Origin of the sequence: Nonomuraea sp. NPDC050310, from assembly GCF_040655795.1 — a bacterium.
Lineage (GTDB): Bacteria > Actinomycetota > Actinomycetes > Streptosporangiales > Streptosporangiaceae > Nonomuraea.
Map to the genome: position 1 here is coordinate 1 of NZ_JBFAKP010000004.1, position 54,891 is coordinate 54,891.

At 70.3% G+C, this 54,891-nt stretch carries 53 protein-coding genes, 2 rRNA genes and 2 riboswitches (1 of these 57 only partly in view); of the genes, 22 read left to right on the plus strand and 33 right to left on the minus strand.

Features of this window, described 5'->3' with window-relative positions:
- The 3 genes from AB0I67_RS12925 to AB0I67_RS12935 all read left to right on the plus strand — a co-directional run.
- Positions 1-90: ribosomal RNA gene (locus AB0I67_RS12925) — 23S ribosomal RNA — on the plus strand; the annotation flags it as partial.
- Between the two features lie 81 nt (positions 91-171).
- Positions 172-288, plus strand: a 5S ribosomal RNA gene (gene rrf / locus AB0I67_RS12930).
- A gap of 1,278 nt (positions 289-1,566) precedes the next feature.
- The gene (locus AB0I67_RS12935; RefSeq protein ID WP_357922206.1) at positions 1,567-1,947 is read left to right on the plus strand and encodes a cell division protein SepF; all 381 of its coding nucleotides are present in this window, start codon (positions 1,567-1,569) and stop codon (positions 1,945-1,947) included.
- Here the strand turns inward: AB0I67_RS12935 and AB0I67_RS12940 are convergent.
- The 5 genes from AB0I67_RS12940 to AB0I67_RS12960 form a co-directional block, all read right to left on the minus strand.
- Positions 1,944-3,278, minus strand: coding sequence for a hypothetical protein (locus AB0I67_RS12940; RefSeq protein ID WP_357922209.1), 1,335 nt, complete (start codon positions 3,276-3,278; stop codon positions 1,944-1,946). The genes AB0I67_RS12935 and AB0I67_RS12940 overlap by 4 nt on opposite strands.
- Before the next feature lie 137 nt (positions 3,279-3,415).
- Complete coding sequence (argS, locus tag AB0I67_RS12945; protein WP_357922212.1) at positions 3,416-5,143, minus strand: arginine--tRNA ligase; 1,728 nt, start codon at positions 5,141-5,143, stop codon at positions 3,416-3,418.
- Entirely contained in the window at positions 5,140-7,422 is a 2,283-nt protein-coding gene (locus tag AB0I67_RS12950; RefSeq protein WP_357922215.1) for an HAD-IC family P-type ATPase, read from the minus strand. The genes argS and AB0I67_RS12950 overlap by 4 nt, the downstream gene beginning before the upstream one ends.
- Before the next feature lie 7 nt (positions 7,423-7,429).
- Complete coding sequence (plsX, locus tag AB0I67_RS12955; protein WP_357923311.1) at positions 7,430-8,422, minus strand: phosphate acyltransferase PlsX; 993 nt, start codon at positions 8,420-8,422, stop codon at positions 7,430-7,432.
- Between the two features lie 69 nt (positions 8,423-8,491).
- On the minus strand, positions 8,492-9,052 hold the full coding sequence (locus tag AB0I67_RS12960) for a DUF1707 domain-containing protein (protein ID WP_357922218.1): 561 nt from the start codon (positions 9,050-9,052) through the stop codon (positions 8,492-8,494).
- Positions 9,053-9,234: 182 nt separating this feature from the next.
- On the opposite strand from AB0I67_RS12960, the gene AB0I67_RS12965 reads away from it, so the two are divergent.
- A complete protein-coding gene (locus AB0I67_RS12965) occupies positions 9,235-10,542 on the plus strand; it encodes a lysine 2,3-aminomutase (protein ID WP_357922221.1) in 1,308 nt (435 codons plus the stop codon).
- Between the two features lie 124 nt (positions 10,543-10,666).
- On the opposite strand, the gene AB0I67_RS12970 is transcribed toward AB0I67_RS12965, so the two are convergent.
- The 4 genes from AB0I67_RS12970 to AB0I67_RS12985 all read right to left on the minus strand — a co-directional run bounded on the left by AB0I67_RS12970 (position 10,667) and on the right by AB0I67_RS12985 (position 13,183).
- Positions 10,667-10,855: a hypothetical protein gene (locus AB0I67_RS12970; protein ID WP_357922224.1), complete on the minus strand. Its 189-nt coding sequence runs from the start codon at positions 10,853-10,855 to the stop codon at positions 10,667-10,669.
- Between the two features lie 65 nt (positions 10,856-10,920).
- Entirely contained in the window at positions 10,921-11,442 is a 522-nt protein-coding gene (locus tag AB0I67_RS12975) for a YbhB/YbcL family Raf kinase inhibitor-like protein (RefSeq protein ID WP_357922227.1), read from the minus strand.
- A 36-nt stretch (positions 11,443-11,478) separates the two neighbouring features.
- The gene (locus tag AB0I67_RS12980) at positions 11,479-12,267 is read right to left on the minus strand and encodes an ABC transporter ATP-binding protein (RefSeq protein ID WP_357923313.1); all 789 of its coding nucleotides are present in this window, start codon (positions 12,265-12,267) and stop codon (positions 11,479-11,481) included.
- Between the two features lies 1 nt (position 12,268).
- Entirely contained in the window at positions 12,269-13,183 is a 915-nt protein-coding gene (locus AB0I67_RS12985; protein ID WP_357922230.1) for an ABC transporter permease, read from the minus strand.
- Between the two features lie 473 nt (positions 13,184-13,656).
- Here AB0I67_RS12985 and AB0I67_RS12990 point away from each other — a divergent pair, with 473 nt between their 5' ends.
- The 5 genes from AB0I67_RS12990 to AB0I67_RS13010 all read left to right on the plus strand — a co-directional run bounded on the left by AB0I67_RS12990 (position 13,657) and on the right by AB0I67_RS13010 (position 19,313).
- Complete coding sequence (locus tag AB0I67_RS12990; protein WP_357922233.1) at positions 13,657-15,294, plus strand: ABC transporter substrate-binding protein; 1,638 nt, start codon at positions 13,657-13,659, stop codon at positions 15,292-15,294.
- A gap of 123 nt (positions 15,295-15,417) precedes the next feature.
- A complete protein-coding gene (locus AB0I67_RS12995; RefSeq protein WP_357922236.1) occupies positions 15,418-16,344 on the plus strand; it encodes an ABC transporter permease in 927 nt (308 codons plus the stop codon).
- Positions 16,337-17,263, plus strand: coding sequence for an ABC transporter permease (locus AB0I67_RS13000; RefSeq protein ID WP_357922238.1), 927 nt, complete (start codon positions 16,337-16,339; stop codon positions 17,261-17,263). Before AB0I67_RS12995 ends, AB0I67_RS13000 begins: the two co-directional genes overlap by 8 nt.
- Before the next feature lie 12 nt (positions 17,264-17,275).
- Positions 17,276-18,304: an ABC transporter ATP-binding protein gene (locus AB0I67_RS13005; RefSeq protein WP_357922240.1), complete on the plus strand. Its 1,029-nt coding sequence runs from the start codon at positions 17,276-17,278 to the stop codon at positions 18,302-18,304.
- A complete protein-coding gene (locus tag AB0I67_RS13010; protein WP_357922243.1) occupies positions 18,294-19,313 on the plus strand; it encodes a dipeptide ABC transporter ATP-binding protein in 1,020 nt (339 codons plus the stop codon). The genes AB0I67_RS13005 and AB0I67_RS13010 overlap by 11 nt, the downstream gene beginning before the upstream one ends.
- 59 nt (positions 19,314-19,372) lie before the next feature.
- Here AB0I67_RS13010 and AB0I67_RS13015 read toward each other — a convergent pair whose 3' ends face one another.
- The 4 genes from AB0I67_RS13015 to AB0I67_RS13030 all read right to left on the minus strand — a co-directional run bounded on the left by AB0I67_RS13015 (position 19,373) and on the right by AB0I67_RS13030 (position 23,003).
- Positions 19,373-20,557: a lipid-transfer protein gene (locus AB0I67_RS13015; protein ID WP_357922246.1), complete on the minus strand. Its 1,185-nt coding sequence runs from the start codon at positions 20,555-20,557 to the stop codon at positions 19,373-19,375.
- Complete coding sequence (locus AB0I67_RS13020) at positions 20,554-20,919, minus strand: OB-fold domain-containing protein (RefSeq protein WP_357922249.1); 366 nt, start codon at positions 20,917-20,919, stop codon at positions 20,554-20,556. Before AB0I67_RS13020 ends, AB0I67_RS13015 begins: the two co-directional genes overlap by 4 nt.
- Positions 20,920-20,950: 31 nt before the next feature.
- A complete protein-coding gene (locus AB0I67_RS13025; protein WP_357922252.1) occupies positions 20,951-22,066 on the minus strand; it encodes a S8 family serine peptidase in 1,116 nt (371 codons plus the stop codon).
- Positions 22,067-22,199: 133 nt separating this feature from the next.
- Positions 22,200-23,003 (minus strand): SAM-dependent chlorinase/fluorinase, encoded by an 804-nt coding sequence (locus AB0I67_RS13030; RefSeq protein WP_357922255.1) that lies wholly within the window; start codon positions 23,001-23,003, stop codon positions 22,200-22,202.
- Positions 23,004-23,095: 92 nt separating this feature from the next.
- On the opposite strand from AB0I67_RS13030, the gene AB0I67_RS13035 reads away from it, so the two are divergent.
- From AB0I67_RS13035 to AB0I67_RS13045, 3 genes are read left to right on the plus strand one after another with little or no spacing between them, the layout of a single operon-like run.
- On the plus strand, positions 23,096-23,386 hold the full coding sequence (locus AB0I67_RS13035; RefSeq protein ID WP_357922258.1) for a DUF3263 domain-containing protein: 291 nt from the start codon (positions 23,096-23,098) through the stop codon (positions 23,384-23,386).
- 15 nt (positions 23,387-23,401) lie between these two features.
- On the plus strand, positions 23,402-24,205 hold the full coding sequence (otsB, locus tag AB0I67_RS13040) for a trehalose-phosphatase (protein WP_357922261.1): 804 nt from the start codon (positions 23,402-23,404) through the stop codon (positions 24,203-24,205).
- A gap of 10 nt (positions 24,206-24,215) precedes the next feature.
- Positions 24,216-24,758, plus strand: a complete 543-nt coding sequence (locus tag AB0I67_RS13045; protein WP_357922264.1) for a hypothetical protein — start codon at positions 24,216-24,218, stop codon at positions 24,756-24,758.
- On the opposite strand, the gene AB0I67_RS13050 is transcribed toward AB0I67_RS13045, so the two are convergent.
- The gene (locus tag AB0I67_RS13050; protein WP_357922267.1) at positions 24,736-25,875 is read right to left on the minus strand and encodes an MFS transporter; all 1,140 of its coding nucleotides are present in this window, start codon (positions 25,873-25,875) and stop codon (positions 24,736-24,738) included. The genes AB0I67_RS13045 and AB0I67_RS13050 overlap by 23 nt on opposite strands.
- A gap of 53 nt (positions 25,876-25,928) precedes the next feature.
- Positions 25,929-27,338 carry a trehalose-6-phosphate synthase gene (locus AB0I67_RS13055; protein ID WP_357922270.1) on the minus strand — a complete coding sequence of 470 codons (1,410 nt, stop codon included), beginning with the start codon at positions 27,336-27,338 and terminating at the stop codon, positions 25,929-25,931.
- Positions 27,339-27,368: 30 nt separating this feature from the next.
- Between AB0I67_RS13055 and AB0I67_RS13060 the strand changes: the two genes are divergently transcribed.
- From AB0I67_RS13060 to AB0I67_RS13095, 8 genes are all read left to right on the plus strand, one after another.
- Positions 27,369-27,923, plus strand: a complete 555-nt coding sequence (locus tag AB0I67_RS13060; RefSeq protein WP_357922273.1) for an RNA polymerase sigma factor — start codon at positions 27,369-27,371, stop codon at positions 27,921-27,923.
- Positions 27,924-28,007: 84 nt separating this feature from the next.
- Positions 28,008-28,147, plus strand: a riboswitch (SAM riboswitch).
- Between the two features lie 13 nt (positions 28,148-28,160).
- Positions 28,161-29,387 (plus strand): threonine synthase, encoded by a 1,227-nt coding sequence (gene thrC, locus AB0I67_RS13065; protein WP_357922276.1) that lies wholly within the window; start codon positions 28,161-28,163, stop codon positions 29,385-29,387.
- On the plus strand, positions 29,387-29,662 hold the full coding sequence (locus tag AB0I67_RS13070) for a MoaD/ThiS family protein (protein ID WP_357922279.1): 276 nt from the start codon (positions 29,387-29,389) through the stop codon (positions 29,660-29,662). Before thrC ends, AB0I67_RS13070 begins: the two co-directional genes overlap by 1 nt.
- Before the next feature lie 245 nt (positions 29,663-29,907).
- On the plus strand, positions 29,908-30,108 hold the full coding sequence (locus AB0I67_RS13075; RefSeq protein WP_068927743.1) for a cold-shock protein: 201 nt from the start codon (positions 29,908-29,910) through the stop codon (positions 30,106-30,108).
- Between the two features lie 330 nt (positions 30,109-30,438).
- The gene (gene groL, locus AB0I67_RS13080) at positions 30,439-32,067 is read left to right on the plus strand and encodes a chaperonin GroEL (RefSeq protein WP_357922282.1); all 1,629 of its coding nucleotides are present in this window, start codon (positions 30,439-30,441) and stop codon (positions 32,065-32,067) included.
- A 160-nt stretch (positions 32,068-32,227) separates the two neighbouring features.
- A riboswitch (cyclic di-AMP (ydaO/yuaA leader) is annotated at positions 32,228-32,393 on the plus strand.
- A gap of 7 nt (positions 32,394-32,400) precedes the next feature.
- On the plus strand, positions 32,401-33,066 hold the full coding sequence (locus AB0I67_RS13085) for a CHAP domain-containing protein (protein WP_357922284.1): 666 nt from the start codon (positions 32,401-32,403) through the stop codon (positions 33,064-33,066).
- Positions 33,048-33,284, plus strand: coding sequence for a hypothetical protein (locus AB0I67_RS13090; RefSeq protein WP_357922287.1), 237 nt, complete (start codon positions 33,048-33,050; stop codon positions 33,282-33,284). Before AB0I67_RS13085 ends, AB0I67_RS13090 begins: the two co-directional genes overlap by 19 nt.
- A gap of 107 nt (positions 33,285-33,391) precedes the next feature.
- Positions 33,392-34,630 (plus strand): MFS transporter, encoded by a 1,239-nt coding sequence (locus tag AB0I67_RS13095; protein WP_357922290.1) that lies wholly within the window; start codon positions 33,392-33,394, stop codon positions 34,628-34,630.
- Between the two features lie 4 nt (positions 34,631-34,634).
- Here the strand turns inward: AB0I67_RS13095 and AB0I67_RS13100 are convergent, their stop codons facing one another.
- The 4 genes from AB0I67_RS13100 to AB0I67_RS13115 all read right to left on the minus strand — a co-directional run bounded on the left by AB0I67_RS13100 (position 34,635) and on the right by AB0I67_RS13115 (position 38,896).
- Positions 34,635-35,063, minus strand: a complete 429-nt coding sequence (locus tag AB0I67_RS13100) for a GNAT family N-acetyltransferase (protein ID WP_357922293.1) — start codon at positions 35,061-35,063, stop codon at positions 34,635-34,637.
- A 72-nt stretch (positions 35,064-35,135) separates the two neighbouring features.
- Positions 35,136-35,777, minus strand: a complete 642-nt coding sequence (locus AB0I67_RS13105) for a dihydrofolate reductase family protein (protein WP_357922296.1) — start codon at positions 35,775-35,777, stop codon at positions 35,136-35,138.
- 81 nt (positions 35,778-35,858) lie between these two features.
- Positions 35,859-36,533, minus strand: a complete 675-nt coding sequence (locus AB0I67_RS13110) for a 2-phosphosulfolactate phosphatase (RefSeq protein ID WP_357922299.1) — start codon at positions 36,531-36,533, stop codon at positions 35,859-35,861.
- Positions 36,534-36,880: 347 nt separating this feature from the next.
- Complete coding sequence (locus AB0I67_RS13115) at positions 36,881-38,896, minus strand: AAA family ATPase (protein WP_357922302.1); 2,016 nt, start codon at positions 38,894-38,896, stop codon at positions 36,881-36,883.
- A 107-nt stretch (positions 38,897-39,003) separates the two neighbouring features.
- Here AB0I67_RS13115 and AB0I67_RS13120 point away from each other — a divergent pair, with 107 nt between their 5' ends.
- Entirely contained in the window at positions 39,004-39,321 is a 318-nt protein-coding gene (locus AB0I67_RS13120) for a hypothetical protein (RefSeq protein ID WP_357922305.1), read from the plus strand.
- A gap of 205 nt (positions 39,322-39,526) precedes the next feature.
- Here the strand turns inward: AB0I67_RS13120 and AB0I67_RS13125 are convergent, their stop codons facing one another.
- The 8 genes from AB0I67_RS13125 to AB0I67_RS13160 form a co-directional block, all read right to left on the minus strand.
- Positions 39,527-41,161 (minus strand): DNA repair helicase XPB, encoded by a 1,635-nt coding sequence (locus AB0I67_RS13125; protein WP_357922308.1) that lies wholly within the window; start codon positions 41,159-41,161, stop codon positions 39,527-39,529.
- Positions 41,162-41,246: 85 nt separating this feature from the next.
- The gene (locus tag AB0I67_RS13130) at positions 41,247-41,615 is read right to left on the minus strand and encodes a hypothetical protein (protein WP_357922311.1); all 369 of its coding nucleotides are present in this window, start codon (positions 41,613-41,615) and stop codon (positions 41,247-41,249) included.
- A 93-nt stretch (positions 41,616-41,708) separates the two neighbouring features.
- Positions 41,709-42,503 carry an ABC transporter permease gene (locus AB0I67_RS13135; RefSeq protein ID WP_357922313.1) on the minus strand — a complete coding sequence of 265 codons (795 nt, stop codon included), beginning with the start codon at positions 42,501-42,503 and terminating at the stop codon, positions 41,709-41,711.
- A complete protein-coding gene (locus AB0I67_RS13140) occupies positions 42,493-43,419 on the minus strand; it encodes an ABC transporter ATP-binding protein (protein WP_357922316.1) in 927 nt (308 codons plus the stop codon). Before AB0I67_RS13140 ends, AB0I67_RS13135 begins: the two co-directional genes overlap by 11 nt.
- Before the next feature lie 38 nt (positions 43,420-43,457).
- Positions 43,458-46,022 (minus strand): insulinase family protein, encoded by a 2,565-nt coding sequence (locus AB0I67_RS13145; RefSeq protein WP_357922318.1) that lies wholly within the window; start codon positions 46,020-46,022, stop codon positions 43,458-43,460.
- 83 nt (positions 46,023-46,105) lie between these two features.
- A complete protein-coding gene (locus AB0I67_RS13150; protein WP_357922321.1) occupies positions 46,106-46,648 on the minus strand; it encodes a helix-turn-helix transcriptional regulator in 543 nt (180 codons plus the stop codon).
- Positions 46,645-47,763, minus strand: coding sequence for a M20/M25/M40 family metallo-hydrolase (locus AB0I67_RS13155; protein ID WP_357922323.1), 1,119 nt, complete (start codon positions 47,761-47,763; stop codon positions 46,645-46,647). Before AB0I67_RS13155 ends, AB0I67_RS13150 begins: the two co-directional genes overlap by 4 nt.
- Before the next feature lie 67 nt (positions 47,764-47,830).
- Entirely contained in the window at positions 47,831-48,895 is a 1,065-nt protein-coding gene (locus tag AB0I67_RS13160; RefSeq protein ID WP_357922326.1) for an NAD(P)-dependent oxidoreductase, read from the minus strand.
- Positions 48,896-48,913: 18 nt separating this feature from the next.
- Between AB0I67_RS13160 and AB0I67_RS13165 the strand changes: the two genes are divergently transcribed.
- Positions 48,914-49,951, plus strand: coding sequence for a LuxR C-terminal-related transcriptional regulator (locus AB0I67_RS13165; RefSeq protein ID WP_357922329.1), 1,038 nt, complete (start codon positions 48,914-48,916; stop codon positions 49,949-49,951).
- A gap of 11 nt (positions 49,952-49,962) precedes the next feature.
- Here AB0I67_RS13165 and AB0I67_RS13170 read toward each other — a convergent pair whose 3' ends face one another.
- From AB0I67_RS13170 to AB0I67_RS13195, 6 genes are all read right to left on the minus strand, one after another.
- Complete coding sequence (locus tag AB0I67_RS13170) at positions 49,963-50,133, minus strand: hypothetical protein (RefSeq protein WP_357922332.1); 171 nt, start codon at positions 50,131-50,133, stop codon at positions 49,963-49,965.
- A 111-nt stretch (positions 50,134-50,244) separates the two neighbouring features.
- A complete protein-coding gene (locus tag AB0I67_RS13175; protein ID WP_357922334.1) occupies positions 50,245-52,227 on the minus strand; it encodes a prolyl oligopeptidase family serine peptidase in 1,983 nt (660 codons plus the stop codon).
- Entirely contained in the window at positions 52,224-53,072 is an 849-nt protein-coding gene (locus AB0I67_RS13180; protein ID WP_357922337.1) for a hypothetical protein, read from the minus strand. The genes AB0I67_RS13175 and AB0I67_RS13180 overlap by 4 nt, the downstream gene beginning before the upstream one ends.
- Positions 53,069-53,668 (minus strand): flavoprotein, encoded by a 600-nt coding sequence (locus AB0I67_RS13185; RefSeq protein WP_357922340.1) that lies wholly within the window; start codon positions 53,666-53,668, stop codon positions 53,069-53,071. The genes AB0I67_RS13180 and AB0I67_RS13185 overlap by 4 nt, the downstream gene beginning before the upstream one ends.
- Complete coding sequence (locus AB0I67_RS13190; protein ID WP_357922342.1) at positions 53,655-54,548, minus strand: LLM class flavin-dependent oxidoreductase; 894 nt, start codon at positions 54,546-54,548, stop codon at positions 53,655-53,657. Before AB0I67_RS13190 ends, AB0I67_RS13185 begins: the two co-directional genes overlap by 14 nt.
- Positions 54,549-54,552: 4 nt before the next feature.
- Positions 54,553-54,891: the final stretch of a T3SS effector HopA1 family protein gene (locus tag AB0I67_RS13195; RefSeq protein WP_357922345.1), read on the minus strand. 642 nt of this gene lie beyond the right edge of the window; only the last 339 of its 981 coding nucleotides appear in the window; its start codon lies beyond the right edge, outside the window — the gene reads right to left on this strand; the stop codon is at positions 54,553-54,555.

The following is a 54,891-nucleotide window of genomic DNA, read 5'->3' on the forward strand; positions in this document are numbered from 1 at the left end:
CCCCAGCAGACTACTGGGTTGATAGGCCGGAGGTGGAAGCACTGTAAGGTGTGGAGCTGACCGGTACTAATAGGCCGAGGACTTGACCACAAAGCTACACATCGTCTTGTTGTGTGTAATGCTCGCGTCCACTACGCAACTCTGAGACAGCAAGCGGCTGTTTCAAGGGGTTGCGGTGGTTATGGCGGGAAGGAAACACCCGGTTACATTCCGAACCCGGAAGTTAAGCTTCTCTGCGCCGATGGTACTGCACTCGCCAGGGTGTGGGAGAGTAGGTCGCCGCCGCACAAATATTGGTTGGTAGGGCCCGCCGTGGGTTTCCCGGCGGGCTCTACTGCGTTGCACGAGGGTTAGGCCCGTCCGGGTGTCCGGGCGGGCCTTTCTGCGTTTCAGGACACCTCGTGGCATCTCTGGGTGTCAGGAGGGCATCCTCTGCGGCCCAGGAGCCTCGGGGGCTCGGCGGTTGGTTGTTGGTTCACAGGTCCGTCCGCTGGCTCCGGAGCTGCTGGCTCCAGAGTTGGCGATTCCGGAGGTGCCGAAGCTCCCGGCCGGCCTCTGCGGGGATCTACAAGGATCTACGGGGATCTCGGACGGGCCTTCTCTGTCTCCTCGCTCCGCAGTCGGCCTCTTCACAGAGACGTGTCACCGGCTGTCCGGTGGACTCAGGCTTGGTGAGGGCGCTCGACCCCCCAGGCCCAAGGTGCGGCCGTCCTGTGAGCGGCTGGAGGGCTGGGGATGGGCCAGGGAGTCGCGTGGGCGAAAGTCCTGTCGCGTGGGCGAGAGACCTTGAGTGCGCGCCTCGTAGCCCGCTGGCCTTCAGCCCGGCAGAGAGCCCTCGTGACGCAGGGCGAGGGCAAGTAAGGCCGTGTCGTCTCCCAGGAGCGGCTGTGGCGCACGCTCGGGTCGGAGGCCGGCTGTGAGAGGAGAGGAAGCTAAAGAGTTGCCCCCCGGCTCTCCATACGGCTGTGATCTCCGTTACGAAATCCGGCCGGCCGTGAAGCCGGGCCCCCAGCCCCCACATCCACCCAACCCCTGCTCCACCCCCGGTAACCGGATCGAGAGCAACCTTCGAGGTTAGGGATGCGTCTGATGTGGAAGGAGGGCTGCAAGCAAACCTTAGGCGCCTTGCAAACCGCTTGGGGCAGAGTGTTATCAGACGACAGTCCCGACTCAGGCAAGAGGCGAGAATGAACCACCCCCGCAAGACCACGACACGCCGAAGAGGTGAGGCGATGTCGGCGGTCCGTGGCACGGGTGGCGGACGGGCGAGGTCCCGCGGTGAGCCCCGCTGAGCTGTGCGGAAGGGCGCTCCCGGGTGGGGCAAGACGGTGCGATTTCGCCGATAGACACGGGCTTCTCGAGATCTTGTGCGCCGGTCTGAGAGATGATCATGCGCCCGGGATTACCCTAGGAAAGCAACGAGATATCCAGTCGAAACCGGGACGCTAGGCGTACAAAATGGAATTAACGCTGGGCGTGTCGCATGGCGAATCACGAATCGTCGGTTACCGTCAAATGTGTAGGGGCGTGCCAGTTGTGGTGGGTTCCTGAGGAAAGGACAAGCCGATGGGGGCAGTGCGCAAGGTGGCGAGCTACCTTGGCCTGGGTATCGACCAAGAAGACCGCTATTACGACGACGAGGAAGCGTACGAGGACGAGTACATGCCTGCGTCGGAGCGGGCGGCCAAGCGGTGGCGTGCCACTGTGGAGTCGTCGCGGATCGTCATGGTCCAGCCGTTGAAGTACAACGACGCGCCGATGATCGGGCAGCACTTCCGTGAGGGCCAGACGGTCATCATGGACGTCACCGGCATGCCGATGCCGGAGGCCACGCGGATGGTGGACTTCGCCGCGGGTCTTGCGTACGGGTGCGAGGGAAGAATCGAGCGGATCGCCGACCGGGTGTTCCTGCTCGCCCCGGCGCACGTGGAGATCGAGACGACCTAAGCCGCCCGAGGGCCGCGGCGCAGCAGCCGCGTGACCTCGGCGGCGTCCTCCGCCGCCTGCTTGGCCCTGGAGTCGGCTTCGCGGGCATAGGCGTGGAGCGCCCACACGGCGCCGTCGGCCAGCTCCTTGAGCTCGCCGACCTGAGTGGCGACGTAGCGCGAGTCGGATTCGACGGCCTTGTGCCGCTGCCAGAGCAACCAGCCCCCCGCGGTGCCCAGGGCGAGAGCGGGGAGAGCGAGCCAGATGGTGGCGATGATGCCGAGCAGGCAGGCCAGTCCGGCGACGATCAGCAGATAAGCGGGCCACGGGGGCGTGGCGTGCCGTGCGGTGCCGTCTTGAGTGATCTCGTGCTCGGCGGCGTCGATCGAGTCAGGGTCGGGGCCTTCCGGCCGCAATCTGATCTGGTGCCCCAGCATCGGCACCACGACCGATTCCGGCGGCGTGAGCACGGTGTCGGCCGCGAGCTCTTCGGTGACCTGCTTGAGGATCGGGGCGGCGACGTGGAGCGCGATGGCGGCGAGCATCGGGTCGGAGCCGGGGCGCAGATCGTCGAGGAGATGCCCGATGAGCGACCCCATGGGCCCTGCCGGGCCGGACAGGCCGACGAGGGCGCGCAGAACGCTCAGCGGCTCGTCCTCGGCCCAGGTGGTGGCGGGGCTGGCCGTACCGTTGGTGAGAGGCACGGTGACGTCGTCGCGCACCGAGGTGATCTCGACGCAGCGGGCCAGGAGCCGGGCCAGTTTGGTGCCGGCCTGGGCGGGCCGGGCGAGCTCGGGGATCTCGGCGAGTTCGGGGAAGTCGGCCAGCGAGGTGGGGACGACCACCGTGGGCTCGCCGGGGGCGAGGGCCTGGATCCACTGGCCGGGGTCGGCGTGCTCGTGGATGGCCAGGACGTCGAGCTTGCGCAACACGAAGATCTTGCCTGCCGGGCCGTACGCACCGCGGGCGGCGGCGAGCCAGAGCGCCCGCTGGCCGTGGGTGACCGGGCGGTCGAGGGCGAGGTCGCCGAAGGCGGTGCCGAGCCAGGAGGCGTGCACGCGGGCGCCGTGACCGGCGACGGCGAGGGCGAGGCAGAGGAAGAGCGCGGTGTTCTGCTGGTCGCGGCCGGCGGCGCGGGAGAGCGGTTCGAGCGGGTCGTCGCCGCGGAGGATGGCCAGGAGGGCCTGGAGCGCGGGGGGCAGCCAGTCGCCCGGCTCGTCGGGGAAATCAGCCTCTGAGGGCGGGACGGAACCGTTGGCCGCCAGGTGGGCGAGCAAAGCCTCGGTGTAGCGGTGCACCTCGGAGGGGCGGGTGGTGACGTGCGTGCCCAAGGCGAAGACTCTCCCCCTCATGTCATGAGCACTGGCGAAACCCGAGGTCTCCACGCTCTGGACGACCGGCTCGGCCGCCTTTGGACACTCTAGAGCGTAACGAGAGGGCGCGCCATCTCGATGGAGGCACGCCCTCTGCGCCGTGAATGAACGGGAATCTACATACGTTCGGGGGTCGCCACGCCAAGAAGGGACAGGCCCGTCTCCAGAACGCGCAGGGTCAGCGCGCACAGCGCCAGCCGGGAGGCGCGGACGTCGGGGTCGACGCCCTCCTTCACGACCGGGCACTCCTCGAAGAAGGTGCTGAACAGGCTGGCGGTCTCGAACAGGTAGGCCGCCAGGCGGTGCGGCTCGTTGAGCATGGTGGCCTGCTCGACGACCGTGCCGAAGCCCAGCAGGTGCAGGGCCAGGCTGCGCTCGGCGGGCTCGCCGATCCGGATCGGCCCGCGGACCGCGCGCGGGTCGTAGCCGCCCTTGCGGAAGATGGAGCGGATCCGGGCCTGCGCGTACTGCATGTACGGGCCGGTGTTGCCGGTGAAGCCGAGCATGCGGTCGAAGTCGAAGACGTACTCGCTGTCGTGGCTGATGGACAGGTCGGCGTACTTGACCGCGCCCATGCCGACGGCGTGGGCGATCTCGTGCTTGGTGTCCTCGTCGTAGCCGCGGTCGTCGATGGCAGCCGAGGCCCGCTCGATGGCCTCGTCGAGCAGGTCGGTGAGCTTGACCGACTCGCCGGAGCGGGTCTTGAACCGCTTGCCGTCCTTGCCGAGCATCATGCCGATCTGGACGTGCTCGGCCGAGGAGGTCTCGGGCAGCCAGCCGGCCAGCCGCGCGGCGGCGAAGACCATCCGGAAGTGGAGGGCCTGGTCGGCGCCGACGACGTAGAGGATGCGGTCGGCCTTGAGGTCGTCGGTCCGGTAGCGGATGGCGGCCATGTCGGTGCTGGCGTAGCCGTACCCGCCGTCGCTCTTGCGGATGATGAGCGGCAGCGGCTTGTCGTCGGAACCGGTGAAGCCAGGTGGGAAGACGCAGAGCGCGCCGTCGCTGTGCACGGCGACGCCCATGGCCTCGAGGTCGTCGCAGGTCTTGTCGAGCATGGGGTTGTACATGCTCTCGCCGGCGATGTCGTCGTCGGTGAGGGTGACGCCGAGCATGGCGTAGACCTTGTTGAAGTAGCTGATGGTGGCGTCCATGAAGACGTGCCACAGCCGCATGGTCTCGGGGTCGCCGCCCTGCAGGGTGGTGACCCGCTGCCGTGAGCGGATCTTGAAGCTCTCGTCGCCGTCGAACTTGACCCGGGCGGCCTGGTAGAACTCGGTGCCCATGCCGGCTTCGAGTTGCGCGACCGCGCTGTCCTCGCCGATGTCGAGCAGGTGCTCGATGAGCATGCCGAAGGGCGTGCCCCAGTCGCCGAGGTGGTTCTGCCGGATGACGGTGTTGCCGAGGTGCTCGTTGAGCCGGGCCAGCGCGTCGCCCACGATGGTGGTGCGCAGGTGGCCGACGTGCATCTCCTTGGCCGCGTTGGGCGCGGAGTAGTCGATCACGACGGTCTGCGGCGGCGTGACGGTGGGCACGCCGATCCGCTCGTCCTCGAAGGTCTGGGAGGCCTGGGCGGCGATCCAGTCGCTGTCGAGGGTGATGTTGAGGAAGCCGGGTCCGGAGACCTCCACCGTGCCGGGGAAGTCGGCGAGCCGGCTGGCGATCTCCTCGGCGACCTCCCGCGGCGGCCGTCGCAGTCGCTTGCCCAGGCTCATCGCGACGTTCGCCTGGAAGTCGGCGAACTGGGAGGGCCGGATCAGCGGGTCTGCGTTGGCGTACTCAGGACCGAACGCGCCGGCCAGCGCCTGCTGGACGCGCTCGGTGAGTACAGTCTGCGGGTCGGTCATGTTCTAAGGGTACCGGCGAGCTTGACGGCGATCGTGATGCCGGCCGCCGCCACGCCCGCCACGGCGAGCGAGATGAGGTCGTTGCCGACGTCCCCGGGCTGCAGGGCGAAGAACTCGCGTACGGCCGGCAGCGCGAGCGCCAGCAGGAAGGCGGCTCCCATGATCACGACGAGGCCGATCCGCCACATCGTCAGCGGCCGGGCGACCAGCACGAGCACCCACCACGAGGCGAAGAAGAGGGTGAGCACCGCCGCGCTCTTGCTCTCGGCGAGCGAGGAGCCGGGGGCCGACAGCAGGAAGGCGGCGACGACGGCGATGCCGGTGATCAACCCGGCCGGTACGGCGAAGCGGAGCACCCGCGGCACGAACCCGGGCCTGGAGCGCTCGAAGGTGGGCGCGAGCGCCAGGAAGAAGGCCGGGATGCCGATGGTCAGCGCGTTGACCAGCGTGGAGTGCCGGGGCGCGAACGGGTAGTCGGTGGCGAGCACGACGACCAGGAACGAGATCATGATCGCGTAGAAGGTCTTGGTGAGGAACAACCGCGAGACCCGCTCGATGTTGGCCAGCACCCGGCGGCCCTCGCCGACGACGTGCGGCAGCGTGGCGAAGCGGTTGTCGAGCAGGACGACCTGGGCGACCGCCTTGGTGGCGGGGCTGCCGGCGCCCATGGCGATGCCGAGGTCGGCGTCCTTGAGCGCGAGCACGTCGTTGACGCCGTCGCCGGTCATCGCCACGGTGTGCCCGCGTGACTGCAGGGCGGCGACGAAGGCGCGCTTCTGCTGCGGGGTGACCCGGCCGAAGACGGTGTTGTCCTCCAGGGCCCTGGCGAGACCGGCCTGGTCGTCGGCGGGCAGCGCGCGGGCGTCGACCGCGTCGGCGCCGCCGGGGATGCCGAGCTTGACGGCGATGGCGGAGACCGCGTCGGGGCTGTCGCCGGAGATGACCTTGACGGCGACGCCCTGCTTGGCGAAGTACTCCATCGTCTCGTGCGCGTCCGGGCGCAGCCGCTGCTTGAAGGTCACCAGCGCGACCGCCTCGGGCGTCTCCTTGCCGTCCAGCTCATCGGTACGGCAGAGCGCCAGCACCCTGGTTCCGGTCATGGCGATGGACCGGGCCTGGTCGTAGGCGTGCGTGCCGACGTCGAGCAGCATGTCGGGCGCGCCGATGAGCCAGGCGCCCTGGTCGGCGAAGACGGCGCCGCTCCACTTGCGGGCCGAGGAGAAGGGCACGACGTCGGTGGAGCGCCAGCCGTCCGGCATGGACGCGTAGCGGGCCTGGAGGGCCTGGGCGGTGGCGTTGGGCCGGGGGTCGACGTTGGCGAGGGCGGCGAGCGCCTCCTCGACCGGCTCGTCGGCGCGCAGGGGGATGACCTCGTCGAGGTCCATGCCGCCCTGGGTGAGGGTGCCGGTCTTGTCCACGCACAGGACGTCCACGCGGGCGAGGCCCTCGATGGCGGGGAGCTCCTGGACCAGGCAGTTGCGGCGGCCCAGCCGTACGACGCCTACGGCGAAGGCGATGGAGGTCATCAGGACCAGACCCTCGGGGATCATCGTCACCACGCCGGCGACGGCGCCGGTGATCGCGGTGGCGAAGTCGGCGGAGTTGCGCAGCAGGTTCCAGATGAGCAGCGCGCCGAGGGGGACGACCAGCCAGGTGATGTACTTGATGAACTTGGTGACGCCGTCGCGCAGCTCGGAGTGGGCCAGGGAGAACTTGCTGGCCTCCTGGGCGAGCTTGACCGCGTAGGCGTCGGTGCCGACCTTGGTGGCGACGTAGGCGCCGGAGCCGGCCGAGACGAAGCTGCCGGACAGCACCTCGTCGCCGGGCTTCTTGTGCACCGGGTCGGACTCGCCGGTGAGCAGCGACTCGTCCACCTCCAGGCCCTCGGCGGCGGTCACGTCGCCGTCGACCAGCAGCTTGTCGCCGGGACCGAGCAGGATGAGGTCGCCCTGCACCACCTGGGAGGGGTGGATCTCCTGGTCGTGGCCGTCGCGGCGGACCTGGACCGGCGTCTCGTTGACCACGGCGAGCTGGTCGAGCGTGCGCTTGGCGCGCCACTCCTGGACGATGCCGATCGCCGCGTTGGCGACGATGACGAGGCCGAACAGGCTGTCGCGCCAGTCGCCGAAGATGAGGATGAGAGCCCACAGGACGCCGATCACCAGGTTGAAGAAGGTGAAGACGTTCGCCCGGATGATGGCGCTCAACGACCGGCTGGTCTGTTTGGGCACGTCATTGGGCTTGGCCGTCGCCACCTGGGCGGAGGTGAGTCCTGTCACGAACACATCACCATAGCCGGTGCGGCCGGTGGGCGATCCGTTCTCCGATCCTCTCGACGATGCCGCCTTTGCACAGGTCAGCCGCCAGGCGGCAGGCGGCGGCGACGCCCTTGGCGGTGGTGGAGCCGTGGGCGATGACGATGGTGCCGTTGAGGCCCAGCAGGACGGCTCCGCCGTACGCCTCGGGGTCGAGGCGCTGGGCGAGCTCGCGCAGCCGGCCGCGTTGCATGAAGGCGCCGAACTTGGCCACGCGGCTGCCCTCGATGGTCTCGCGCAGTTCGTCGAAGGCGTAGCGGACGGCGCCCTCCATGCTCTTGAGCGCGACGTTGCCGGTGAAGCCGTCGGTCACGATGACGTCGGCGATGCCGGTGAGCATGTCGTGGCCCTCGACGTTGCCGGTGAAGCCGGGCAGCTCGGCCAGGAGCTCGTGGGCGCGCCGGGAGAGCTTGTTGCCCTTCTCGGCCTCGCTGCCGATGGTCAGCAGGCCGACGCGGGGTTCGTCGATGCCGAAGGCGATCTGCGCGTAGGTGGCGCCCAGGTGTGCGAACTGGACCAGCATCTCCGGCTTGACCTCGGCGTTGGCGCCGGCGTCGAGCAGGATGGTGGGCCGGGGGCGGGTGGGGAGGGCGACGGCGATGGCCGGGCGCAGGACGCCCGGCAGGGCCTTGAGGCGCAGCTTGCCGGTGGCGACGACGCCGGCCGTGGAGCCCGCCGAGACGATCGCGCCGGCGTGGCCCTGCCGTACCAGGTGGCAGGCGATGGCGATGCTGGACTTCGGGCGGCGCAGGCTGGCCAGCGCGCCCTCGTGCATGGCGAGCGCCTCCTCGGCGCGCACGATGGGGATCTCCTTGGTGGCGCCGTGGGCGGCGAGCGCGTCGTAGAGCACGCGCGGCGGGCCGACCAGGACGATCTGGAGCCCGTGCTCGCGGACCGCCTGGACGGCTCCCGCCACGATCTCGTGCGGGGCGTGGTCGCCACCCATGGCATCCACCGCGATCATTTCGGACACAGTCCGAATGGTAGGTCCCCGGAGGCCGCTACCTGCTGGTCTGGTCCCCGTTCACCGGCCTCAGCCACCCTGGGCGAGGTTCCAGTCGGTGATCCCGCGGTCGATGACGACCTTCGACAGGATGGCGCGGCCGGTGACGCGGATGACCGGGCCGCCGGAGCCCGAGCCGCCGGAGACGTTGCGCTTGCCGAGGATCGTGGTGCCCTCGTCGATGATCACGCACTCGTCGGGGACGCGCACGATGAGCTTGGTGAAGCGCACGTCGAGATGGAGGGTGATTTCGCGGCCGGGCAGCACCGCCTCGCTCAGGTCGATGACGAGCGCGCCGAAGCGGCCGTGCAGGCGCAGCTCGCGGGCGGCGGTCCAGCGGCCCTTGCGGATGGTCTTGCCGAGGACGGCGTCGACGCGGCCGCTGCCCAGGGCGAGGGGCGCCTGCTTGGCGTCGACGTCGGGCAGGTCGCGGGTGATGGGGACCAGTTCGCCGACCGTTTTCGCAGCGTAGGCGGCTTCCAGGCGGTCGAGGTGTTCGGGGCTGGTGAGCCGGCCGGTGGCCAGAGCTTCGCCGAGGACCGCGGCGACGCGGTCGCGGTCCTCATCGGACGCGCGGAGGTCATCGCTCATGAAACCACCATACGCGATATGTCGTGTCTTTGCTGGCACCTCACTGGCAACTTGCGTCCCAGTGGAACCAGAAGTGGGCGTGAGCGCGTCCGGGTATAAGGGCCCTAGACGCGCGGCAGGGCCCATTGGTTTACGCCCACACGAACAAAAAAGATGGGAAAGGCCTAGTGATCTTGAACGAGATGGGAACCCGGCGTTTCACGGCCTACTCCGCCAAGCACCTCGACGAGCTGCTCCGTCGCGCGCGGCTCGACGAGGAGGAGAGGCTCAAGGTCCGCGCGGTGGCCACCGTGCTGCCCTTCAGGACCAACGCGTACGTCGTGGATGAGCTCATCGACTGGACGGCGGCGCCGGACGACCCGATCTACCGGCTCGTCTTCCCCCAGGCGGACATGCTCCCGGCGGACGACGTGGCCCGGCTCGCCGGGCTGCTTCGCTCCGGCGCGCCGGCCCCCGAGCTCCAGGCCGAGGCCAACCGGGTCCGGCAGGGGCTGAATCCGCATCCGGCCGGGCAGATGGATCTGAACGTGCCGAGGATCGGGCTCGACCCGGTTCCCGGCATGCAGCACAAATATCCGGAAACGGTGCTCTTCTTTCCTAAACAGGGACAAACGTGTCATGCGTACTGCACGTACTGTTTCCGGTGGGCGCAGTTCGTCGGCGACGCGGACCTCAAGTTCGCCTCCGACGACGTCAAGCAGCTCGTGGAATACCTGAAGGCGCATCCGGACGTCACCAGCGTGCTGCTCACCGGCGGCGACCCCATGATCATGGGCGAGCCGGTGCTCAAGCGGTACATCGAACCGCTGCTGGAGATCGAGCAGCTCGAATCGATCAGGATCGGCACCAAGTCGCTGGCCTACTGGCCGCAACGCTTCGTGAGCGACCCTGACGCCGACGCCACCCTGCGCCTGTTCGAGAAGGTGGTCGCGGCGGGCAAGAACCTCGCCTTCATGGCCCACTTCACGCACCCGCGCGAGCTGGAGCCGGACCTGGTCGCGACCGCGGCCGAGCGCATCACCGGCACCGGGGCGACCATCCGCACCCAGGCGCCGGTCATCCGATCGATCAACGACTACCCCGCCGCCTGGGAGGTCATGTGGCGGCGCCAGCTCACGCTGGGCATGATTCCGTACTACATGTTCGTCGAGCGCGACACCGGTCCCCAGGACTACTTCGCCGTCCCGCTCGTCCGCGCCTACGAAGTCTTCCGCGACGCCTACGCCGCCGTCTCGGGGCTCTGCCGCACGGTGCGCGGGCCCTCCATGTCCGCGACGCCGGGCAAGGTCTGCGTGGACGGCGTCGCCGAGATCTCCGGGCAGAAAGTCTTCGTCCTCCACTTCATCCAGGCGCGTGACCCGGCACTTGTCGGAAAGCCGTTCTTCGCCCGCTATGACCCGAATGCGGTGTGGCTCACGGATCTGCGGCCGGCTTTCGCGGACCGATTCCCTTTCGAGCAGATTCCGCAGAATACGCGGCTTTCTGCCTGATCAATTCCCCGGAAAGGACTCGTGAATTCGCGCCGAACTCCGGCGCGCGATAAACGACGCCCGCCGCACCCCTTTTCGGGGTACGGCGGGCGTCGCGAGCGATGGGGAAGTGGTGGGCCCAGTGTCAGGGAAGTCGGACGCCGGTGCGTCGGGCGATCTGGGCCTGGAGTCTGGCCATCTGCCAATGCAGCTCAAGCAGTTGCTCGGCCAGTTGGATCCTGGGAATCTCGGACACGTCCTCGATGGCCAGGTGGTCAATCGCGGACGACAGCTCTCGCATCGCGCGCCCCCACTCCATCAGGTGTTCTAGCATCGAACGAACGTTCTAATGATAGCGGAACACGGGTCACGCTGTCAGGCGGACGACGCTCAGGTCCCTCAGGTTTCGTACACCGGCACGATGTAGCCCCGGGCGAGGGTGTTGGCGACGATGTTGAAGCCCACCACGTTCGCCGGCGTGTCCGGCGACAGGCCCAGCGACTCCACGCCGAGCGCGTGGACGGCGACGATGTAGCGGTGCGGGTAGCCGGGCGGCGGGGCGGACCCGCCGTAGGCGGCGGTGCCGAAGTCGTTGCGGCCCTGCACGCCGGGCTTGGCGTCGGCGGTGCCGTACCCGGTGGGGAGCTCGGTGGTGTCGGCGGGCAGGTCCCACAGCAGCCAGTGCCAGAAGCCGCCCTGGGTGGGGGCGTCGGGGTCGTAGACGGTGACGGCGAAGCTGCGGGTACCCTCAGGGGCGCCGGACCAGCGCAGGTGCGGGGAGAGATTCCCCCCGCTCATGCCCCAGTCGTTGAACACGTGCGCCTCGGGGACGCGCTCGCCGTCGCGCACGTCGTCACTGGAGACGGTGAGCGGGGCGACAGGGGGAAGGAAGTCGAACGGGATCGGCGGCCGGGCGGACACGATGCACCTCCAAGAAGAACGGTGCTAACGGTCCTATCAGCCTTTGTTGTAGGCCGCCATCACCTCGGTGGGATCGCCGTCCATCTTGATCTTGCCCTTGTGCAGCCAGATGACCCGGTTGCAGGTCTCCTCGATGACCTTGTGGTCGTGGGAGACCAGGAAGACCGTGCCGGCCGACTCCCGGATCTGCCGGATGCGCTCCTGGCTCTTCTTCCGGAACTCGCGGTCACCGGTGGCCAGCGCCTCGTCGATCAGGAGCACGTCGTGCGTCTTGGCCGAGGAGATGGCGAACCGCAGGCGGGCGCCCATGCCGGAGGAGTAGGTGGACATCGGGAGCTGGACGAAGTCCTCGATGCCGGAGAAGTCGACGATCTCCTGGTACTTCTGCTTGACCTCGGACGGCGTCATGCCCATGGCGTAGCAGCCGAGGATGATGTTGCGCTCACCGGTCAGCTCGCGCATCAGCGCGGCGTTGACGCCCAGCAGGGACGGCTGGCCGTCGGTGTAGACCGCGCCCTCGTGCGGCGGCAGCAGGCCGGCGATGGCGCGCATGAGCGTCGACTTGCCCGACCCGTTGCGGCCCACGATGCCGATCGCGTCGCCGTGGTAGGCCACGAAGGACACACCCTTGACGGCGTGGACCTCGGTCATCTGCGGGCGGCCCTGGCGCTTGAGGATGCGCGTGAGGGCGTTGACCGCGTTGCCCTTCTCGTGGTCGGTCGTCTTGGCGTAGACGCGGTAGACGATGTGGAGGTTGTCCACGATGACGGTGGGGGTGCCCGTCGGCGCGTCGAGCGGCGTCACTTGCGGCAGCTCCTCGGTCATCTCAGCCACGGCCGTACCTTTCCTCGGCACGCCAGAAGTACCAGAAGCCGAAGAGCAGCGCGAACACTGCCCACACTATGCAGCTCGTCATGACCCACACCGGCGGGGTGTGGCTCTCGATCAGGATGTCGCGCATCCACTCGATGTAGGAGGCCGCCGGGTTGAGGTACATCAGGTCGGCGACCCACTGCGGAAGCTTGGCGCTCTGGACCACCTTCTCCTGGATGGAGAAGAAGACGCCCGAGGCGTAGAGCCAGGTGCGCATGATGAAGGGCAGCAACTGGTTCATGTCGCGCATCGAGGCGCCGACCCGGGCCATCACCAGGCTGGCCCCGATGTTGAACATCGTCTGCAGGATCAGCACGACCGGGATCATCAGCCACAGCCAGGTCGGCATCTCGCCGGTGATCATCACGATGCCGAGCAGGACGCCCATCGAGATCAGGAGCTGCTGGAGCTCCTGGATCGTGTAGGCCAGCGGCAGGGCGGCTCTGGGGAAGTGCAGGGCCCGGATCAGCGAGAGGTTGCCCGAGATCGACTTGGCGCCCGCGGTGACCGATCGCTGGGTGTAGGTGAAGATGAACATCCCGGTGATCAGGAACGCCGGGTAGTTCACGATGTCGCCCTTGCCACCCAGGATGATGCCGAACATCACGAAGTAGATCGCGGCGTTGAGCAGCGGGGTGATCACTTGCCAGAGCTGGCCCAGTGCGGAGTTGGAGTACTTCGACACGTTGCGAGAGGTCGCGTACGTGAGGATGAAGTGCCGCCGCTCCCAGAGCTGGCGCAGGTAGACGTGGAATCTCGGCCGTGCGATGGCACGGCGAAGCCCATATCTCTCGGCGAGCTTGGCCAGCGACTCCCCGCTTCGGCCGCCCGCCTGGGCGTCCGCGTACGCGGATTCCGGCTGGCTCATGGAAAGGACTCTATTGGATGCGGGTGGATGGGATGCCTGGCGTGACGCTTCCTTCCATGAAGTCTTGGACGGAAGTCCCCCATGCCGGGTTCCAACGCTTGGTCAACCGTAGCCCAGGAACCGGCAGGGTGCCCTGTGTTGGCGCGACCACTCTCCGGAAGGGGGTATTTTTCATCAACCTCGCCCGAGGCCTTCATGTCTCTTTGTCGCATTCCAACGCCATCTTTGATGTTCCGGGGGCAACCGTGACAGAGCCGTGTGACGCGGGCAAGGCGCACGTGTGACCGAACTGCAACGCCACAGAGACGTGGTGGTGGCAAGTAGTGAGGGATAGTCGCGATCGACTGGCAGGGCGTCGGCTGGTATGACCATGTCAGCCAAAATCGGGGCAAGACAAGCTGGTCCCGTCAGGCTGCTTCGGCTAACTCGCAGCTCAGCGCTAACGCCCACCTCAGAGGGAGGAAACTTTCATAATGCGTGTTACCAAGGGCGCACAGATCGTCGCCGGTGCCGCGCTGCTGGCCCTCGCGGTTGCCGCGTGTGGCGGCGGTGCTTCCACCGGAAGCAACGCCGGAAGCGGCGAGACGCCGGTCCGTATGGAGGTCGGAGAGCCGCAGCACGCACTGGTGCCGTCGCTCACCGCTGAGTCCGAGGGCGCTGAGGTGCTCGCGGCGATCTACGAGCCGCTCGTCAACTACGACGAGAACAAGCAGCCGGTGGAGAACGTCGCCGAGTCGATCGAGTCGAGCGACAACGTCACCTGGACGATCAAGCTCAAGCCCGGTTACACCTGGCACGACGGCACCCCGCTCAAGGCCAAGGACTACGTCGACGCCTGGAACTGGGCGGCCTACAAGCCGAACGCCGCCGACGCGGCCGGCTTCTTCGCCAAGATCGACGGCTTCGCCGACGTGAACCCCTCCGAAGAGGGCGCCACCCCCACGGTCAAGGAGATGAAGGGCCTGAAGGTCGTCGACGACTCGACCTTCACCGTCACCCTCTCCGCGCCGTTCTCGCAGTTCAAGCTCATGCTCGGGTACACCGCCTTCTACCCGATGCACCCGAAGGCCTACGGCCCCGACGGGAAGCTGACCGCGCAGCAGAACGAGCAGCCCATCGGTAACGGCCTGTTCAAGCTGGACAAGCCCTACAAGAAGGGCACCGACCAGTCGATCGACCTGACCGTGTACGACAAGTTCGCGGGCAAGAAGCCGACCGGCTGGACGAAGCTGCAGTTCAAGCTCTACACGAGCTCCGAGACCGCCTACAACGACCTGGCGGGCGAGCAGCTCGACATCCACGACTCGATCCCGTCCTCGCAGCTCACCACCGCGAAGACGCAGCTCGGCGAGCGTTACCACGACGACCCCGACTCCGCGATCGGCTACATCGGCGTCCCGCTGAAGTACAACAAGGACTTCGAGAACGCCGACATCCGCAAGGCCATCTCGATGGCGATCGACCGCAAGACGATCACCGAGACCGTCTTCGCGGGCAGCCGCTCCCCGGCCGACGCCTTCATCAGCCCGGTCGTCGACGGCTACCGTCAGGGCGCCTGTGGCGAGGCCTGCACCTACAACCCGGCCGCGGCCAAGGAGCTCTACGAGAAGGCCGGTGGCCCGAAGACCGTCGAGCTCGGCTACAACGCCGACGGTGGCCACAAGGAGTGGATCGAGGCCACGGCCAACAACCTGAAGGCCAACCTCGGCATCCAGGTCACGGTCAAGCCGTTCGAGAAGTTCGCCGCCATCCTCGAGGACCTGCAGAACAAGAAGTACTCCGGCCTGTTCCGCATGGCCTGGTCCTACGACTACCCGTCGCCCGAGAACTACCTGACCCCGATCTTCAGCGAGATCGCGATCGCCACCGGTTCGAACTACGGCGGTTACATCAACAAGGACTTCGAGGCTCTGGTCGCCCAGGGTGACAAGGCCACCTCGCTGGACGAGAGCGTCAAGTTCTACCAGCAGGCCGAGGACATCCTCATCAAGGAACTCCCGTACATCCCGGTGTACTTCTACCGGACCAACTGGGGCACCTCCACCAAGGTCAAGAACGTCTCCCTCAACCTGCTCAAGCAGGTCAACTGGGCGGACATCACGAAGGCCTAAGAGTCCAAAGCGGGGGGCGGGCTCGGCCGAAGCCCGCCCCCTCTGGACCCGCCTGGGAGGCAGTCGCCTGGACTTCGGACTATGGTTCGGGGGACTGCCTTCAGGCATGTACGGGAGGCATAAATGGGCCGATACGTCATCCGGCGCCTCATTCAGGCCATACCTGTCCTGTTGGGCGCCACCCTGCTCATCTTCGCCATCGTCTTCGCGCTGCCCGGTGACCCCATCGCAGCGCTGGCCGGCGAAAAGCGCCAGTACCCCGGCGTCGTCGAGGTCCTGCGTGAGAAGTACCACCTGAACGACCCGCTGATCGTCCAGTACTGGCACTACATCAGCGGCGTGGTCTTCCGCTTCGACTTCGGGACGACCTACCAGGACGTTCCGGTGCTGGACCTGATGAAGGCCACCTTCGGCACGACCCTGCAGCTTGCGATGACCGCCCTCGTGCTTGAGGCGATCATCGGCATCGGGCTCGGCCTCTGGGCCGCCCTGCGCCGCGGCAAGGCCGCCGACACCATGATCCTGGCCTCGACGCTTCTGCTGATCTCCGTTCCGACGCTGGTCAGCGGCTTCGTCCTGCAGCTTCTCCTGGGTGTCGAGCTACGCATCTTCCCCATCGCCGGCACCTCCGAGGGCTGGATCAGCTTCATCCTCCCCGGCTTCGTGCTGGCCGGCACCTCCATCGCCTACCTCACCCGGTTGACCCGGACGAGCCTGGTGGAGACCCTGAGGGCGGACTACATCCGGACCGCCACCGCCAAGGGCCTGTCCCGGCGGCGCGTGATCGGCCGGCACGGTCTGCGCAACGCGTTGATCCCGCTGATCACCTATCTGGGCGCCGACCTCGGCAACCTGATGGGCGGCGCGATCATCACCGAGGGAATCTTCAACATCAACGGCGTCGGACTGCTGCTCTTCCGAGGGGTCTACGAACGGCAGCAACCCATCGTCGTGGGCGTGGTGACGGCCCTGGTCCTGGTCTACATCCTGGCCAACCTGGTCGTCGACATGTTGTACGCAGTGCTCGACCCGAGGATCCGCTATGAGTAGCGTCGCGGCACCGCCTCAGGCAGGCGGCAAGCACCAGAAGAAGAAGCAGAACGACAAGCCGGCGAGCCTGTGGAGCGACGCGTGGTACGACCTGCGTCGTAAGCCGGCCTTCCTCATCGCGGCAGGTCTCATCGCGATCCTGCTGGTCATGGCGATCTGGCCCACCCTGTTCACCTCGATCGACCCGACCGACGCGCGCACCTGCGACCTGGCCTCGGCCCGGCAGTTGCCCAGTTCCGGTCACCCGTTCGGGCGCGACAACCTCGGCTGCGACGTCTTCGCCAACACCATCTACGCGGCTCGGTACTCGATCCTGATCGGGTTCAGCGCGACGGTGGCGGTGGCGGTCATCGGCGGCCTGCTCGGCATGATCGCGGCGTACTACAGCGGTGTCACCGACACCGTGTTCTCCCGCATCACCGAGATCTTCTTCGCCATCCCCGGCCTGCTCGGCGCGCTGCTGATCGCCTCGACCTTCCGGGAGAGCGGGGTCAACAGCATCGTGCTGGTCATCCTCGCGCTCTCCGTGCTCGGCTGGCCGATGACCTTCCGCATCATGCGGGCCGCGGTCATCACCGCCAAGCACCAGGACTTCGTCGTGGCGGCCAAGGCGCTGGGAGCCGGTCCCTCGCGGGTCATGTTCCGGCACCTGCTGCCGAACGCGATCGCCCCGGTGATCGTCGTGGCGACGATCAACCTGGGCGGGTTCATCGCGGCGGAGGCGGCCCTGTCCTTCCTGGGCGTCGGCGTGCAGTCGCCGGACGTCTCGTGGGGTCTCATGATCGCGGACGCGCGGAGCCGTTTCATCGACGCGCCGCTGCCGCTGATCTTCCCGGCCGTCTTCCTGAGCATCACGGTGCTCGCGTTCATCATGCTCGGCGACGCGGTCCGCGACGCGCTCGACCCGAAGCTGCGGTAGGGGGGTATGGCAGTGAAGAAGTCAACGCAGCTCTTGCCGGCCGAGGGAGGGCTCGGCAACGAGCCGCTGCTGGCGGTGGACAACCTGCACGTGGAGTTCCACACGCGTGCCGGCGTGGTCCGGGCCGTCAACGGCGTCAGCTACACGCTCCACTCGGGTGAGACGCTTGCCGTACTCGGTGAGTCGGGGTCGGGCAAGTCCGTGACCGCTCAGGCGATCATGGGCATCCTCGACATGCCGCCGGCGGTCATCCCGCACGGGGAGATCCGCTTCCGCGGCACCGATCTGCTGAAGCTCTCGGAGGACGCCCGCACTCAGGTGCGTGGCCAGCGGATCGCCATGATCTTCCAGGACGCGCTCTCCGCGCTCAACCCGGTGTTCACCGTGGGCTGGCAGATCAGCGAGATGTTCCGGGTGCACCGCGGCCTGAACAAGCGCGACGCCATGAAGAAGGCCGTCGAGCTGATGGACCGGGTGCGCATCCCGGCCGCCAAGCAGCGGGTGAACGACTACCCGCACCAGTTCTCCGGCGGCATGCGGCAGCGGATCATGATCGCGATGTCCATCGCGCTCGACCCCGAGGTCCTGATCGCCGACGAGCCGACCACCGCGCTCGACGTGACCGTCCAGGCCCAGATCATGGAGCTCCTCGCCGAGCTCCAGCGCGAGAGCAACATGGGCCTGATCCTGATCACCCACGACCTCGGCGTCGTCGCCGACGTCGCGGACAAGATCGCGGTCATGTACGGCGGGCGGATCGTGGAGAACGCCCCGGTGCACGAGATCTACAAGGCTCCCGCGCACCCGTACACCAAGGGCCTGCTGGAGTCGATCCCCCGGGTCGACCTCAAGGGCCAGGAGCTCTACGCGATCAAGGGCCTGCCGCCCAACCTGCTCGACATGCCGACCGGCTGCGCGTTCCACCCGCGGTGTCCCTACCGCCAGGACAACTGCGTGACCGACGTCCCCCCGCTCCACGAGATCAGCGGCGTGCGCAGCAGCGCCTGCCACTACTGGAGGGAGGTCCTCGATGGCTCCTGACAAGGGTGCTCCGATCCTCGAGGTCCGTGACCTGGTCAAGCACTTCCCGCTGACCCAGGGCATCGTCTTCAAGAAGCAGATCGGCGCCATCAAGGCGGTCGACGGCGTCTCCTTCGACCTGCACCGGGGCGAGACCCTGGGCATCGTGGGCGAGTCGGGCTGCGGCAAGTCCACGCTGGCGAAGGTGCTCATGGCACTGGAGCGGCCGACGTCCGGCACCGTCAAGATCGACGGCCAGGACATGGGCAAGGCCACCGGCTCCAAGCTCAAGCGCATGCGCCGCAACATCCAGATGGTGATGCAGGACCCGTACACCTCGCTGAACCCCCGGATGACCGTCGGTGACATCATCGGCGAGCCGTTCGACATCCACACCGAGGTGGCGCCCAAGGGCGACCGGCGCAGGAAGGTGCAGGAGCTGCTGGAGGTGGTCGGCCTCAACCCCGACCACATCAACCGCTACCCGCACCAGTTCTCCGGCGGTCAGCGGCAGCGCATCGGCATCGCCCGAGGCCTGGCGCTCCAGCCCGAGATCATCGTCTGCGACGAGCCGGTCTCCGCGCTCGACGTGTCGATCCAGGCGCAGGTCATCAACCTGCTGGAGCGGCTGCAGAACGAGTTCAACCTGGCCTACATCTTCATCGCCCACGACCTGTCGGTGGTCCGCCACATCTCCGACCGGGTCGGCGTGATGTACCTGGGCAAGATGGTGGAGCTCGGCAAGGACGTCGAGATCTACGACAAGCCCGCGCACCCGTACACGCAGGCGCTGTTGTCGGCCGTCCCGGTCCCCGACCCCGACGGCCGCGAGCAGCGGGAGCGGATCATCCTCCAGGGTGACCCGCCCTCGCCGGCCAACCCGCCGAGCGGCTGCCGCTTCCGCACCCGGTGCTGGAAGGCGCAGGACATCTGCGCCACGCAGGAGCCGCTCCTGCAGATCCGGCCGGGGACGGCGCACGAGAGCGCCTGCCACTTCGCCGAGACGCACGACGTGGTCCACGTCCACTGACGCCTCGCGCGCTCAGCCCGCCACGTGCCTCGTGGCGGGCTTTCGCGCGTCCAGGGGCCTCAGCGGACCGCGATGAGGGCCGAGCCGTGGCCGAACAGGCCCTGGTTGACCGCCAGGCCGGTGCGGGCGCCCTCGACCTGGCGGGCCCCGGCCTGGCCGCGCAGTTGCCAGGTGAGCTCGCAGAGCTGCGCGATGGCCTGGGCGGGGACAGCCTCGCCGAAGGAGGCCAGGCCGCCGGAGGGGTTGACCGGCTGCCGGCCGCCGAGCGCGGTGTGGCCCGAGCGCAGCAAGGCGCCGGCCTCGCCGGGGGCGCACAGGCCGATCTCCTCGGTCCAGTCGAGTTCGAGCGCGGTGGACAGGTCGTAGACCTCGGCCAGCGACAGGTCCTGGGGGCCGAGGCCGGCCTCCTCGTAGGCGGCGTGGGCGATGGCCTCGCGGAAGGGGCGCGGCGGCGGTGGTACGGCGAGCGCGGAGTCGGTGGCGAAGGCGGGCAGGTCGAGGAAGGTGTTGGGGAAGTCCGGCGTGATCGTGGAGACGGCGGCCAGCCGTACGGGCCGGGTGTGGCCCAGGCGGCGGGCGTAGGACTCCGAGGCGAGCACGACGGCGGCGCCGCCGTCGGAGGTGGCGCAGATGTCCATCAGGCGCAGCGGGTCGGCGACCATCGGGGAGGCGAGCACCTCCTCGGCGGTGACCGTCTTGCGGTAGCGGGCGTTGGGGTTGAGCGAGCCGGCCAGCGCGTTCTTGACCTTGACCGCGGCGAACTCGGCGGGCGTGGAGCCGTGCACGGCCATCCGGCGGCGCGCGTAGAGGCCGAAGTAGACCGGGTTGGAGGCGCCCAGCAGGCGGAAGCGCAGCCAGTCGGGGTCGTCGGGGCGCTCGCCGCCGACCGGCTTGAAGAAGCCCTTGGGCGCGGCGTCGGCCCCGACCACGAGGGCCACGTCGCACAGGCCGGCCAGGATGCGGGTGCGGGCGACGTCGACGGCCTGGGCGCCGGAGGCGCACGCGGCGTAGCAGGTGGCGATGCGGGCGCCGCTCCAGCCCATGGCCTGGGCGAAGGTGGCTCCGGCGACGAAGCCGGGGTAGCCGTTGCGCACGGTGGCCGCGCCGACCACGTACTGCACGTCGGTCCAGGCCAGGCCGGCCTCGCGCAACGCCGCCCGCGCCGCGGCCACGCCGTACTCGGTGAAGGGGCGGCCCTGCTTGCCCCATGGGTGCAGGCCCGCGCCCAGCACGACGACGCTCACGCGCGCCACATCCAGCGCTCGCCGGAGCTGGTCAGCTCCAGCTCCATGCCCACCCGCAACTGCTCGGCGGTGAGCCCCTCGACCTGACCGAGCACCACGAGGCGTTCCGCCTCCAGCTCGACCGCGGCCACGGTGATCGGCACGTACGGCTCGGCCGCCTCGTAGGGCGGGGGCGGCGGGTAGCAGGAGTTGGTGTAGGACCAGACCCGCCCGCGTCGCGACAGCCGCGTCTCGACCAGCTCCTCGCCGGCGCAGTGCGGGTTGGGGCAGAAGCCGCTCCTGGGCGGGAAGCAGACGGTACGGCAGGCCGTGCACCGGGTGCCGACCAGGTAGGTCAGCCCGTCCTCGACGGTGAACCACATGCGCCGAGTATCACACAAGCGCTTGCTTGAGTCACCGCCGCGCGATCACCCGGATCGACATGGCCGTCACGAGCAGCACCATCGCCAGGATGGTCACGTACCGCGAGATCGGCGCCCGGGGCTGGGGCGCGGCGAAGGCGTCGAGCGAGGCGCCCTCCGGCGACTCACGGGCCAGCAGCGCGGCCGCCTTGAGCGCCCGGTGGGCGTCGGCCAGCCCGTGGCCGAGCGAGCGGCTGTGGCCTGAGCCGGGCCGGCGGCGCGTGCCGTACTCCAGCGCGCGGCGCACCTGCGCGGGGGCGAGGCCGGGGTAGCGCGCCCGGATCAGCGCCGCGACCCCGGCCACCATGGCGGCGGCCGGGCTGGTCCCGTCGCCGATGACGTAGGACGCCGAGCCGTCCGCGCCGACGATCTCGGTGCCCGGCGCGACCACCGACAGGTAGTCCTGGCGGTTGGAGAAACCGGCCGCGCGCAGGTCACGGTCGACCGCCCCGACGGCGATCACGCCGGGGTAGGCGGCGGGGTAGTTGCGCCGGTTGGTGCTCGCGCCGTCGTTGCCCGAGGAGGCGACCAGCACCGAGCCCTTGGCCAGCGCGTACCGCACCGCCTCGGCCTCGGCGGGCGAGCCCTTCCAGGTGCCGCTGCCGCCGCCGAGCGACATGCTGATCACGTCCGCGCCGGAGTCGGCGGCGTAGCGGATGCCGCGGGCGAGCGCGGTGTCGGAGACGGGCGCGGTGGACGGCGCGCAGCCGGCGCACCGGCGTTGCAGCTCGCGCAGCGGGTCGTCGTTCTCCAGCGTGACGCGGATGGAGAGCACCTCGGCCTCGGGCGCCACGCCCAGCACGCCGCGCCGGTTCTCCTTGCCGTGCCCGCGCCCGGCGATCAGGCTGGCCATGGCGGTGCCGTGGTGGCCCCAGCGGGCCTGGGGCCGGCGGCGGGCGCCGGTCAGGTCGGGGCCCTCGACCACCGCGCCGCGCAGGTCGGGGTGACGGCCGTCGACGCCGGTGTCGAGCACGGCGACCAGGGCCCCGCCGCCCCTGGTCACCCGCCAGGCCTCCGGCAGGTTGAGCGCGGTGATCTGCCACTGCTTGGCGCGCACCGTCGCGGCCACGTCGTCGCTCGTTCCCGCCGGCAGGAGCAGGAGTGGCACGAGGAGCAAAGGGGGGAGGGGGGACACGTCGGTGAATTTTGGCAGGCCCCACCGGAGATTTCGGTAAGCACGACGATACGCGGGGTAATGTCCGGTGTGGCAACAACCGGAGTTACGGCTGTGCCGCAAGCGCTCAGAGCGGCGCGAGCTTCACCCGCGCGCCGGGCGGCAGGCCGAGCCGCTGCGCGGCGTCGCCGCAGTTGACCGCGATGGCGATCAGCCCGGCGGAGTCGGCGAAGGCGACCAGCTCGCCCGGCGCGACCGCCGAGTAGGTCTCGCGGAAGGGCATCGCGAGCTGCCGCCGCCCCAGCCGGACGTCGAGCGTGTCGCCGACGCGCACGCCCAGCGAGCGCAGGTCCCCCTCGGCGATGGACAGTTGCGTGTTGCCGTAACGGTCGACCGAGACGACCTCGCCCTCCACCGAGCCCTCGCGCAGCAGCGAGGTGGGCGAGGGCAGCGAGACCAGCCGGTTGATCGGGAGCTCGGGGCCGACCTCGGCCAGCTTGCGCCCGCCGGACAGGTGGGCGGCCACCGGCGCGAAGACGTCGCGGCCCGGGAAGGTGGGCGAGGTGGGCCGCAGGAAGAACTCGTCGTTCACGATCTCGTGCGCCGCGCTCGGGCCGCCGCAGGCGTGGATCGCCCACGACAGCAGGCCGTTGTCGGGGCCGATGAGGATCCGGCCGCCCGCCTCCACCGCGACCGCCCGCCGGGCGCCGCCCGCGCCGGGGTCGACCGCGGCGATGTGCACACCCTCGGGGAGGTAGGGCAGCGTCTGGGCCAGGACGGCCGCGCCACGCCGTACGTCTCCCGAAGGGATGAGGTGGCAGAGGTCGATGATGCGGGCCTCGGGCACGATCTTGAGGATCACGCCATGACAAGCCGCCACGTAGCCATCCTCAAGCCCGTAGTCGGTGAGAAGTGTGATGACAGGGGCCACAACAGGTGACTGTACGTCCCGCAAACGCCGGTGAACACCCACGTTCGGCACATTACGATGGCGACGGGCCGCGGTGACGAGAGGAGGAGATCATGGACACTGCACCGGTCAGCGGTGACAGTGCTGCCGAAAGACCCCTCACGGACCGGGACAAGGAACTGCTGGCCTTCGAGCGGCACTGGTTCCGGCACGCTGGGGCCAAGGAGCACGCCATCAAGGAGGCCTTCGCGATCTCGGCGACCCGCTACTACCAGCTCCTCAGCGAGCTGATCGACCGTCCTGAGGCTCTGGAGCACGATCCCATGCTGGTCAAGCGGCTGCGCAGGCTGCGGGCCACCAGGCAGCGCGACCGGGCGGCCCGCCGTCTCGGCCTGCGCCCCTGATGCCATGATGGGGTGATGCTTCCCACCGCGCGCACCGAGGCAGGCCGGGCCGGGATCGAGGCCCTCGTCCGCGATCCGGGCGGGGCCCTGATCGGACTCGACTTCGACGGCACGCTGGCGCCGATCGTCTCCGACCCGGCCCAGGCCCACGCCCATCCCGGCGCGGCAGGCGCGCTCGGCGCGCTGGCCGGCCAGGTGGGCACGATCGTGGTCATCACCGGCCGGCCGGTCGCCCACGTGCTGACCGAGCTGCCCGTCCCCGGCCTCGTCGTGCTCGGCCACTACGGCGCCGAGCGCTGGGAGGCCGGCGAGCTGTCGGCGCCGCCGCCGCATCCCGGGGTGGAGCGCGCCCGGGCCGAGCTCGGCCGGCTGGAACTGCCCGAGGGCGCGACGGTCGAGGACAAGGGCCGATCGGTGGCCGTGCACACCCGCCGCGCGGCCGATCCGGCGGGCGCCTTCGACGCGCTTCGCGCCCCGCTGGACGAGCTCGCCCGCGAGACCGGCCTGGTCGTCGAGCCGGGCCGCTTCGTGCTGGAGCTGCGGCCGCCGGGCATGGACAAGGGCCGGGCGCTGCTCGACTTCGCCGCCGAGCGCGGCGCGCGCTCGGTCTGGTTCGCCGGGGACGACCTGGGCGACCTGGCCGCCTTCGCCGCGGTGGACAAGCTGCGCGCCGGCGGGGTGCCCGGCGTGACCGTGGCCAGCTCCTCGGATGAGGTGGGCGAGCTGGCGGCGCGGGCCGACCTCGTCGTCCCAGGTCCGGACGGGGTGGTCGCGGCCCTTCAAGAGCTCGCCAACCGGCTCGCAAGCGATCACGGCTAGCGTCTGCGTCATGCTGACATCCTTGGTGGTGACCGCCTCCCTCCTCCTGGCCGGCGCGCCCGCCCAGAGCACCGCGACCAAGTCGTTCACCTACCGCGGCATGACCCTCCAGATCCCCAAGACCTGGAAGGTCGGCAAAGCCGACGCCTGGGGCGTGCACATCAAGACCGGCGGCTGCGACCGCACCGCCGCCGAGTGCCGCGGCTTCTACGTCCTCGGCCCGAAGGGCGTCGCCACGGCGCGCGAGGGCAACCCCTACGACACCGAGCAGCGCTTCCACCCGGGCACCGGCGTCTCGCTGTGCACGCCGGACAAGCGCTACTACGAGGGCTACCCGGGCAAGCTGGTCACCAGCGGGCTGCGGCAGGTCGGCCCGGGACACAAGGCCTACTACCGGGTCTGGCTCATCCGCTGCATGACCATGAAGTACAAGCCGACCGACACCTACTTCCAGGAGCGGATCTGGTACCTGCCCAAGTCGAAGATCCTCGTCTTCGACGCCTGGGGGACCAACCGCCTCGGCGCGATCCTCAAGGCCGCGGCCTGGCGCTGAGCACGCCCGCCACCGCCAGGCCGATCAGGACCGGCACCATCAGGAAGGCGTTGACGGTGCCGTAACCATCGGCGAGGGCGCCGAGCACCAGCGGCCCGGCGCCCACCGCGACGCTGGCCCAGATCGAGCCGATCGCCGAGGCCCGGTCGGGCCGGCCGCCGGAGTTGGCGATCACGCCGGACAGCGCGAGCGGGAAGTGCAGCGCGATGCCCAGCCCGCACACCACGACGCCGGTCAGCGAGAGCACCGGGTTGGTGCTGAGCCAGAACAGCGCCCAGCCGGCCCCGGTGACCGCGAGCGCGCCGACCAGCAGGGTGGTCGTCGTCAGCCGCAGCGCCAGGCGGGCGCCGACGAACCGGCCGGCGGCCAGGCCCGCGGCGAGGGCGGTGACGGTGATCGCGGCGCGTTCCGGCGTCAGGCCGGTGCGGGTGGTGACCAGCACCGCGGCCCACAGGTTGAAGGTGAACTCCAGCGCCACGCAGCAGAACAGCACCGCCCCGGCGGCGTAGAACTTCCACCCGAACCGGCCGCGGTGCTGCCGGTGCTCGCCCTGGTGGTCCTCCTCGGGGATCCAGTACCTGCCCAGCGTCAGCGCGAGCACGAGCGTGCACGCCGGGGTGAGCAGCAGCGCCGCGCGCCAGCCGGCCGCGCTCTGCGCCGCCGCGCTCAGCAGGAAGGGCGCGAAGAGCGCGATCGTCGCGCCGACCGCGTTGGCCTCGCTGATCGCCGCCGGGCCCGCCGGGCCGTGGTGGTCGCTCAGCGCGGCCATCGAGGCGTACAGGGTCAGCGTGCCGAAGCCGCTGGCCAGGCCGTAGCCCAGCAGGGTGGCCGGCAGGGCGGTCGTCGCCACCACCAGCAGGACGCCCGCGTTGACGCCGGCCAGGCCGATCCAGGTCGTCGCGCGCCTGCCGTACTTCCTGACCAGGTACGGCAGAGCAAGCCCCGCGGCGATGCCGCAGAGCGCCATCGAGGTGCCGTGCAGGCCGGCGACGGTCTGCGAGACCCGCTGGTCCTTCTGCAGCAGTGGCAGGGCCGCGCTGAGGCCGTACAGGTAGGTGGCGAAGGTGCCGAGCTGGAGGTAGATGAGCCAGGTCGGGCGATCTCTCGTCAGGCGCATCGCGGCCGTTGTCACGCGGGGACCCCCAGGGTGTCGGGCAGGGTCAAAGCGTACTAAAGGGCATTCAACTGGGCGGCCAGCCACCTTTCCGGGGGCAGCGCGGTGGCCTTGGCCCGCAGCCGCAGGGCTCGCCGTACCCGCTCCTGCTCGTCCATGACCAGCGCGGCGTGCAGCGCGCGGGCGGTCTCGCCGACGTCGAAGGGGTTGACCACCAGCGCGTCCTCGCCCAGCTCGGCGGCGGCGCCGGCCTCGCGGGAGAGCACGAGCGCGCAGCGGTCGGACAGCACCGGCCCCTCCTTGGCGACCAGGTTCATGCCGTCGCGCACCGGGTTGACCAGGAGCACGTCGGCCAGGCGGTAGGCGGCCAGGCTGCGCGGGTAGTCGTCGTCGACGTTGAGGATGAGCGGGTCCCAGTCCTCCGTGGCGTACTCGTCCTCGATCTCCTTGGCGCAGCGCTGCACCGCGGCGGTGTACTCGCGGTACTCGGGCAGGTCGTGCCGGCTCGGGTAGGCGAAGGCCAGGTGCACCACCCGGCCGTGCCACTCGGGATGGGCGGCGAGGAACTCGCGGTAGGCCATCAGGCCCCGCACGATGTTCTTCGACAGCTCGGTGCGGTCGATCCGCACGATCAGCCGCCGCCCGCCGGTCTGCTCCCGTAATGCCGCGACATGGGACTCGACGTCGGGCTCGCAGGCGCGGGCCCACAGCGCGTCGCCGTCCACCCCCAGGCTGTGGACGCCGATGCGGGTGGTGCGCCCGTCATGGGTGACCGCGCCGGCGGAGACCTCCGCGCCGAGCAGGTGGCGGCAGCAGTCCATGAACGCGCGCGCCCAGCGCTCGGTCAGGAAGCCCGCGTGGTCGGCGCCGAGGATGCCCTCCAGCACCTCGCGCCCCACCTCGTCGGGCAGCAGCGAGAAGTACTCGGGCGGCGCCCACGGCGTGTGGCTGAAGTGCGCGATGCGCAGGTCGGGCCGCTCGGCGCGGAGCATCGCCGGGGTGAGGGTGAGGTGGTAGTCCTGGACCATCACCCGCGCCTCGTGCGCCGCCTCCTCGGCCAGGGCCAGCGCGAAGGCGCCGTTGTAGTCGCGGTAGGACTCCCACTCGCGCTCGAAGCGGGTGCCGAAGTGCGGGCTGGTCGGGATGTCGTAGAGCAGGTGGTTGACGAACCAGAGCGTGGAGTTGGCAACCGCGTTGTAAGCCCGGTGAAAGGTGGCCGGGGGAATATCCAGCATGCGCAACGGACCGGTGTCGTACCCCGCGTGGTCGAGCCGGCCGCCGGGGGCCTGCCGTACCGCGCCGCGGTCGCCGTCGGACAGCGCGGCACAGACCCAGAGCACGTCCTTGGCCACCCCCGACAGGCCCGAGACCAGCCCGCCGCCGCCGCGTTTCATCGTCAGGACGCCGTCGGCGTCGACCGTGAAGGAGACCGGCCCCCGGTTGGAGGCCACCAGGACGCTGTTCATGAAAACCCTCCCCGCTCTTAGGATCTCTCTATGGCGCTTGATGAGCTAACCGAGGAACTGGCCCGATCCGCAGCGGGCGGCGATCACCGTGCGCTCGGTGAGCTGCTCAAGCGGATCGAGCCCGATGTGTTGCGGCACTGCGCCCGGATCTTGCCCTACCACCAGGATGCCGAGGAAGCCTGCCAGGACACGCTGCTGGCCGTGGCGCGAAACATCGGCCGGTTCGAGGGGCGGGCCCGCTTCAGCACGTGGCTGCACATCGTGACGGCCAACTGCGCGCGCACCACCTACCGCTCGCTCAAGCGGCGCGCGGCCGAGCAGACCTCCGACGAACTGCCCACCCAGCGGCCCGACGTGCGCCGGGTGAGCGTGATCGCCGGCTCGCGGCTCGACCTGCTCGACGCGATGGAGGCGCTGGAGGCCGACAAGCCGGACCTGGCGCAGGCTCTGGTGTTGCGCGACATCGTCCAGCTCGACTACAACGAGGTGGCCGAACAGCTCGGCATCCCGCTCGGCACCGCCAAGTCGCGCATCCACCAGGCGCGCAAGTACGTGCAGGCGGCACTGGGCGAGGACTACCGCTGAGACGGCCTGTCTCGACTGGCGAGACGCTGAGTTGTCAGCGTCGCCAGTCCAGGTAGAGTGCTGCGCAGAAACACAACTTCATATTGCTCATCCAGAGGGGTGGAGGGACCGGCCCTGCGAAGCCCCGGCAACCCTCCCGGTTCGTGCTCGTGACGTGACGAGGCCGACCGGGACAGGTGCCAATTCCGGCCCGTGACCAAGGTGGTCGCGGGCGAAGATGAGGGAAGGCCTCGCTTCATGTCGCTCGACTTCGGCCCTGCTGTCGCGCTCTCCTGCCGCGAATGCGGCACGCGCTACGACCTCGGTCCCCACTTCGCCTGTCTCGAGTGTTTCGGGCCGCTCGAGGTGGCCTACGACTTCGGTACGGTGACCCGCTCGGACATCGAGTCCGGTCCCGACAACATCTGGCGCTACCGGCGGCTCCTCCCGGTCCCCGTGGACGTGACCGAGAAGCGGAACATGAACCCCGGCTGGACCAAGCTGGTCCGCGCCGAGGGGCTCGGCAAGTCGCTCGGTCTCAAGTCCCTGCACATCAAGGACGACTCCGGCAACCCCACCCACTCCTTCAAGGACCGGGTGGTCGCGATCGCCGTCGAGGCGGCCCGCACCTTCGGTTTCCACACCCTGTCGTGCTCCTCCACCGGCAACCTGGCCGGCGCGGTCACCGCCGCGGCCGCCCGCGCCGGGCTGGAGGCCTGCGTCTTCATCCCCGCCGACCTGGAGCAGGCGAAGATCGCCATGGCCCGGGTGTTCGGCGGCAAGCTGATCGGCATCGAGGGCACCTACGACGAGGTCAACCGCTTCTGCTCGGAGCTGATCGGCGACCCGGCCGGCGAGAAGTGGGGCTTCGTCAACGTCAACCTGCGGCCCTACTACGCCGAGGGATCCAAGACGCTGGCCTACGAGATCGCGGAGCAGCTCGGCTGGCGGCTGCCGGACCAGATCGTCATCCCGGTGGCCTCCGGCTCGCAGCTCACGAAGATCGACAAGGGCTTCAAGGAGCTCGTCGCGCTCGGCCTGGTCGAGGAGAAGCCGTACAAGATCTTCGCGGCCCAGGCGACCGGGTGCTCGCCGGTGGCGGCGGCCTACAAGGCCGGGCACGACGTGGTCCAGCCGGTGAAGCCGGACACGATCGCCAAGTCGCTGGCGATCGGCAACCCGGCCGACGGCCCCTACGTGCTCGACATCGCCCGCCGGACCGGCGGCGCGGTGGAGGACGTCACCGACGCCGAGATCGTCTCGGCGATCCACCTGCTGGCCTCGACCGAGGGCATCTTCGCCGAGACGGCGGGCGGGGTCACCGTGGGGGTGCTGCGCAAGCTCGTGGCGGCCGGGAAGCTCGACCCCGAGCTGGACACGGTGGTGCTCAACACCGGCGACGGCCTCAAGACCCTCGACGTGGTCACGGCCGAGCCGTCCGCGGTGATCAAGCCCTCGCTCGACGCGTTTAGGAAGGTTATCTGATGAGTGTTTCGGTGCGGATTCCGACAATTCTGCGCACATACACGGGCGGAAGTGCAGATGTGCGCGGGGAGGGCGCGACGCTTCGCGAGGTGCTCCAGAAGCTCGACGCCGACTTCCCGGGTATCGGCGCGCGAATTCTGGATGAATCGGGCAAGATTCGCCGTTTTGTCAATGTCTATGTCGGGGAAGAGGACGTCCGTTTCTCCGAGGGCCTTGACACCGCGACGCCCGAAGGCGCGCAGATCTCGATCATCCCGGCGGTCGCGGGCGGCTGATCCGGCCCCTTCCGTACGACGCACCCCCTGGGCCCTCGCCCGGGGGGTGTTCGTATCTGCAGGGACATTTCAAACTTAAAGGAAATGTAGCGCTAAGCAGTTTTGTGCTTGACTCTGTTCCCCAATGCCACCTCACAGGTATGGTCGAGTGCGGTCGACTGGCTGGAAATCCCCTTAAGTCAGGAAGACTGCGGATCTTGCGAGAGGAATGGGCGAGGTCCGGAGCCCAGTTAGAGGAGTCGGAAGTGGCGCAGGGCACCGTCAAGTGGTTCAACGCGGACAAGGGCTACGGCTTCATCGCGGTAGACGGTGGTAAGGATGTCTTCGTCCATTACTCAGCGATCATGATGGACGGCTATCGGTCTCTCGAGCAGGGCCAGCGGGTCGAGTTCGAGATCACGCAGGGACAGAAGGGGCCGCAGGCCGAATCTGTCCGAGCGGTCTGACACACACCTGGCCGGTGGTTCGTACGGCAACGCAGTCCGTGCGAACCGCCCACGAACGCGCGTGGCCGGGTCCGTTCCGGACCCGGCCCGAGCCCCGGCCTCCGGCGACCCGTCCCAGGTGAGGCACCCTCATGAGCAGCCGACTCATGGCGTCGGCTTGCACTCGACCGGGTAGAGTGCTAAACAGTTCGTTGGCACTCTCGATAGCAGAGTGCCAATGATGGATCGAGGCGATGGGGCCTGCCGCAGGGAGATGCAGGCCTATATGCCGTCGCGGGCTTCGGCTCGATCCCTTATGCAAACCACCCTGCATCTGGGAGGTCCAGCCTTATGGCAGCCAAGATGATCGCGTTTGACGAGGACGCCCGGCGCGGTCTCGAGCGCGGTATGAACCAGCTCGCCGACGCCGTCAAGGTGACCCTCGGCCCGAAGGGCCGCAACGTCGTTCTGGAGAAGAAGTGGGGCGCCCCCACGATCACCAACGACGGTGTGTCCATCGCCAAGGAGATCGAGCTCGAGGACCCGTACGAGAAGATCGGTGCGGAGCTCGTCAAGGAAGTCGCCAAGAAGACCGACGACGTCGCGGGTGACGGCACCACCACCGCCACCGTGCTCGCCCAGGCGCTGGTGCGCGAGGGCCTGCGCAACGTTGCCGCCGGCGCCAACCCGATGGCCCTGAAGAAGGGCATCGAGGCCGCCGTCGAGCGCGTCAGCGAGGAACTCTCCAAGCTGGCCAAGGACGTGGAGACCAAGGAGCAGATCGCTTCGACCGCCTCCATCTCCGCCGCCGACCCCGAGATCGGCGCGCTCATCGCCGAGGCGATGGACAAGGTCGGCAAGGAAGGCGTCATCACCGTCGAGGAGAGCAACACCTTCGGCCTCGAGCTCGAGCTCACCGAGGGCATGCGCTTCGACAAGGGGTACGTGTCCGGTTACTTCGTGACCGACCCCGACCGGATGGAGGCCGTCCTCGAGGACCCCTACATCCTGATCGTCAACAGCAAGGTCTCCGCCAACAAGGACCTGCTCCCCGTTCTCGACAAGGTCGTGCAGTCCGGCAAGCCGCTGCTGATCATCGCCGAGGACATCGAGGGCGAGGCCCTGGCCACCCTGGTCGTCAACAAGATCCGCGGGCTGTTCAAGTCCGTCGCGGTCAAGGCGCCCGGCTTCGGTGACCGCCGCAAGGCCATGCTGAACGACATCGCCATCCTGACCGGCGGCCAGGTCATCGCCGAGGAGGTCGGTCTCAAGCTCGAGAACGCCACCCTCGACCTGCTCGGCCGCGCTCGCAAGGTCGTCGTCACCAAGGACGAGACGACCATCGTCGACGGCGCCGGTGACGCGGACCAGATCTCCGGCCGGGTCAACGAGATCCGCTCCGAGATCGACCGCACCGACTCCGACTACGACCGCGAGAAGCTCCAGGAGCGCCTCGCCAAGCTGGCCGGCGGCGTCGCCGTCATCAAGGCCGGCGCGGCCACCGAGGTCGAGCTCAAGGAGCGCAAGCACCGCATCGAGGACGCCGTTCGCAACGCGAAGGCGGCCGTCGAGGAGGGCATCGTCCCCGGCGGTGGTGTCGCGCTGCTGCAGGCCGGCGCCAAGGCGTTCGACAAGCTCGAGCTCACCGGCGACGAGGCCACCGGCGCGGCGATCGTGCGCAAGGCTCTGGAGGAGCCGCTCAAGCAGATCGCGGTCAACGCCGGTCTCGAGGGCGGCGTCGTGGTGGAGAAGGTTCGCAACCTGACCCCGGGTGAGGGCCTCAACGCCGCGACCGGCGAGTACGTCAACATGTTCGAGTCGGGCATCATCGACCCGGCCAAGGTGACGCGCTCCGCGCTGCAGAACGCCGCTTCCATCGCGGCGCTGTTCCTGACCACCGAGGCTGTCATCGCCGAGAAGCCGGAGAAGACCCCGGCTGCTCCCGGCGGCATGCCCGGCGGCGGGGACATGGACTTCTAAGTCCTGATCCACACGCTTCAGGCGGTCCCTTCGGGGGCCGCCTTTTGCGTGTGCGCTCTTGGTGTTCGCGGGATTTTACCTACCTTTATTTGGCATTTCGGTTGGAGTCCTATTACAGTCCCGCGTTACCGGACGGTTATCGGCCTTCAACGGGAAGGCGGCCGTCCGATCGCCGAGTCCCCGTGCGCGGGGAGCCGGGGACCCAACTTTCTGGGGTGAATCCGCGACCCCGAGCAGAGTGCGGCCTGCTCGAAACCAGCGGTAGGGCGGCTTTCTCCTGGCCCGAACCCGTCAGCTAACCCGGTAGGCGTCCTAGGAGAGGACCGCCCCCAATTGGATCCGATCTCGGACAAGTTGTTCAAGGTCATCGAAGCTGAACTGCCGTACAGGGAGGAAAGCGGCGGCTATACCAAATACGGCGACTGGTATGGCACGCACGTCGACGACTCGTACTCCTTCAAGACCGCCGCCTGGTGTGACATGTTCCTCGCCTGGGCCGCCGATCAGGCAGGGGTGGCCGAATACGCGGGACGGTTCGCGTATACGCCGGCGCATGCCAACTGGTTCCGGCAGCAGGGTGCTTGGAGCACCACGCCGGAGCCTGGGGCGTTCGTGTTCTACAACTGGAGCGGGCCGAAGTCGGTCGGCGGGATCAGCCATGTCGGCATCGTGGAGAAGGTCGCCGGGACCAAGATCCATACGATTGAGGGGAACGCCGACGGCGTTTACCTCAAACGGAAGGTTCGCGACACCGGGACGGTGGTGGGGTATGGGCTGCCGCGGCTGGTGAAGGTCGACGGGGCCACCTACGAACAGACCCTCGCCGCAGCCGCCACTCCCGCAGCCACGCCGCCGCCCGCGGTCGCCGCCACGCCGGCCGCGTCAGCTCCTGCCCCCGAGCCCACCGCCGCATCGGCCGCCCCCGCTTCTCCCGGCTCGGCTCTCTCGCCGATGTCCCTTGGTGCCGGTAGGGGGCGGCGTTGCAGGCTGCTGTGCTGAGCCGTACTCCCGGAGCGGAGAACCTGCCGCCGGCGGATGCGGGCACGGTGGTGCTGGCCGGGGTGTTCCTGACCGCCCTCGTCACCCGGCGGTGGCAGCGCCGCCCGGGACGGCACCGGGCGGCCGGCGGGTCAATCGATGGGTTGACCTCGGCCTCACCCGGCCGGAGCGGCAAGGTCGGCCGGCTGCGCGATGCGGGGTGGCGCCGCCGTACCTAGCCTGAAAACGTGGGGTCGCGGCCACCGCACTGGCCGCGGCCCCGCTCAATCGCTAGTGGTATACCATTGCGGCGTCTCCCCAGCCGTGATCAGAAGGAGCCCGCCCGGTGCTGCGAGCGAAGCCGTCCAAACTGGGCCTGGGCACGGCCCTGTCCGCGCTTCGCGCCAACGGCCGGTTCCGGCTGCTCTGGCTGTCGAACCTGTTCTTCTTCGGCGGCGTCTGGACCCAGACGCTCGTGCTCGGCTGGCTCGCCTACGAGACGACCGGGTCGGAGTTCCTGGTCGCGGTCTTCACCGCCGCGCGGCTGGCGCCGATGTTGCTGGGCCCGATCGCGGGCGCGGTCGCCGACCGGCACAACCGGGTCGGCCTCCTGATCATCGCCTGCGCCTGGGCGCTGGTCACCGCGGGTGCCGTGGCCGGGCTGGCCTCGTTCGACCTGCTGCCGTACTGGGCGCTGGTGGCGGGCGGCCTGGCCCTCGGGCTGGCGCAGTCGCCCTCGCAGCCGGCCCGCTCGTCCATGGTGCTCGACCTGGTCGGACGCGAGAACCTGAGCAACGCCAACGCCCTGAACACGATGGCCATGAACCTGCCCCAGGTGATCGGTCCGGCGGCCGGCGGCGCGCTGATCTCCACGCTGGGCGCGCCGGCCGCGTTGTGGATCTCGACGGCCTGGTATGGGCTCTCGCTGGTGTTGCTGATCCCGCTGCGCGGCCTGGGCGACCCGGTCCGGCACGAGCCCGAGCGCGTGCTGTCGATGATCACCGGCGGGTTCCGCGCCATCGCCCGCAACCGGCTGGCGGTCGCCATCCTCCTGGTCACCCTCGCGGCCAACATCCTGCTCTGGCCGATCTACCAGTCGTTCATGCCGGTCTTCGCCCAGCAGTCGCTCGGCCTCGACGCCGCCGGGCTGGGCGTCCTGCTCACCTGCTGCGGCGTGGGCGGCCTGGTCGGGTCGTTGATCATCGCCGGGCTCGGCGACTTCCGCTTCAAGGGCGGCGCCTTCGTGCTGGGCACCGCCGGGTGGGGCCTGCTGTGGGCGGTGTTCGCGGTGGCCCAGAACGTCACCGCCGCCTACGTGGTGATGATCGGCATCGGCGTGCTCAGCGCGGTCTTCGGGGTGCTGCAGACCACGCTGCTGCTCATGACCACCGAGCCCGCGCTCCACGGCCGGGCCCTCGGTGTGCAGGAGCTCGCCATCGGCGTGATGCCGGTCTCCGCGCTGATCCTGGGCGTCATCGCGCAGACCGTCGGCGTCGCCCTCACCACGCTCTGCGCCGGGCTCCTCCTGGCCGCCGCCCTCATCCTGCTCGCCGTACGGGTGCCCGAGCTGGTCCGGTACGGCTGAGCCTTCAGCCGAGCGGCTTGACCCAGCGGCCCCATTCCGGTTGTACGGCGTAGCCGGCCGCCTTCCAGGCGTGGTGGGCGAGGGTGTTGTCGTGGAGCACCATGGCATCCGCCCTGAACGCCCCGAACCCGGCGAACCGCTGCTCGGCGGCCTCGATCAGCTTGGAGCCGATGCCCTTGCGGCGATGATCCGGGTGGACGGCGAGGCGGTACAGGTGTGCCCGCCAGCCGTCCCACCCCGCGATGAGCGTGCCGGCCAGTTCCCCGTCCACCTCGGCGACCAGCAGGGCCTCGGGGTCGCGGTCGAGCAGGGCGAGCACCTTGCCGGCCGAGTCGTGCCGGTCGGTGCCCTCGGCGGCCTCCGCCCAGAAGGCGAGGATCGCGGGCACCTCGTCCTGGCGGGCGGGGCGGATGGTCAGCACTTGGTCCTTCATGGCCGGACAAGCTAGCACCCGTCACCACGGACTCCCCTCCCAGCCTCCTGGAAAGGGCAGCCGGTGAGTCGGCTAGCGAGTGATCAGCAGATGCGTGGCCGCCTTCGTGCTGACCTGCTCAACCACCCGATACCCCTGCATGGCGTCCCCCAGCCCATCGAACAACCGCTCACCCCCACCGATGAACATCGGCGCCACCGCGATCCGCAGCTCATCCACCAGCCGCGCCCGCAGGAACTGCCGGATCACCCCCGCCCCACCGGACAGCTGCACGTCCTTCCCGCCGGCCGCCGCCACCGCCCGAGCCAGCACCTCCTCAGCAGTGCCGTCCACGAAGTGGAAGGAGGTCCCGCCCGCCAGCTTGAGCGTCGGCCGCGGGTGGTGGGTCATGACGAAGACGTCGTTGTGGAAAGGCGGGTTGTCGCCCCACCAGCCCTGCCACTCGTGGTCGTCCCACGGGCCACGCTGCGGGCCGAACATGTTCCGCCCCATGATCGTCGCCCCGAAGTCGCCCGCCGCCTGGAGCACCCGGTCGTTGTCCGGGCCCTCCTCGCCACCCTCCATCCCGTGCGACTCCCGGAAGGCGCGGGTGCCGACCATCCAGTCGTGCAGCGCATCCGCCCCGTCCCCGAACGGCGCGTCCATCCGCTGCCCGGGTCCCGCGGCGTAGCCGTCGAGGGAGATGGTGAAGTTGGCGACGATCAGCTTGGCCATGACGGCTCCTTCGTGTGCAGTGTTCGGTGTCCTTCACCCCTTGGTCGGAGCCGCACCCGACTCCTCTACACACTCGGCCGACTATTTTTCCGCCACTTTGAGCACCATCAGTGGCCCCTCCAGAGCCGCCACCATGGCGAACGGGAACCGATCGACCTCAAGACACAGCGCGACATCATCCGGATGCACGCCCAGCCGTACCCCCTCGGCCAGCTCGGCCGCCGCCCGCGACACCCCGGCCCGCCGCAGGAACCCCGCCGCCTCCACCTCGTCTCCGCCGGCCCGGAGCGCGATGTACTCGGCGCACGCCAGATCCTCCTCGGCCCGCCCCTCCTCACCCGTCACCACGTACGTCACGCTCTCGCACCCGCGCTCCCGCAGCAGCCGGGCCGTCGCCTCGGCCACCACGAAACTCGCGCACAACACCAGCTCCGCGTCCTTCACCGCCAGCGCGCCCACCGTCCCCGCCGTCGTCTTCTGCACCACGGTCCGGCCGCTCAGGTCGGCCGTCCGCAACATCGCCGGCGAGTTCACCGCGTCGAACCCCGCCGCCGGCGGCCCGTCCTTCAACGCCACCCACCCGGGGTTGCGTGCTTTGAGCGCCAGCGCCTGGTCGAGGCTCTCGGCCAGCACGATCCGCTCGGCCCCACGCGCGAACGCCCAGGCCGCCACGGTGAACGCCCGCATCACATCGACCACCACCGCGGTTGCGGGGGTCTCAACCAACTGGGGGATGCCCAGGAACCGACTCTCCATCGGGCCATGATGGCCGTTCCTGCTCTCTGGGAGAAAAGAGCCGTCCCAAGTCGCTCGCCGCCGCAAGTTCTACGCCGTCTGGGCTGCTCCGAAAAAGGGCGGGCCTCAAGCGCTCCCTGGGCCGGTCGCCTCGTAGCCTGGGGCCTTCCTAGGTCGCTGCGGAGCGGGACGCGGGGGCTCCGAGGTGCTGCCCGATCGGCTTCTGATCTCGCGGTTGCTCGCTCGTCGACGGCTCGGGGGTCCGGGGGCCGGGAGGCCCCCGGCTAGGGGGTGCGGGGGAGCTGGGCTCCCCCGGGAGGGGAGCCCGAGGTCCGGCACGCGCGGAGCGCGCCCGACAGCGAAGGACCCTAGGTGAGGAGTTCGGGGAGGGGCTTGGCGTGGAGGACGGTGAGGGTGGTGACGGCGCGGGTGAGGACGACGTAGAGCCGGGCCAGGCCACGGGGTTCGGCGGAGACGATGTCGGCGGGCTCCACCACGATGACGTGGTCGTACTCCAGACCCTTGGCCAGGGTGGCGGGGACGATGAGGAGGCGGTGGTCCTCGGTGGAGTCGGGGCCGAGCACGGTGTGGGGGAGGTCGGCCAGGGCGGCCGAGGTGTCGGCGACGAGGGCGTCGGGGGTGATGACGCCGATGGAGCCCTCACGGGCCAGCGCCTCGGTGACCGCGTCACGGAGGAGGGGGGCGCGCACCACGGAGTCGTGTGACGGGGGGCTCTGCCGTACGGAGAGGGAGCCGAGGCCGGGGCGGAGGGAGCGGGGGGCGGCCAGGGTGGGGGCGACGGAGGGCAGGAGCTGCGCGGCGTAGTCGAGGACCTCGCGCGGGACTCGGAAGCCGAGCGTGAGCTCGGTGACCTCGCCGGAGTCCTGGCCGAGGTGGTGCAGGACGGTCTCCCAGGAGCTGACCGACCAGGGGGTGGTGCCCTGGGCGAGGTCGCCGAGGACGGTGGCCGACCCGGTACGGCAGCGCCGCCCGAGCGCACGGAGCTGCATCTCGGAGAGGTCCTGGGCTTCGTCGACGACGAGGTGGCCGAGGGAGGGGGTGCGCTCCATGAGGTCGGCGAGCTCGTCGAGCAGGGCGGCGTCGGCGGCGCTCCACTTGGCGGACTTCCAGCCCCGGTACGGCTTGCCCCACAGCAGGAGCTCCTGCTCCTCCGGCGACAGGTCGGTGCGGGCGGCCTTGGCGAGGAACTCGGGGTCGGACAGGAGCCGGAAGAGCACCTGCTCGGGCACGAGCTTGGGCCAGACGGCGTCGACGAGCTGCTTGACCGGCTTGGAGCGGGCGACTTTGTCGTGGACGCGGTCGTCGGGCGCCTCGCCGCGCTGCTCCATGCGGACGAGCACGAGGTGGGCCAGGCGCTGGGTGAGGGCGTCGCGGCCGGGGTTGTAGCGGGTGGTGCCGCGCAGGGAGGCGACGATCTCGCGGACCTCGTGGTCGGCGACGCGGAAGCGGTAGACGCCCTGCGTGTAGACGACGCCTTCGGTGGGCTTGGCGATGTGCGCCCAGAGGGCTCGTTCGAGGACCTTGGCCATGCGGGCCGAGCCCTTGACCGCGGAGACGGAGGGGTCTTCGGTCACGGTGCCGGCGCCGAGGAGGTCGGCGACCGTGGTCTGGTCGACCTTGACCTCGCCGAGGGCGGGCAGGACGGAGGAGATGTAGGAGAGGAAGGCGCGGTTGGGCCCGACGATCATCACGCCGGCGCGGGCGAGGCGCTCGCGGTGGGTGAAGAGCAGGTAGGCCGCGCGGTGCAGGCCGACGGCGGTTTTGCCGGTCCCGGGGGCGCCCTGGACGCAGACGGTGGTGCCGAGGTCGCTGCGGACGATCTCGTCCTGGTCGGGCTGGATGGTCGCGACGATGTCGCGCATCGGGCCGGTGCGGGGGCGCTCGATCTCGTCGGTGAGGATCTTGGAGGGGCCGAGGTCGGCGCCGGTGTCGAGGGGCTCGTCCTCGAAGGCGGTGAGCTTGCCGCCGTGGTAGCCGAAGCGGCGGCGGAGCCGTACGCCCATGGGGTCGGCCGGGCTGGCCTGGTAGAAGGCGCGCGAGACGGGGGCGCGCCAGTCGATGACGAGCGGGCGGCTGGTGCCGTCGTGGACGTGCCGGCGGCCGACGTAGATCGTGGGCGGCAGGTCGTCGTCGGCGGAGCGTTCGAGGCGGCCGAAGAACAGCGGCGTGTCGGGGTGGTCGGCGAGCGCGGCGACGCGCTGGTCGAGCAGCGACTGGAGGATCTGCTGCGAGACCCAGTCGCCGGCCGCGTCTGAGGAGAGGGACTGCGCGTGTTCGCGCATCGCCTGGAGGGCGCGGCGGGATTCGGCGAGGTGGGCCTGTTCGGCGGTGAGTATGTCGGGTGCCGGTGGTTCTGCGGGCATGCGGAAGTGCCTCCTGGGAGGTGGTGGTCATCTGAGGTAGCGAACCGACAAGCTTAGTCGTCGAGCGGGCAGGCATCCAAAGGGTTTTCCCTGGGTACAGGGAGGGCGTGCGCCTGGGCTTCTCGCCGGTTCTCCCCACCGTCGCCAGCTTCCTGCTCGCGGCCCTGTGGGGTCTGTCGGTTTTCGCCGGGTGGGGTTTGGAGGCGTTCTGCGCCGATGGGGAGGCGTCCGGTGCGTGCGCGGAGCGGTTGGCGACGTCTAATCTGGTTTCGGGGGTATTCGCGGTTTCCGGGGGTGCGTGTACGGCTGCCGCATGGTTCTCCCGGCGGGATGAGCGGCTGTTCGGCCGGGTGATGGCCGTGGCGGTGGCGGCCTGGATCGTGGCGGTCGCGGTGCTTTTCCTGGGCGGCCTGCTCGCCGGCTAGACCAAAACAACACTTCCTACGAAAAATCCGGGCATATCCAGTGGATTCCTTGAATCATGGGGTATGTCGCGTTCGAGCGTGATGCGTAGGGGACTTGTCACCCTGGTGAGGGGGGTGCTTTCGATGACCCGTGGATGTTCCTGGACCTAGTGGGGAACCGTCCGGCTCGGGGAGCCGGACGGTTCGTTCGTCTGCAAGACGCGGGTCACACGTCGTCGGCGTCGACGATCTGGTAGGCGTACCCCTGCTCGGCCAGGAAGCGCTGCCGGTGCGCGGCGAACTCCTGGTCGACGGTGTCCCGGCTGACCACGGTGTAGAACCGCGCGCCGCCCCCGTCGGCCTTGGGCCGCAGCACCCGGCCGAGCCGCTGGGCCTCCTCCTGGCGGGACCCGAAGGTGCCCGACACCTGGATCGCGACCGCCGCCTCGGGCAGGTCGATGGAGAAGTTGGCCACCTTGGAGACGACCAGCACCTGGATCTCCTTGTCGCGGAAGGCCTGGAAGAGCTCCTCCCGCTCCTTGATCCGCGTCTCGCCCTTGATCACCGGCGCGTTGAGATGCTCGCCGAGCTCGTCGAGCTGGTCGATGTACTGCCCGATGACCAGCACCTGTTCGCCCAGGTGCTTGCGGACCAGCGCCTCGGTCACCCGGGTCTTGGCCGGCGCGGTCGCCGCGAAGCGGTAGCGCTCGTCGGACTCGCACATCGCGTAGGTCAGCCGCTCGTCGTCGCGCAGGGTGACCCGCACCTCGACGCAGTCGGCCGGGGCGATCCAGCCCTGGTTCTCCATCTCCTTCCAGGGCGCGTCGTAGCGCTTGGGGCCGATCAGCGAGAACACGTCGCCCTCACGGCCGTCCTCGCGCACCAGCGTGGCGGTGAGGCCGATGCGTCGGCGGGCCTGCAGGTCGGCGGTCATCCGGAAGATCGGCGCGGGCAGCAGGTGCACCTCGTCGTAGACCACCAGGCCCCAGTCGCGGGCGTCGAAGAGCTCCAGGTGGGAGTAGACGCCCTTCCGCTTGGCGGTCATGACCTGGTAGGTCGCGATGGTGACCGGGCGGATCTCCTTCTTGGAGCCGGAGTACTCGCCGATCTCGTTCTCGGTCAGCGAGGTGCGCTTGAGCAGCTCCTGCTTCCACTGGTGCACGCTGACGGTGTTGGTGACCAGGATCAGCGTGGTCGCCTTGGCGTGCGCGAGCGCCGCCGCGCCGACGATGGTCTTGCCGGAGCCGCAGGGCAGCACGACCACGCCCGAGCCGCCGTGCCAGAAGGCGTCGGCCGCCTCCTTCTGGTAGGGGCGCAGCGTCCAGCCCTCCTCGCGCAGCTCGATCGGGTGCGCCTCGCCGTCGACGTAGCCGGCCATGTCCTCGGCCGGCCAGCCGAGCTTGAGCAGGGCCTGCTTGATGTTGCCGCGCTCGCTCGGGTGCACCGCGACCGAGTCGCCGTCGATGCGCTCGCCGAGCATCGGCTGGATCTTCTTCGAGCGCAGCACCTCTTCGAGCACCGCGCGGTCGCTGGTGGTGAGCACCAGCCCGTGCACCGGGTGCTTGTCGAGGCGGAGCCTGCCGTACCTCGCCATGGTCTCGGCGATGTCGACGAGCAGGGCGTGCGGCACCGGGTAGCGGCTGTGCGCGATCAGCGCGTCGACGACCTGCTCGGCGTCGTGCCCGGCGGCGCGGGCGTTCCACAGCGCGAGCGGGGTGACGCGGTAGGTGTGGACGTGCTCGGGGGCGCGCTCGAGTTCGGCGAAGGGCGCGATGGCGCGGCGGCACTCGTCGGCCTTGTCGTGGTCGACCTCGAGCAGCAGGGTCTTGTCGGACTGGACGATGAGCGGGCCGTCGTTCACAGGCTCCCTTTCGTGTGCGCGGCCACAGGCGGTCGCGCCGGTACGGCTACCGCATATCCAACACGCACGGAGCCCTGAACAGTCCCTAAATCCCGCGACTGTCCAGGACGATCATCACCGCGATGAAGGCCGCCATCAGCACGAACCCGGCGGCGAACACGCTCCACGCCCAGCGGGTGAGCACGCGGGCGCGGGCGGGCTCGGTGGTGACGCGGCCGAGCGCCTTGCCGGCCACGATGGCGCCGGCGATGCCGAAGACGTTGAAGCAGGAGACGACGCCGATGAGGTTGACCACGAGGGCGACGATCGCGTTGGTGCGGGCCCGCTCGATCTCGCGGTGCACCTGGGGCGGGGGAGCGCCGTAGGCGTAGGCGGGCGGCGGATGCTGGCCGTACGGCGCCCCGTAGGGCTGGTAGGCACCGTAGCCCGGCTGGGAGTCGTAGGGCTGGGTCACGAGTCCACATTTATCACGAATTAGCCGGTCTGCCGGGCCGGAGAAACGAAACAGCGGCGGGAACCGCGAGGTTCCCGCCGCCGAGTCCGGCACTCACGCGCTCCGCGGCTCCCAGCGGAAGTGCTTGCGCGCGATGAGCACCCCGACCACGATCCAGGCGACGATCAGCAGCAGCCGCGGCCCGGCCGCCACCCATCCCTGGACGAAGTCGACCGCGGGATGCGGCGCCCCCGCGGTGAAGTCCTGACCGAAGTAGCCGATCCGGATGACGTCCACCACCGGCGAGAGCGGCAGGGCCGCCGCCACCCGCTGGACCATCTCCGGCATGCCCGCGAGCGGGAAGCTGGCCTGCGAGGTGGTCGCCAGGATCAGCATCGCGGGCAGCACGGTGATCTGGGCCGACTCGCCGGTCTTGGTGAAGCCCGACATCGCCGCCGCCATCGGCACGAACATGATCGAGCCGAGCACCACGCCGAGGAAGAGCAGCAGCGGGTTACGCGGCAGGTGGCCGCCGAGCGCGACCAGGCCGAGCGTGATGATCGCGGCGACCTGGAAGACGTAGATCAGGGTGCAGGCCAGGCCGCTGCCGCCGAAGATGGCCGCCTCCGACAGCACGCTGCCGCGCATGCGCTTGAGCACCAGCTCCTCGCGCCGGACGGTGAAGAGCGTGGTCAGGTGCATGAAGGTGACGAAGAAGCCGATGAGCGCCAGCATCCCGGTCAGGATGTAGAGCCCGGCGGGCACGCCCGCCACGTATCCGTCCTTGAGCACCAGGGCCACGCAGCCCAGCAGGAACGGGAAGGCGATCGTGGTGAAGAAGGCCATCCGGTTCCTGGTCAGCATCGCCAGGTCCAGCCTGGCCAGACGCAGGGTGTGTTCAAGCAGCATTGGCCACCTCCAGGAAGACCTCCTCCAGCGAGGCGCTCCGCACCTCCAGGCGGTCGAGGACGATTCGGTGCTCCGCGGCCCACGCCAGCAGCGAGGCCAGGGAGTTCTGGGTCAGGGCCGGGTCCGCGCCCAGCCGGTACTCGGCGGCGCCGCGCTCCACCTTGGCGGGCACGCCGCCCAGCAGGGGGAGCCCGGTGCCGGGCAGGTGGTCGGGGGCCTGGAAGGTGATGCGGTTGCCGCGCTGGGCGACGACCTCGGCGATGGTGCCGGCCACCTCGATCCGCCCGGCGTTCATGATCGCCAGCCGGGCGGCCAGCCGCTCGGCCTCCTCCAGGTAGTGGGTGGTGAGCAGGACGGTGGTGCCGGCCGCGACCAGGTCCTGGATGATCGTCCAGGTGTTGCGGCGGGCCTCGGGGTCCATGCCCGTGGTCGGCTCGTCCAGGAAGAGCACCTTGGGCTGGGAGAGCGTGGCCAGCGCCAGGTCCAGGCGGCGCTTCTGGCCGCCGGAGAGCTGCCGGACCTGCACGCCCGCCTTGTCCTCCAGGTCGACCCGGCCGAGCACCTCGGAGACCGTCAACGGCTTGGCGGGGGAGACGTCCCGCCAGAACCGGACCGTCTCCGACACCGTCAGATCGCTGAAGAAGCCGCCTTCCTGCAACATCAGGCCGACGTGCGGCCGGACCTTCGCCCGGTCGGCATGCGGGTCGTGGCCCAGGACGCGCACCGTGCCCGAGGTGGGCGGGCGGAAGCCCTCCAGCACCTCGATCGTGGTGGTCTTGCCGGCGCCGTTCGTGCCCAGCAGCGCGAACAGCTCGCCCTGCTGTACCTCGAAGGAGATGCCGCGCACGGCCTCGAAGTCGCCGTAGCGCTGGTGCAGGTCCCGGACGACGATGGGGGACTGGGGGGTCGCATTCACGGTTCTGTCTCGTCTCGAAAGGGTGTGAAGAGCCATGATCACCTGACCATCTCGTAGGATTTGATCATTGAGAGATCGCCGACGGCAACGCCGGTGATGAAGCCGGGGTCGAAAAGCCGGGCCGCGGCGGCCCGTACCTCCTCGTGCGTGACGGTGGCCAGCGCGTCGCCGTGCCGCACCAGCTCTTCCGGGGCGCGCTCCAGCAGCGCGGTGGCCAGGCCGGCGGCGTCGCCGACCGACTCCAGCCACCGGCCGACCAGGTAGGCACGGGCGCGCTCGATCTCCTGCGCGGTGAACGGCTCGGTGGTCACGCCTTCCAGGAGGCGCGCGAACTCCTCGATCGCCGTCCGCGCGGCCTCGCGCCGGACGTCGAACGAGCTCAGCACGAGGCCGCTCGGCTCCAGCGCGGTGCGCGCCGAGTAGGTCAGCCGCAGCCGGTCCCGCATGGTCGTGGCCAGCCGCGAGGAGGAGTGGCCGCCGAAGACCGCGCTCGCCAGCTCCACCGCGGGCGTGGGCTCGGCGACCGTGCCGAACAGGAGCTGCACCTGGGCGGCGCCGTCGCGGTGCAGTCCCCGCCAGGCCTTCTTCCGGTACGGCGGAGCCGCCGCGGCGACCGGTTCCGCGCTGCCCCGCCAGCCGGCCAGCGCGTCGGCGGCCAGCGCGAGGGTGTCCTGCGGGTCGAGCTCGCCGGCGACGACGAGCGTGGCGCCGCCCGGCCGCAGCCGGCTGCGGTGCAGGCCCGCCAGGCTCTCCGCGCTCACCTGGTCGACCGGCCCCGACACCTCCGGCGCGAGACCGACCAGGCGGCGTACGGCCCCGCGCGCGGTCGTGGCCGGATGGGCGGCGAGCGCGGCCAGTTGCCGCGTCACCAGGCCCCGGATGGCCGCGATGTCGTCGGCGGCGTAGCCGTCGTCCTGGATCAGCGCGGAGGCGACGACCTCCAGCGCCTGCCGCAACGTCCTCGCCGGGCCGTCCCCGCTCAGCACGAGCCGGCGGGTGTCGGCCAGCGGCAGCACGGTCCAGCCGGCGCGCTCCAGCTCGGCCGCCCGAGGGCAGCGGCTCTCGCGCAACACCATCGCGCCCAGGATCGAGGCGTCGGCCGCCTCGCCGGAGGCGATCGGGACGCAGAGCCGTACGGCGGCCAGGGGAAGGCCGGGGCAGCGGACGGCGAGCACGCGCAGCCCGTTCGGCAACGTGGCCGAGGCCGACTCGGGCACCCGCGCCGGGCGGTGGCCGCCGAGCGGGGGCAGGCCGGCCGGCTCGGCGCCGGAGGCGGCGGCCGTGCGCTGGTGGACGGTCTCGGGTTCGGCGGGCACGGGAGCCAGCGGCGCACGCCGGCCGCCGTCGCCCGTACCCGGCCGGGTCTCGGCCGGGGTCACCAGCACCAGCGCGCGCGGCTGGCCGCCCAGCCGTCGCCCGGCCTGCGTGACCTGCTCGGCGGTGATCCGGTGCAGCCGCTCCGGCAACTCGCCGAGCAGGTGCGGGGCGTCGAACAGCAGCTCCAGCCGGCTCAGTGCGCGGGCCCGCTCGACCGGCCGGGCGTGGGCGCGGCTCCACGCGGCGCCGGCTCGGACGGCGGCGCCCTCCAGCTCGCTCGCCGACAGGTCCGGCACGCTCAGCTCGTCCTCGATCAGCGCGAGCACGCGCTCGGCGGAGCCCTGGTGGTAGGCGGCGACGGAGAAGGTGTCGGGGTGCCGGGCGCGCAGGATGCCCCCGGCGGGACCGCAACCGGAGCGCACGGTGACCTCGCCGAGCCCGGCCTCGGTCAGCGAGCGCCGCAGCCGGCTGCTGAGCCCGTCGGTCAGCAGGGCGGACAGCAGCACATGGGCGAGGTAGCCGTCGAGGTCGGCGGCCGGGTCGGGCAGGGGATAGCCGACGGCCAGGGCCGGCGCGGTCGCGTGCTGGTCGACCTGCCGGAGCTCGCCGCCGCGCGGCTGCTCGTCGATCCGGCCGGGCAGCGGCTCGCGGCCGGCGATGTCGCCGAAGTGGCGCTCGATCAGCTCCACGTCGGGCTCAAAGTCGCCGCAGATCGCCAGCACCGCGTTGGCCGGGTGGTAGTGGCGCTCGAAGAACTCCCGGCAGTCGGCCACTCCGGCCGCCTCCAGGTCGCCGAGCTCGCCGTAGCCGTCGTGCGTGCAGGCGAAGGAGGTGTAGAGCGTCCGCGCCAGCAGGGTTCCGGGGAAGCGCGCGTAGGGACGGCTCAGCACGTTGCGCCGGATCTCGTCCCTGACCACCTCGCGTTGCTTGGTCAGCGCCGCCTCGTCCAGGAGCGGCGCGCGCATCCGGTCGGCCTCCAGAAACAGCACCCGTTCCAGGGCCCCGCCGGGCACGCTCGCGTAGAAGTTGGTGGCGTCCGGGCCGGTCGTGCCGTTGAAGCTGCCGCCGGAGGCCTGGATCACCCGGCCGTGGGCGCCGGGCGGGACGTGCCGGCTCCCCTCGAACATCAGGTGCTCGAAGAGGTGCGCGAACCCGGCCCGGCCGGGCGGCTCGGTGCGGAAGCCCACGCCGTAGTGGACGCTGACCCCGACCGTGGTGGCGGCCGGGTCGGGCGCCAGAACGAGACGCAGCCCGTTCGGCAGGCAGGCGCGGATGAGTTCGCGCATGATGACATTCCCTCTCTGGCAGATAAGGGCAGGTTGGTGCAATTTCGTTGACCCTTGTCGGGCCGGTTTCCTAGCGTTGAAGTTCAGCCTGTGGCGCCCGCCGGGTGGCGCCGGAGAAGAGGACGAGAATGGCCACGACGCGAGGGGACCGGGCGTGCACTGTTCCGGTCGGCGAATATGAGTGCTGCTTTCAATCCGGCCTGGAATCTGCTTTTGGCCCCGAGCTTCTCCATCAGTTCCGCGGTTACCCGCCGGACGGTGCGCAATGAGACGCCGAGACTCCGGGCCGCCGCCTCATCGGTGCATCCTTGTGCGAGAAGCTGCAGGACCTGCCATTCGCGGGCGGAGATGGGCTGCGCGGCCGGCGCCGTTACGCCGAGCCTGGCAGCGGCTGCCCCCCGTGCTTGGGCGCGGGAGAGCAGGAGTGTCATGCCCGTTTCCGGACGGACCACGGTGAGGGCTTCCCCGTCGGCGCGGCGCAACAGGGCGAGCTCTTCCAGCAACATCAGGCAGCGACGGACCGCGGACGGTTCGCCGTCCAGCCGCTGCACCAACTCCATGAAGGTCAGCGCCGGGCCGGCGGCCAGCAGCGCGTAGACCTGGACGACCTCCACCTCCTCGGTCATGACTCCGCCCCCTTGGCGAGCAGCAGGACCAGGGCGCTGGTCAGCGTCCGGCCGCACTCCTCCAGTTCGGCCACCTCGACGTGCTCGCCGGGCCGCCGGGTCCTGGTCGTGTCGCCGGGCCCGTAGAGCACCATGGGCACGCCGAGTTCCTGGAAGACGTGGGCGTCGCTGGGGCAGGGGTACTGGCACCAGCTCAGGCCGGGGTTGACCGTGCGCAGCAGGTCGGCGAAGGTCGTGTGGCCCAGGCTCGTGGCCGGGGACAGCAGCTCGCGCTCGCTCCAGCTCGGCAGCGGCAGCCCGGCCGGGTGGAACCGGTCGTGCAGCCGGTCGTCGATCACCTTCCTGGCCACCTCCGCCGGCAGCAGCGGCGGCAGGGCCAGGGTGAAGTCCACCTCGCCGGACAGGGCGGGCGTGGACGGGTCGAGGCCGGCGGCCACCCGGCCGGGCAGGACGTACCTGATGCCCTGCCGGGTGGGGTAGAGCTGGCGCAGCTCCTCGTTGGCGTCGTTCAGGGCGAGTACGGCGGCCGCCGCGTGCGTCGCCGCGTTGTGGACGTCGGCGGCGTAGGCCATCGGCCCCGGCGCGCCCCAGCTCGTGAGCCGGTGGCGGGAGAAGCCGTAGGCGGTCGTGCAGACGTGCCGGTCGGTCGGCTCGGTCAGGATCGCCAGCTCGGCGTCGTCCAGGAGCGCGGCGAGCGCGTTCGTGCCCGCGCCGTCGCGGTGCCCGTCGGCCACGAGCTGGACGGTGAGCCGGCCGTGCAGGTCGCTGCGCCGGGCCAGCTCCGCCACCGCGGTGACGATCGTGGCCACGCCGCCGAGCATGTCGCTCGTGCCCGTGCCGTGGATCCGGCCCGAGCGCAGCTCCCCGCCCGAGTCGTCCATGATCGGCTGGTCGATGTCGAGGTGGCCGTTGAGCACCACGTGGCGCCCGCCGGGCCCGAGGTCGCAGGTGGCCAGCACCTGCCGGGCGCCGTCTCGCTCGCGGAGCTCGGCGGTCAGGCCGTGCTCGGTCAGCTCGGCGGCGGTCAGTTCGGCGGCGAGCGCCGCGCCGTCGCTCGCGTGGGTGGGTCGCAGGCCGGCGAGCCTGGATGTGAGCTCCGCTGTGGAGAGGGTCATCGTTTCACCTCCTGGTCAGGACGGTAGGGAATGCTGCTTGCCGGGAGTAGGGAGAAGATGCCAGGTGTCAGGCATTGACCATCCGGCGTTGCGCGGCGGTCTCCTGCTCGTGCAGCAAGCACCTGGTCAGGCCCTCGGCGAGCAGGGTGGTGGCGTGGAAGCCCAGCTCGGCGCGGGCGCGGCTGACCGACGGGATCTGTACGGCCAGCGGCCGGCCGTGCCCGCGACGGCCGTTCGTGGTGATGGTGGCGGAAGTTCCTGCCAGCCGGATCGCCAGCCGCGCGGCGTCGCGCAGGCTGATCGTCTCGAACGAGGCGAGGTTGTAGACGGCGTACGGGCGCTCGTCCAGGTTGGCGCGGCCGACCGCGGCGACGATCCCCCTGGCCACGTCCGCGACGTAGGTGAAGTTGCGCAGTTGCTGCCCGCCGCCCGGCAGGGGGATGGGGTGCCCGCCGAACGCGGCCCGCACGACCCGGCCCAGGGTGGACTCGGCCGGCTGGCCCGGGCCGTACAGCCCGAAGGGCCGCACGACGGTCGAGGCGCGGCCCGGGAGCCGCCCGAACTGCTCGGTGAGCCGCTCGCCGATGACCTTGGCGCGGGCGAAGCGGCTCTGCGGGGCGAGCGCCTCGTCCTCGTCGAAGGCCCGTCCGGGGCCGTCGCCGTAGACGTCGGGGGAGGAGTAGAAGAGCACGTGCCGGCAGCCCTGGCTGATGGCCGCGGAGGTCACCGCCGCGGTGCCGCTGACGTTGGCGGAGTACGGCACGGCGTGCCCTTCCTCCGAGCCGAGGTGGATGAGGTCGCGCGCCCCGGTGACCGCGCGGTAGAGCGCGGCCGGGTCGCCCGTCCCGCCGGCGACGTGTTCGACGCGCAGGCCGGGCACGAGTTCTGGCGGGGTGCGGCTGAGCACCCTGACCACCGTGCCGGGCCGGGTGAGGCTCAACTGCTCCAAAATGAAGTTCCGGAGAAAGCCTGACCCGATAATCGCGAGAGCTGTTTCCATGACATTCTCCCTGGTTATTCGTCTGGCGTTGTCTGGAGAATAGGCCGGTGGTCTTCCTTGAGTGAGAGATAAGCTGCCATTTGGCATTGAAAGCCCCTCCTGCCCGCCTGTACGGTGTGCTGGCGAGTCCATTCTTTGGAGGGGATAGTCGTGGCGCGCTCCGGTGGTGGCGAGAGCGGGGAACTGTCCATCGACCGGGTTTTGGAGCTCATGGACGGCCTGCTGCCGGAGGCGGCGTCGCAGGGGTATGCCCTGCTGCTGGAGCGGGGGGACTGTTCGGAGGAGGACGCGGCCCGGCTCGTCGGCGCGGAATGCCTGGCCGAGCTGCTCAGGCGCGGGCTGGCGCACCCGGTCTCCCGGGACAGCCGCACGGTCAAGGTGATCAGGGCGACCGACCCCACCCTGGCCTTCCACGACGTGCTGCACGAGCTGCAGTCACGGCTGACCGAGTCGAGCAACCGGTTGCTCGACGCCCATCAGCGGATCGGCGACATCCAGCGCATCTTCGCCAGGAGGACCGCGGAACAGGACCCCGAGGACGCCATCAGGCTGGTGACCGACCGGCAGGAGATCCAGTCGCTGTCGGTCTCGCTGATCAACATGGCGCAGTCCGACTACATGGGCCTGCACACCTGGCGCTTCGTCGTGGCCCCGCGCAAGGGCAACTTCGCGCCCAGGCCGCCCAGCGTGCTGGAGCGCAAGGTGCGGCGGCGCTCGATCTACTCGACCGAGTACTTCGACAACGAGGTGGGGTACGTCACCATCCAGACGGCCATGTCGGTCGGTGACGAGGTGCGCATCCACCGGCACCTGCCGATGAAGCTGAAGCTCATCGACGAGGACGCCGCTCTGCTTCCGCTCAGCCCCACCGGGGTCACCGGGGTGCTGCTGGTCAGAGCGCCGGTCGTGGTGAAGGCGCTACGTCAGTATTTCGAGCTGCTCTGGCACCGTGCCACTCCGGTCGGGGACGGGAGCGCTCGGCAGGCCGGCGAGGGCATGCCGAGCGAGATCCACCGGCAGGTGCTCAAGATGATGGCACTGGGAATGAAAGACGAATCCATCGCGAATCGCACCGGAATGAGTCTTCGCACGGTCAGGCGCCATATCGCGACCATCATGGAAATGCTTTCCGTGGAAACGCGTTTCGCCGCAGGAGTAACCGCGGCGAAACGCGGCTGGGTCGAATAGCGCCATCTCGATCAGGTCCACTCGTCGTCGTCCGGGCACTGCACGCCCAGGGGGGCGTTGCAGCCGGCGACGACCGTGATCTTCGAGGTCGCGGGCTCGCTCACCGCCGCGTGCACCGTGGCGAAGGTGAAGACGGAAGCGGCGGCCAGGGCGAGGGCGGTGAGGGCGCGGCGAGCGTTCATGGCTTCTTCCTTTGCTTCTTGGTGGCTGGTGATGGTCCAGACATTAGGCCGGAACAAAGCCGCCAAGAAGGAAGGAGATGTCATGTGGCAACATGTACACCTATTGCCACATTACAAGAGCTTTGTGTGCTTGCTGCAGAATGTCAGAATATCGGCGTTGAGCTGGACGTTTGTCGTCACGGCGCGGGTGCCGTGCCCGGCCGCCCGCTCGACCCGGAGCAGCACCTCGTTCGGTGAGGCCCACTGCAGCGCCGCGCCCATCTTGCGGGCGTGCGCCGGATCGACCCGGGTGTCGGCCTCGGCCACCGTGAGCAGCGTGGCCGGATAGCGCACGCCGGCCTCGACCCGGTGGTAGGGCGAGTAGGCCAGCAGGTGCCGGAAGTGCTCGGGGTCGGCGGCCGTGCCGTACTCGGAGGTCCAGGCCGGGCCCAGGCCCGACCGCTCGTAGCGGACCATGTCGAGCAGGGCCGAGGAGCTGACCGCGGCGGCGAACAGGTCGGGCCGCTGGGTGAGCGCCGCGCCCACCAGCAGGCCGCCGTTGGACCCGCCGGTGATGGCCAGGCGGTCGGCCGTGGTGCGGCCGGTGGCGATCAGGTGCTCGGCGGCGGCCAGGAAGTCGTCGAAGACGTTCTGCTTGCCCGCCAGCATGCCCGCCCGGCGCCACTGCTCGCCGCGCTCGCCGCCGCCGCGGATCCGGGCGATGGCGTAGCCGCCGCCGGCCTCGATCCAGGCCAGCGCGACCGGGTTGTAGGCCGGGACCATCGACAGGCCGAAGCCGCCGTAGCCGAACAGGATGAACGGCCGCGGCCCCGGCGCCCCGAGCACGGTGAGCTGCACCCGGGTGCCGTCCCGCGAGGTGTACTCCTCGGTCGTGCCGCCGACCGCGGGCAGGTCGGCGTGGCCGGGCGGGGCCTCCCACAGCGTGGTCCGCCCGGTCTCGGCGTCGAACCGGAAGACCGACACCGGGGTGGTGTAGTCGGTGTAGGCGAACCACACCTCCCGGCCGCCCTCCGGCCGCACGGCCAGCCCGGCGACCGTGCCCTGACCCGGAGTGGGCACCAGGCCCACCAGCTCGCCCGTGGCGGGATCGTGCCGGGTCAGCTCCGCCAGGCACTGCCGGGTCCTGTTGACCACCAGTTCCCCGTCGAGCAGCACGAAGTCGGCCAGCACCGCCTCGGGATCCTCCGGGACGAGGTCACGCCAGTGCTCGGCGCCCGGCCGGGCCGGGTCGGTGACCGCGATCCGCCCGCGCGGCGCATCGAGGTCGGTCAGCACGTAGGCGCGGCCGTCGGGTCCCACTCGCAACGCGGTGTGCGCGTCCACGCCGACCTGGACCGGGCGCAGCGCCGGGGACTCGGCCGGCGCCTGCCGGAGGTCGGCCAGCCACAGGTCGTTGGCCGGCGAGGTCCCGAGGGCCGCGGAGATGGTGAGCCAGCCGTGCCGGACGTCCAGCCGGTAGTGCGTGGCGGCATCGCGGCCCTCGCCGAACACCAGGGCGTCGGAGTCCGCGTCGGCGCCCACGTGGTGCAGGTAGACGTGGCGCGGCCCGTCGGCGATCCGCCGGACGTAGTAGAAGGACTTGCCCTCGGGCAGCCAGGCGATCGGCGAGTAGCGGGTGCCGTCGATCGGGCCGTCGAGGACCGTCCCGGTGGCCACGTCGAGGACGTACAGCAGGGACTGCTCGGTGCCGCCGGTGGACAGCTCGTAGGCGAGCAGCGTGCCGTCGTCGGAGGGCTGCCAGAGGTCGATCGTCTCGTTCCGGGCGGGCGCGAGCAGGACGCGGTCGGTGCCGTCGGGGTCGACGACGTGCAGCGCGAGGCGGTCGGCCTCGGGGGCGCGGCGGATGACGAAGCGCCGTCCGCCCCGCCAGGCCGGCGGGCCGACGTAGCCGGTGCGCTCCAGCTCGGCCAGGCGGGCGGCGAAGCGGGCGTGGACGCCGGCCGTGGCCTCCGCGTGCGCCGCGAACAGCTCCTCCTGGCGGTCCAGCCACTCGCGGGTCTCCGGGGCGTCCGGATCCTCCAGCCAGCGGTACGGGTCGGCCACCTGGACGCCGTGCAGGTCTTCGGTCAGGTCGAGGCGGGGGGCGGTGCTCATGGTCGTCCTTCCATCACGTCAGCCACGATGTCCAGGTACTTCGTCAGTTGTGGATCCCAGCCGACATAGGCGGCGTAGTCGTGCGCATGGGTCAGCACCCGCAGCGGGACCAGCCCTTCGACGGCGACCGGTTGTCCGTAGCCGTCCTGTACGGCCCGCCGCAGCGCCTCGTAATCGGCGCTCAGGGCCGGGGCCAGGCCGTGCGCGACGGCCAGTTCCAGTTCCGACAGCTCGGCCAGCAACCAGGCGACGTCGAGCGAGCCGCTGCCCCTCGCCAGGAACTCGCCGGACAGCAGGGCTGGTTCGGGGCCGGGGACGATCAAGGCCAGGCTCGCCGCGCCGTGCAGCAGGTCACCGCCGGGCGGTCCCAGCAGGGTGGCGCACCTGTCCAGGAGCCGGTCGAGCCTGGCAGGTCCCAGCCGGCCGGCCGCCGCCCGGTGCAATGCGGGGGCGGACTCGCCGGTGGCCAGCCAGGTGGCGAGCCGGGCCACGCCGGGATGGGGGCGGGTCACCTCCGGCGGGGCGGGAAGGCGGTGCAAGGCGGCCAAGGCGGCGCCGGCGGCGTGCAGCGCCTGCCGTACCAAGGGTTGCTGGTCGGGGAAGGCCAGCCAACTGGCGGCCGGCAGCGGGCCGTGGGCCAGGTAGGTCAGGCTCAGGCCCGGCTCGGCGATGGGCCGGACCGGCAGGCGGAGCGCGGGGTGCAGGTCCGTGAGCGTACGGCGCAGCGAGCCGGGCAGCGGCGCGGGCGGGGGGACGTAGGCGGGACCGGGCTCGCGCCGCCACCGGAAGGCGTCGCCCTCCGGCTCGACGGTGGTGCGGACCAGCCGCGTGGCGAACTGCGTCATGCCGTCAGCTCCTGCTGGGCGCGGCGCTCCTCGATCAGGGTGAGCAGGAGCGACAGGGGAGCCGCCACGGAGGCGTCGTGCCGGCCGGTGGAGATGCTCAGCCCCGGCCGGGGCGGAGCGATGACGATGTTGGGCCGCCGTTCCAGGACGGCCCGGTGGTCCAGGTAGGCCGGGCTGTCCAGGCCGTGCGGCGGCAGCGAGGGCGCCAGGCCGATGTAGGCCGGTGTGCACTGCAGGGCGAGCATCGCCGGGGTGTCGCCCAGGCCGAGCGCCAGGCGGGCCAGGAAGTTGAGGCTCGCCGGGTAGACCAGGATGGCGTCCGGCCAGTTGCTCATCTCCACGTGCGGCGCCTCGACACCCACGTGGGCCGGCCACTCGTCCGACACCGCGGGCTGGCCGCAGAGCGTGCTGAGCGCGTCGAGGGTGACGAAGCGTTGCGCGCTGCGGGTGGCGACCGGGCGGACGACCAGGCCGGGGTAGCCGGCGCGGAGCCAGCTCAGCCAGCCGGGGATGAAGGCCGCGGAGAGGGCGCCGGTGATCACGATGAGCAGCCGGTTGCCCGAGAAAGGTGGATAAATCAGGTTAGGTGTGGTCACGGAGTGCCTCCAGGATCTCTTCCGCCTCCGCCAGGGCCGCGGTGGGTCCGTCGGCCAGGCAGACGCCTGCGGTGTTCACGACGAGCTCGTCGACGCCCGCCTCGACGTACTCGCCCAGCCGGGCCGCGATGCCGCCTGCCGTACCGCTCAGGAAGACGCCGGAGGCGACCAGCGCGTCCGGTGCGGCCGCGACGCCGGCTCGGGCGAGCATGTCGGCGTAGTGCGGGGCGTTCAGGTGGTGGCCGGCGGCGAGGCCGGCCAGCCGGGCCGGGTCGCGCCCGGGACGGTCGAGGGCGGCGTGCACCACGGTGACCAGGCGCGGACGCCGGGCGCCCGCGCGCAGGATCGGCACGATGACCTCCCGCAGGTAGGCGGGCGGGGTCAGCCAGGTGATGGCCACGTCCGCGCAGTCGGCGGCGGCCCGCGCCATGGCCGGGCGCAGCACGCCCGCGCCGACCTCGACCGCCGGGTGCTCCAGCGGCGGCAGCCGGAAGCCGCGCAGCTCGCCGCCGTCGATCAGCTCGCGCACGGTCGTCAGGTAGGCGCGGGCCTCCCGCACCGGGCTGTCGTACGGCCGGCCGGTGAGCGCGGCCACGAACTCGGGCGAGGAGGCGCCGAACCCGGCGACCACCGGGTGTCCGGTCAGCGCGGCCAGCGAGCGCGCGTCCACCGCGGCCTGCAGCGGATGCTTGAGCGGCATCAACGTCACCGACGTGCCGACCGGGACCCCGCACCCGGCGAGGAGCTGGCCGGTGTCGGCCCGCAGGGACTGCCCCAGCCACAGCCGCCGCGCCACCCCGCGCTTGACGAGACCCGCGTAGCGCCGGGCGGCGGCGGCCGAGCCGGGCTGGATCGGCAGGATGATCGAGGCACGGGTCATGGGGTCAGAGCTCCAGCGCCGGCGAGGACAGGTTCCGGTACGGCAGGGCCGGATCGACCCCGCCCCGGGTGAGCGAGGAGTGCAGCGCCTCGGCCGGCGTGCCCTCGCCCGAGGCGGCGGCCAGCAACGCCTCGGCGACCAGCCGGGCGCGGTGCTCGCCGAAGCTCAGCAGCCGCATGCCGACCCGGGTGTCCACCGGATCCCAGGCGATGGCGAGCCCGGGCCCGACCCGGTGCGCGAAGGCCGACACGTCGTCCACCAGGCCCTCAGCCGTGGACAGCGCGGCGACCAGCGAGGCCAGCGCCGGCCAGGCGGGCTCTTCGAGGTAGATGACCAGGGCGTC

Bases quoted from the DNA above. Each gene is read 5' to 3' on its own strand.
- AB0I67_RS12935 (WP_357922206.1), top strand. From the start codon at position 1,567: ATGGGGGCAGTGCGCAAGGTGGCGAGCTACCTTGGCCTGGGTATCGAC.
- AB0I67_RS12940 (WP_357922209.1), bottom strand. From the start codon at position 3,278: ATGAGGGGGAGAGTCTTCGCCTTGGGCACGCACGTCACCACCCGCCCC.
- argS (WP_357922212.1), bottom strand. From the start codon at position 5,143: ATGACCGACCCGCAGACTGTACTCACCGAGCGCGTCCAGCAGGCGCTG.
- plsX (WP_357923311.1), bottom strand. From the start codon at position 8,422: ATGATCGCGGTGGATGCCATGGGTGGCGACCACGCCCCGCACGAGATC.
- AB0I67_RS12960 (WP_357922218.1), bottom strand. From the start codon at position 9,052: ATGAGCGATGACCTCCGCGCGTCCGATGAGGACCGCGACCGCGTCGCC.
- AB0I67_RS12965 (WP_357922221.1), top strand. From the start codon at position 9,235: ATGGGAACCCGGCGTTTCACGGCCTACTCCGCCAAGCACCTCGACGAG.
- AB0I67_RS12970 (WP_357922224.1), bottom strand. From the start codon at position 10,855: ATGCTAGAACACCTGATGGAGTGGGGGCGCGCGATGCGAGAGCTGTCG.
- AB0I67_RS12980 (WP_357923313.1), bottom strand. From the start codon at position 12,267: ATGACCGAGGAGCTGCCGCAAGTGACGCCGCTCGACGCGCCGACGGGC.
- AB0I67_RS12985 (WP_357922230.1), bottom strand. From the start codon at position 13,183: ATGAGCCAGCCGGAATCCGCGTACGCGGACGCCCAGGCGGGCGGCCGA.
- AB0I67_RS12990 (WP_357922233.1), top strand. From the start codon at position 13,657: ATGCGTGTTACCAAGGGCGCACAGATCGTCGCCGGTGCCGCGCTGCTG.
- AB0I67_RS12995 (WP_357922236.1), top strand. From the start codon at position 15,418: ATGGGCCGATACGTCATCCGGCGCCTCATTCAGGCCATACCTGTCCTG.
- AB0I67_RS13000 (WP_357922238.1), top strand. From the start codon at position 16,337: ATGAGTAGCGTCGCGGCACCGCCTCAGGCAGGCGGCAAGCACCAGAAG.
- AB0I67_RS13010 (WP_357922243.1), top strand. From the start codon at position 18,294: ATGGCTCCTGACAAGGGTGCTCCGATCCTCGAGGTCCGTGACCTGGTC.
- AB0I67_RS13020 (WP_357922249.1), bottom strand. From the start codon at position 20,919: ATGTGGTTCACCGTCGAGGACGGGCTGACCTACCTGGTCGGCACCCGG.
- AB0I67_RS13035 (WP_357922258.1), top strand. From the start codon at position 23,096: ATGGACACTGCACCGGTCAGCGGTGACAGTGCTGCCGAAAGACCCCTC.
- otsB (WP_357922261.1), top strand. From the start codon at position 23,402: ATGCTTCCCACCGCGCGCACCGAGGCAGGCCGGGCCGGGATCGAGGCC.
- AB0I67_RS13045 (WP_357922264.1), top strand. From the start codon at position 24,216: ATGCTGACATCCTTGGTGGTGACCGCCTCCCTCCTCCTGGCCGGCGCG.
- AB0I67_RS13050 (WP_357922267.1), bottom strand. From the start codon at position 25,875: ATGCGCCTGACGAGAGATCGCCCGACCTGGCTCATCTACCTCCAGCTC.
- AB0I67_RS13055 (WP_357922270.1), bottom strand. From the start codon at position 27,338: ATGAACAGCGTCCTGGTGGCCTCCAACCGGGGGCCGGTCTCCTTCACG.
- AB0I67_RS13060 (WP_357922273.1), top strand. From the start codon at position 27,369: ATGGCGCTTGATGAGCTAACCGAGGAACTGGCCCGATCCGCAGCGGGC.
- thrC (WP_357922276.1), top strand. From the start codon at position 28,161: ATGTCGCTCGACTTCGGCCCTGCTGTCGCGCTCTCCTGCCGCGAATGC.
- AB0I67_RS13070 (WP_357922279.1), top strand. From the start codon at position 29,387: ATGAGTGTTTCGGTGCGGATTCCGACAATTCTGCGCACATACACGGGC.
- groL (WP_357922282.1), top strand. From the start codon at position 30,439: ATGGCAGCCAAGATGATCGCGTTTGACGAGGACGCCCGGCGCGGTCTC.
- AB0I67_RS13100 (WP_357922293.1), bottom strand. From the start codon at position 35,063: ATGAAGGACCAAGTGCTGACCATCCGCCCCGCCCGCCAGGACGAGGTG.
- AB0I67_RS13105 (WP_357922296.1), bottom strand. From the start codon at position 35,777: ATGGCCAAGCTGATCGTCGCCAACTTCACCATCTCCCTCGACGGCTAC.
- AB0I67_RS13110 (WP_357922299.1), bottom strand. From the start codon at position 36,533: ATGGAGAGTCGGTTCCTGGGCATCCCCCAGTTGGTTGAGACCCCCGCA.
- AB0I67_RS13115 (WP_357922302.1), bottom strand. From the start codon at position 38,896: ATGCCCGCAGAACCACCGGCACCCGACATACTCACCGCCGAACAGGCC.
- AB0I67_RS13135 (WP_357922313.1), bottom strand. From the start codon at position 42,503: ATGCTGCTTGAACACACCCTGCGTCTGGCCAGGCTGGACCTGGCGATG.
- AB0I67_RS13145 (WP_357922318.1), bottom strand. From the start codon at position 46,022: ATGCGCGAACTCATCCGCGCCTGCCTGCCGAACGGGCTGCGTCTCGTT.
- AB0I67_RS13150 (WP_357922321.1), bottom strand. From the start codon at position 46,648: ATGACCGAGGAGGTGGAGGTCGTCCAGGTCTACGCGCTGCTGGCCGCC.
- AB0I67_RS13155 (WP_357922323.1), bottom strand. From the start codon at position 47,763: ATGACCCTCTCCACAGCGGAGCTCACATCCAGGCTCGCCGGCCTGCGA.
- AB0I67_RS13160 (WP_357922326.1), bottom strand. From the start codon at position 48,895: ATGGACTCGCCAGCACACCGTACAGGCGGGCAGGAGGGGCTTTCAATG.
- AB0I67_RS13170 (WP_357922332.1), bottom strand. From the start codon at position 50,133: ATGAACGCTCGCCGCGCCCTCACCGCCCTCGCCCTGGCCGCCGCTTCC.
- AB0I67_RS13175 (WP_357922334.1), bottom strand. From the start codon at position 52,227: ATGAGCACCGCCCCCCGCCTCGACCTGACCGAAGACCTGCACGGCGTC.
- AB0I67_RS13180 (WP_357922337.1), bottom strand. From the start codon at position 53,072: ATGACGCAGTTCGCCACGCGGCTGGTCCGCACCACCGTCGAGCCGGAG.
- AB0I67_RS13190 (WP_357922342.1), bottom strand. From the start codon at position 54,548: ATGACCCGTGCCTCGATCATCCTGCCGATCCAGCCCGGCTCGGCCGCC.